Source organism: Ruegeria sp. AL1 (assembly GCF_056540905.1).
The window spans coordinates 1-55,501 of the sequence record NZ_JBQFXP010000007.1 but is presented as its reverse complement, the minus strand read 5'-3'; the positions used below and the strand labels follow the sequence as shown (position 1 = coordinate 55,501).

Here is a 55,501-nt window from a genome sequence, read left to right as displayed (position 1 = left end):
ACGGGAGTGACACGGTGGCCGGAGGGACCATCATCATGCCCATCGACATCAGCACCGCAGCTACGACCAGATCAATGATCAGAAAAGGCAGGAATATCAAAAACCCGATCTGAAAGGCGCGCGCAATCTCGGACAGCATAAAGGATGGCATCAACACCGAGAGCGGAGCGTCCGGCGACAACTGAACGTTGTTACCCTGAGGCCGCAGGGAGGCCATGGCCTGAAAGGTATCGGCATCCAGCCGCGCAGCCATGAAGGTCCGAAATGGAACGAGCGCCCGTTCCAAGGCAGGCTCAACCTCCATCGTTTCGTCCACCATGGGCTTGATGCCACTGGCCCATGCCTCGGAAAAAACAGGCTCCATGATGAAATAGGTCAGGAACAGCGCAAGGCTTACGATCAGCATGTTTGGCGGTGATTGCTGCAATCCGATCCCCTGACGAAGGATCGCCAGCACCGTGATGAGAAACGGGAAACAAGTGACCATGATAGCCAGCCCTGGGGCCAGACTTAGTACTGTGATCAACAAGATCAGTTGAACCGTCCGCGCCGAAATCGAGCCCCCCTCGCCCAGCGACAGCGATACATCCTGCGCCGCGGCCAGCGATGGCGACAGCATGGCCACAATACTGATCAGCCACAGCGCCGTCCGCATCAACCGATTCCATTTTGCAGATCGGCAATCTCGGTCAGACGCACAGCCAGTTGACCGCTGTGATCTCCTTCCATTTCCTCCAGCACCCCGCGCGCAACCAATTGGTCGCCGACATACAGGTCGACCGGGTCCTCAATCCGCTTGTCCAGGGTCAGGACTGCGTTTTCGCCCATATTCAGCAGATCTCTGATTAAAGGGCGTGCGCGACCGACTGAGACCGTGACTTCAACCGGGACGCCCTCAAACGGGTTGGTTCTTTCCGGGTTCTGGGATGAGTGATCACTCATTTGACGAAACCTTTCTTGCTTCAAACAAATACGCGTCGAACGCGTCACTGATGGCGGATAAAAGTTCGGTACAATCCACGTCCCGGCGGGCAACCCCGACTTGCAGCCGCGCCTGCCCCTGCTTCAAACCAGAGTCTTCAATGACCTGCAGCGGCGCCTGAAGCGTATCGGGAATATACGCCTCGACCTGCTCTGCCATGCCGACTGGGACCAGCACTTGCATGGGCTGGCCCATCTGTTCCTGCGCCATGCTGCTCAGTTGTTCGGACAACCGCAGGACAAAGCCCTGATCCAATGCTTGGGGCAGGATCGTTTGCATCAGGGCCTGAAACATCGGCGCAAGGGACTGCGCCATCTGCGTCACCGCCTCGTGATAGGTGAAAGACATGTCTGACAGCGCGCTTGCCAGATCCGCATTTAGCTGTCCGCGACGGTGCTCCTGCGCTTGTGAGGCGTCTTCCCACCCGGCACCATACCCCTTTTCGAAGGCAGACAGGCGCTGTTCCTCCAGCGCGTCGTCATCCAGAAGGTGGACCGAACCACCGCCGAGCTGAACCGAAAAATCTTCAAGAAGATGTGCGATGGTCATCCCGCTCTCTCCTCACTTTCTTCAAGCCAGCTGCGCAGGATTTCGACCGTCTCTTCCTGCTTGTCGCCGATCATGGCACGCAAACGATTGACCGCGTCTTCGCTTTGACCGCCCGAAATGGCAGGTAGGTTGCCCTCGGGCGCATCGGGAAGGCGTGCATAATCCTGCGAATTCCCCGTCGCGATTTCACCGACGAGATAACTCTCCTCAGCCACATCTTCAGCGGTCTGTGCGGGCAGCAGGGGCGGAGTTGCGGCAGCCTTGGTCAGGATCGGGCGAACGACGAACAGTCCGAGGACAAGCGAGACCAGTGCCAAGACTGCCATCTGGATCAACGACATCGCATCCAGGTGAAGGTTTTGCCAGAATGTCGCCGCCGCCAAAGTGCCCTGAGGTTCCGCTGTGGGAAGGTCCAGCGATTTCAGAGTGATCACATCACCCCGATCCGGATCAAACCCCACGGCTGAGGCCACCAGTTCGCGCAAGGCATCCAGTTCATCCTGCGGCATCGGGCGAAATTCCTCGACCCCGGCCCCGTCAACCGCACGCGTTCCATTGACCAGAACCGCAACGGTCAATCGCTTGATCGCCCCGGGCGCGCGGTGCACTTCAAGCTCGGTTTCTGACACCTCGTAGTTCACCCGCTCGCGGGTCTGCGTCGCGGTGGAATTGGACTCGTCCCCACCGGCACCGTCTCCGTCCGGCAGGTTTGATGCGACGGTCACATCTGCCGACTGATTGCGGGCACTGTCCGAGCGTTCTTCCACATCGGTGCTGATCGCAACCCTGCTTTTGGGATCAAAGCGACGTTCGCGAATGGATTCCGTTTCCGTCACCGTGTCGACACTGACTTCGACCACTGCATTTCCCGCGCCAACCCGCGCTTCGACCAATCGCAATACTCGCTCTCGCAACTGGCGGGACTTGTCATCCGCTGTGTCGCCCGCAGCGACACTGTCCTGCGCCCCGATCAAGGTCCCGTTCGAATCAATGACCGAGACGTCTTCCGGATTCAGCCCAGTGACAGCCGACGCGACCAAGAACCGGATCGCTTTGGCCTGATCGCCGGTGATCTGACTTCCGGACGGGACGAGATAGACCGATGCAGTTGGTGCGACGCTGCGCTGAAACGGGTTTGTTGATCCATTGGCGATATGCACACGCGCCTGGCTGACATGAGGACCGCCGACAATCGTGCGCGCCAGCTCGCCTTCTTTCGCGCGCCAATATGCTGCGTCGAACATCTGTGATGTGGTCCCGAAACCGCTGAGCGTATCCAGCAATTCATAGCCGCGATTGCCGTTGGCGGGCAGGCCTTCACTGGCCAAGGTCATCCTAAGTTCATCGCGTTGCGACGCCGGGACGTAAATCGAGCCGCCCTTGATGTCATAGGCCACACCGCGCTGATCCAGCGTGCGTACGATATCCCCGGCGGCTCCGTTCTCCAACCCGGCGTAGAGCAACGTCATCGACGGGGCGGTCGCGATTCGCGACATCGCCAATACGCCGAGAAAGACCAGAGCAGCAGCGCCCGCCACCGTTATTTTCTTACGCATGTCCAAACTTGCCCAGACAGTTCCGATCTGCTGCACGCTCACCTCCGACTCGTCGACATTCTGTGCGACTGATCCCTTGTTTGAACGATTGCTCTTAACAATCGGTTAGTCCCTGTGGGGTTATGACGGTTGCCGAACCGAAACATGAGGACGGCATGACCGACGCAACCGCAGAACAGGCAGAAAGCCCAAAGAAATCTGGGAAATCTGGGATGATTCTGGGTCTGATTCTGGCCCTTTCGGGGGCCGGTGGCGGTTACTACCTGACATCGTCCGGTCTCTTGCCAATCGGGCGATCAGAGACGCCAAAAGACGCCCTGACGACAGAGAATGGTCAAGGCGTAAAGGCCCTGCCCGATGTGGTCTTTGTCGATCTGCCGCCGGTCATCGTTTCGGTGAACGGGGGCGACGCACGCCATCTTAAGTTTCACGCGCAACTGGAAGTCGACGCTGGCCATGCCGCCGATGTCGAGACGTTGAAGCCGCGAATCATGGACGTCCTCAACACCTATCTGCGTGCAATTGAACTGCCCGATCTTGAGGATTCGCGAGCGTTGGTTCGGATTCGCGGCCATCTGCTGCGGCGGATCGAGATCGTCGTTGGTGACGGCCGCGTGCGGGATGTTCTCGTCATGCAATTTGTTCTGAACTAGGAGGCGATATTGGAGCTGATCGCAGATATTTTGCTGGTTGCGGGCGCGCTTGGGGCGGGATTGTATTGCTTCGTTCTGGCACGTCGACTGAAACGGTTCACAGATCTTGAAAAAGGCGTAGGCGGTGCGGTTTCCGTTCTGTCATCGCAGGCCGATGAGTTGAAGCAAACACTCGATTCGGCCCGTCATGCGTCGGACCAGTCCGGGGTTGTGTTGCAGGATCTCACTCATCGCGCGGAAACGATTGCCCAGAAATTGGAGCTGATGATGGCGTCGATGCATGACATCGCGCCAGACGAACCGGTTGGGTCAACCTCTGTCGCGGAGGTTGTTTTGCCAGAAGTAAAAGACATGACACCGCCAGAGGCGGAGAGACCGAACAATGCCGGGGAAGCCGGGGAAGCCGGGGAAGCCGGGGAAGCCGGGGAAGCCGGGGAAGCCGGGGAAGCCGGGGAAGCTTCAACGCAACCCGACGCCAAGACAACCAAACCTTCAAAATCGCCGGAAGGACTGTTGTTCTTTCGCCATGCCCGCCCGCAATCCGGAGCGGCACAATGAAACGCAGGTCAGCCCAAAAATCCAACGCGTCGCGCGGAGGCGTTCTAACGGTCATTTCACTACTCATGATCGGCTCGGCCATCATTCGTATCGGGTTGGAAGCAGGCCCGGTGCTGGCTTTGGGAATTGATCCAGAACAGAAGATCGAAACCGAGAAAAGCGGCAAACTCGGCACCCCGGACGATTTGCAAATCCTTCTGACGGCGCTCTTGCAGCGCGAGGCACAGCTGAATCAGCGTGAAGATGCGATCATTGACAAGGAAAAGGCGTTGGACATCGCAGGAACGGCAATCGCAACTCGATTGGCAGCCTTGCAGGACGCCGAAGACTCTCTGCGCGAAACGCTGGCTTTGGCGGACCAGGCCGCAGAAAACGATCTGACCCGGCTGACCGACGTCTATCAGAACATGAAACCGAAAGACGCTGCGGCGCTGTTCGAAACAATGGATCCGGTTTTTGCCGCCGGTTTTCTATCGCGCATGCCGCCAGATTCCGCGGCGGCTGTGATGGCCGGGCTCAGCCCGCAAGCGGCCTACACGATCAGTGTGGTTATGGCCGGGCGAAATGCTCAGGCACCGAAGGAGTAACGCAGTGCCTGTCATCCACATATCACCGAGTTTGGGAGAGCGTTCATGATCGGACTCATCGGTATTGTCGTCATTTTCGTCATGGTTTTCGGCGGCTATCTGGCTGCAGGCGGCAAGATGACCATTATCCTGAAATCCCTGCCGTTCGAAATGATGATGATCGGCGGGGCTGCCGTCGGCGCGTTTCTTATCAGCAATGACATGAGCGCGGTCAAACACACCGTCAAAGACATGGGAAAAGTGTTCAAAGGTCCTAAATGGAAACCCCAGGACTATCGCGATTTGCTTTGCCTGCTGTTTTCACTCATCCGTATCGCTCGATCAAACCCGGTTGAGGTTGAGCAGCATATCGAAGAGCCTGCCTCTTCAAGCCTGTTTTCAGCCTATCCCAAGATACAGGCCGACAAAGAGGCGGTCGATCTGATTTGCGACACCATGCGGTCAGCGGCCATGAATTACGATGACCCCCATCAGGTCGAAGAAGTTCTGGAAAAGCGGATGGAGGCGAATTTCCATCACGCGATGCATTCCAGCCACGCATTGCAAACGGTCGCTGATGGGCTTCCAGCCCTTGGCATCGTGGCGGCAGTTCTGGGGGTCATCAAAACGATGGGCTCAATAGATCAACCCCCCGAGGTGCTTGGGAAGTTGATCGGCGGGGCCCTGGTCGGCACATTTCTGGGGGTGTTTCTGGCCTATGGGCTTGTTGGTCCATTCGCCGGAAAACTGAAAGCCGTGGTCGAAGAAGACAACCATTTCTATCAGTTGATCAAGGAAGTTCTGGTCGCGAATCTTCACAACCACAATGCCGCCATGTGCATTGAGGTCGGACGGCAAAATACGCCCACACACAATCGACCCGGCTTTTCCGAACTTGAAGAGGCGTTGAAAGATCTCAAGCAGGCTGCCGCATGATCCGGATCTTATATGTCTTTCTCGGGTTTCTGTTGGCAGGATCGACCGCCATTGCACAGGAACTGCGCGTGCGATCGGGCGAACATGGCACCTACACGCGCCTGGTCGTTCAGATACCGGTCGGCAGCAACTGGACTCTGACGCCACGGCACAAAGGGGCCCGATTGGACGTTGCCGTAGATGGCGTGACATTTGACATGGAAGGCGTGTTTGCGCGGTTGTTCGGCAATCGCCTGATCTCGGCCACACAATCGGAACCCGGTGCAAGCCTTGAGCTGGAGTTTGGCTGCGAATGCGTAGCATCGGCCTATGTATTCCGGGGTTCAATGATTGTCATCGACATAGCACCTGGCAGGTTTCTGCCGTCTGTCAGTTCAAAACCCTTCCCTGTCTTGCCTTTGCCGCCCCGCGTTCAGCGGCAGGTTGAAGTGGATTTTCCCGGCAACGCACTGTCTTTGCCGCTGCAGTTGCCCCGCACAAATCTGGAAGAACAACTGATGTCACGGCTGCTGCAAGGGTCCGACCGTGATTTGATAGATCTGAACCTCGCGAATGTCGGTGATCGCCCCCTTGCGTCATCAGGTACAAATCCTGATTCTGACGCTTGGTTGAATAACCTGCAGGTCTCGTCGGTATTAGATGACCTGCACGGGATCGGCCCTTTGTCCCTGAAACCCATCGAAACAGAGCCGCCCTGTATCGCAGATGCGGATCTAAATCTTGAGAACTGGAAGGGCGAGCCGCCCTTTCAAAAACAGCTGGCCGCCTCAAGGGCTGGTTTGTATCGCGAGTTCGACAAACTGGACTCCTCCATCGCGAAAAACCTTGTGCATCTGTATATCTATTACGGGTTCGGCGCAGAGGCATTGCAGGTCATCGGCCTGACATCCCAAACCGGGCCAGAGGCCGACAGATTGATAGCAATTGCCGAATTGGTTGACGGCGATCCCGTTTCAGATCCCAACCCGTTTCGAGGGCAACAAAAATGCGACGGCGACGTCGCATTATGGGCTGCGCTGACCGAAGGATACCTTGAGCATGGGACAAACCCGAATGCGATCGAGCAGGCGTTTGCAAAGCTCCCAGCTCACCTGAGAAGGAATCTGGGGCCCGCTCTGGCAGACATTCTGGTTCGGGGCGACCAGTTGGAAGCGGCCCGGCGTGTTCTAAGGGCAGTTGACCGGATTGCTCCGAAAGGCAGCACCGATATGACGCTGGCACAAGCCCAAATCGCTGCGGCCCAAGGCGACACGGCTGAGGCCGAGGCGCTGCTTGCCAAAGCCACGACATCTGCACCGGCGGATCAGGCTCCGTTAGCACTTGCCCGGCTTGTCGAAAAACGCTGGTGGGACCGAGGGGGAATGGCGCAACACGAACTGGACCTCGCCGCGGCTTTTGCGCTGGAACTTCGCCGATCTGAAGATGGCCCTATGATGGCGCAAACGTATGTTCTGGCGCTGGGTCTACACCAGTCGTTTGACGAAGCAATGCGCAGAATGGGTGATGCGCCTGCTGACGTTGGATGGAACAAGACCCGAAACCGCGTGATGCAGCTTATGTCAGAACGCGCGGATGACATCACCTTTTTGCGTTATGCGCTCAGCATGTCGACGCCAACCCGTGACAGCCTGCAATCCGAGACTGCGGTTGTCATATCGAAACGTCTGGCCAATCTTGGGTTTGGGGCACCGGCCGTGGCATTGACTGAGCGCCTGCAAAACCAGAGCGTTGATCGCGCCATGGTTCGGGCGCAGGCCGCGTTGGCGAACGGCCGGCCCGATCAGGCACGCCTTGAAATCGAGGGGCATGAAACCGAGGATGCGGACCGGCTGCGCGCCAGAGCGTACGCAATGGCGAAAGACTATGAGAGGGCCGCGTCTTTGTCTTTGCGTCTTGGAGATCGCGATGCCGCCGCGCATTATTTCTGGCTGGCGGGACAACCGGATATTTCACATGAGCCTCACGCCGGGAAGTTCGGCGTGTTGGCAGATTTCAGTCGCGCACTGGAACAACCGATCCCCCGAGAGCCCCAGAAACCTCTGAGCGACGCCGCCGCTCTACTGGAAGACAGTGCTTTCGCACGTGACCAGATCATCAGCATGTTATCACATCTGGAGGCGGCACCGCTCGACTGAAGCATCCGCCCTACACCGCCTCTGGCACCAACCCTGCAAAGCAATCTACAGATCAGTGGTCGGGCAGTGGTGGATCGTACAATAGGGCTGCCAAGTCGAAAAAGCTGGAAGCTGGCGCGGGCAGGTGCAGTATGGCTGCGCAAATCTTCTCGGATCTAGAGAGACCAATGGTGGGAACAGAAAACTCCATGAATTTGTCGACAATGTCTTGGCGGCTCATCGGATTTTCCGGGCCACCGCGCGCGTGGATATCGCCTGATTTCAGAATCCGACCATCACTTGTCTTGACCTCGACATCCGCCCAGCGGCCAGACGGAAACCGGGCGCTGTGACGGGCACATTCGGACACTCTGATCCTGCGCATGACCTCAATGACCACGGGATCTGCCAAACCCGGACCCGAGATATGTTCAACTCCGATCCTGCCATGCACCGCCTGAATGGCTGCGGCGAAAGGCAGGGAATATTGTGCTTGTGACGTCGTTTCCGGCAGTTCGGAAAATAGGCAAGCAGCCTCGTGGAAGCTGTTGATCTTCACCGCCCTGATCTGTGGATGTGTCAGATCATGCGCGCGCATCAGCATCCTAATGCCGTCAATCGCAGCATGTGCCCACCGACAGATCGGATAGGGTTTCACATATTGATGCTCAATCTGCCAGAACGCACCCAGATCGGCCCAGTACGGTGCCGCGCCTTCGGCTTCCACCGTGATCGCGGGTGCCCCGGTAAAGCCACGCTCGGCCAGAATGGCCGCAGACACACCCACCATCGCCCCCCAGCCCGATCCGTCATGCAGCATTGTGGGGTTGGCGATTTCACGCATCATCTGGCTTCTGGGGCCATGATACTCGGCAATGCCCAAAGCATGCCGCAGCTGATCAGCCGAATGCGCGCGCAAGCGCGCGGCCATGGCGGCAACACCCAAGGCATTCCAGGCACCCGAGGTGTGGTAGTCTGACACGGAAGCATGCAAAGCCATAGCTGCCCGACCTGCAATTTCGTATCCGGTCACAATCGCAGCCAGCGCCTCACGACCGCTGAGGTCCGGTTTCTGCTCGGCCAGAGCCAGAAGCGCGGGGATGGCGACAACTCCGATGTGACCCTTGGTTGGGTTGTAACCGTCATGCGCATCCAGATTATCGGTTTGTGTCGCCGCAGCATAAGCCGCCCCGACCAAACTAACCTGCCGCCCGTCGAACAACATGCGCGCACCAAAGGCGGGATCGTTCGTGGCATAGAGCAGCGCCGCCGTGTCCCGCGCGATTATCCCGGCCTGCATTGGACCCGCAGCAACTAAAACGCCCATCGTGTCCAGCAAGGTCAGCGCCGCGGCCTCAATTGCGCTTTCCGGCATGTCATCGGGTTGCGAGTCCAGGGCGAACGCGGCCAGTTTATCGAACGTGTTCGGCATCAGTTAACTCCAGACCAGTTGTGCCGCAATGCGGGCATGCAAGGTTACGGTGGATCGGGTTGGACAAAAAGCTGGCGCAACAGGTTGCAAGGCCGTTCTGGCAATAGCTGCGTTGGAATTCATTGCTTTCCTCCGGTGTGCAGATCAAAACCCACGGGAAAATTCAGCCACAGGACCGGGCAGGCTTGTGCTCTGATCCCGACGCGATGTGTCGGAACAGTGCCTGAATTGCGCATGAAATCCTCGATACGGGCAAAAATCCACGAAATCGGCAGAAACGTTCGGCGGTCCGCCGCCGGTTTTGTGCCCGCGCGCGAAGCCGTGAGCCATCGTGACTTGAAAACCGAATCAGTGATTCTTTCATATAACTGAGACGCAAAAAAACGCGCTGTACAAGGTCGGTAAACGACGGGACAGACTGGCAAAACTAGGCACCGAAAGTGCGCATGCTGGTGGAAATCTTGAAAAAGTTCCTAAAATGTTCTATATTTGTTCCCATGTGGAACGGAGGTTTATCGAGCGATGACATATGCTGCCCGTCAAAGCTGGTACGACGCACCCAGCAACGACTACCACATGCTTCCCATTACAGATCGGCAAATGCGCTATGCCCGCGCGATCGCCGAAAAATCCGCCCTCGAAATCCCGGTCGAGGCGCAACGTGACCGAAAATCTTTGTCGGATTGGATTTCGGCAAACAAACCGCATGATCCATCGCCCTTTGCCAACTATCCGACAGGCAAACAGGTCGCCTTTGCCGAGCGGATCTCGCGCAGCAAACGCCGTCCGATTCCGGCCGAGTGTTTTCGTGACAAACAAATGATGTCGCAGTGGATTGACCGCAATAAATAGACCCTAATTTGGGGTTTTTGTGTGCGCCCGCGCATAAAGACCAACTGCTGCCGCAACAAACAATCCCAGCAGGATGTACCCTGTAATCGCCTCGGCGACCGCCAGAGCCCGGCACAAGCCGGCAGGGCGAAGGTCTCCGAACCCGACCGTGGTGAAGGTGACGTATGAAAAATACAAAACGTCCGCCGGCCCCTTCGCGCCTACAACGCATATATCGTGATACCCGAACGAGCCGTACACGGCGGCAAACAGAAAGGGTACGACCTGAATGAACGAAATGCCCATCAGCAACAGCAGCCTGCGTGGCGATTTGACCTGAGTAACGTAGTACCAGATCTGCGAGATCATCCAGACGAGCAAAGTGATGGTCGCAATGGTACCGATAGTATCTCCGGCCGCGGCCTCGCTGAGATTCGACAAGCCGAACCAGGCCAGAAAACTGACAAGAACCAGCCCCGACGCTGCAAATAACGTCGATTTCCATTCTTCCAGCGTTTTCGGCTCGTGACGCATATGGCCTCCGGCAGGGTGCTCTGGCGGATATCATCAAGCGTCACGTACGTCCATGCAACCGGAATTGCAGGATGAATCAGCCCTGACCCAGATGGGATTGCCCGCGGTTTTTTGCCAGACCAATCTGTTTCTGCCGTTCACGAAAGCGCGCCTTGTCCTCGTCCGAGGTCTCGTCAATACAGCGGTGACACGACACGCCATGTTCATATTCAGAGCGTTTGACATCCTCGGGAAGAATCGGACGGCGACAGCCATGACACAGCTTGTGCGGCCCCTCGACCAGACCATGCCCGACCGAGACGCGATTGTCGAAAACGAAGCACTCACCCCGCCAGGCGCTGTTTTCGGGGGGCACCTCTTCCAGATAGCGCAGAATGCCGCCTTTTAGATGGTAGACATCCTCGACCCCTTGACCCAGCAGATAGTTGGTGGATTTCTCGCAACGAATACCACCAGTGCAGAACATTGCGACCCGCTTGTTATGAAAGCGACCCTTGTTTTCCTCCCACCAAGCGGGAAATTCACCAAAACTTGCCGTTTCAGGGTCTATTGCACCCTCGAATGTCCCGATTTCGACTTCGTAGTCGTTGCGGGTGTCGATCACCACTACATCTTCGGCGCGGATCAGATCATTCCAGTCCCGAGGTTCTACGTAATGTCCGACACTGGCGCGTGGATCGACATCGGGCTGTCCCATGGTCACGATCTCTTTTTTCAGCCGCACCTTTAACTTGCCAAAGGGAGGGTGATCCGAGCGCGCCTCTTTCCACTCAAGGGTCGCGCATCCGGGCAAGGCACGGATATGGGACAAAACAGCGTCGATCCCTGTTCGCGGTCCGGCAATGGTTCCATTGATTCCCTCTTGCGCCAGCAACAGGGTCCCTTTGACCGCATGCGTGCGGCACAGGTCCTGCAACGCGGGACGCAGGGCATCCGGGTCCTCGAACCGGGTGAAGTGATACAAAGCAGCGATGGTGTACATGTGCGCGATCTAATGATCTGTTGCACAACACGCAAGAGACCGCATTGACGACCCTTTGGGCAACCCATACCGATAGGGGCAGCAAAGGAGACGCCAATGACCCACGCCCTGATTGTGATCGATGTCCAGAACGATTTCTGCCCCGGCGGTGCATTGGCCGTGGCTGATGGAGATCAGATTGTTGCGCCCATCAACGCCATGATGGACAGGTTTGATGCGGTGATCCTGACACAGGACTGGCATCCGGCTGGTCACTCCTCGTTCGCCAGTTCACATCCGGGCAAAAGTCCGTTCGAACTGACGCAGATGCCATATGGTGCGCAAGTGCTTTGGCCAGATCACTGCGTTCAGGGCACTGAGGGCGCGGCTTTTCATCCCGATCTGCGCACCGATGCCGACCTGATCCTGCGGAAGGGATTCCGTAGCGCAATTGACAGCTATTCGGCGTTTTTCGAGAACGACCAGGCGACACCAACCGGGTTAAAGGGCTATCTGGACACACGCGGCATCACCCAACTGACCCTTGTTGGCTTGGCCACGGATTTCTGCGTGCATTACTCTGCGGTTGATGCCGCACGGTTGGGTTTTGACGTCACAGTCGATACGGATATGTGCCGCGCCATCGACATGGATGGCTCGCTGGCGGCCGCCCGGACTGCCATGACTGACGCAGGTGTCACCCTGATCGACCCCTAAGGCGTCGCGCCCCGCGCGGCGAGGTATTGTAGAATAACGAAAACCAAAACCGCCAGACCTATGGCAATCCCGATGCGGCGGGGCACTGGCTTACGCTCTGCCCGCGTCGGTATCGGATCTTGCGGTGCCAGGGGCTGCAACGGCTCCCGGCGTGGTTTGGCTTTGCCGGGCTGCGCCACTCTGATGTGGTTCAGAAACTGCCAGAAATCGAAATCCCCGCAATATTCACCCTGAACACCCATGTTTCGGATATTCGCAAACAAGCGTTTCAAAATGCGCGCGCGATCCACAGCATCCTCGGGTGCATAAAAGCCGGTTGGCTGCCCGCTTTTGCGCGTTTCCAGACTGAACCCGGATTCCAGAAATATCCTGCGAATTTTAGGTGACGCAGACCGCAACGCCTGCGCCGTCCGGAAATCCCGGAACAAAGCCCTGACCGCACGGTTGCCGGTGAGCGCCGCCATTCCGTGTTCGGGATCAACTTCGTCCGGAGCAATCGCAACTATATCAAAGTCGTACTCGAGACCCATTCACTTATTACAACCTTTTCTTCCATCCCCATCTCCTCACTACACACTGAGGAGCGCATTTAATTTGCCCACTTTGTGACCTGTCCTTGTCATTGTCACTAATTGAGCGACTCTTGCCAATCTCCGCCTCGATTGATCTAAGAACGGAAATCGCAGGAGTTTCCCATGGTCGACATCGCAACGCGGGTGTACAATCATAAATGGAAAATTGACCCAATTATCAGGTCTTTAATCGACACAGATTTCTACAAACTGCTGATGTGTCAGTCAGTGTTTCGGAATAAGCCCCAAACGACTGTCGAATTTTCGCTGATCAACCGGTCGAATCACATACCTTTGGCCAGTTTGATTGACGAAGGTGAATTGCGCGAGCAGCTCGATCACATTCGGTCTCTTAGCCTCAGCCGTGGCGAGAGCACATGGCTGCGGGGCAACATGTTCTATGGCAAACGGCAGATGTTCCGTTCGGATTTCATGGAATGGTTCGAAAGCATGCGCCTGCCCGCCTACCATCTTGAGCGCAAGGGTGATCAGTACGAGCTGACTTTTGAGGGCAAATGGCACGAGGTCATGCTGTGGGAAATCCCTGCTTTGGCGGTGCTGATGGAATTGCGTTCACGCGCAGTTCTGAACGGTATGCGCCGGTTCGAGTTACAGGTTCTCTATGCCCGGGCCATGACAAGGGTTTGGGAAAAGATTGAACAACTGCGCAAAACGGATGGGCTTGGCATTGCCGATTTTGGCACGCGGCGGCGGCATTCCTTTCTATGGCAGGACTGGTGCGTACAAGCGATGATCGAAGGGTTGGGATCATCTTTCACCGGCACCTCTAATTGCCTGATCGCCATGCGCCGCGAAGTCGAGGCCATCGGCACAAACGCGCACGAGCTGCCCATGGTCTACTCTGCCTTGGCCGAGGGCGACGACGCTCTGGCACAGGCGCCGTACGACGTTCTCAGCGATTGGCATGATGAGCATGACGGCAATCTGCGCATCATCCTGCCCGACACCTATGGAACCCAGGGGTTTCTGGATCATGCCCCTGACTGGCTGGCAGGCTGGACCGGGATTCGCATAGACAGCGGCGACCCGGCAACCGGGGCCGAGACCGCAATCCAATGGTGGAAGTCCCGCGGCGAAGACCCCAGGGAAAAACGGGTGATCTTCTCGGACGGACTGGATGTCGACAAAATCCAGGACCTGCACCGGCAATTCGCCCATCGCACCAAAGTCTCGTTCGGCTGGGGCACTTTGCTGACCAATGATTTCCGTGGGCTCGTTTCCGATGACGCGCTCGCCCCGTTTTCATTAGTGTGCAAAGCGGTGTCCGCCAACGGGCGTCCAACCGTCAAACTGTCGGATAACCCCGAAAAAGCGATGGGTCCCGCAGACCAGATCGATCGGTACAAACGGGTGTTCGGTGTCGGCGCGCAAGAGGCGATTGAGGTGATTGTTTAGGTTCTGACCATGGTCTGCCCGCGCGCCCGGGCACGTCTTTGACCAAACCCTCGACAGAGAGCTGAACCCCGAAACAAACGTTAGGGTCACATTTTTCGCAGACCCTTTACCTATGGCATCAAAAGGTAAGCGGAAACTGCGTAAACCACGATGGCTGCATATCCCAGCGGGTAAATCCATTTGATCGCGTAATTGTCCAGCTTTCGGGCAGCCTCTTCCCGGCCCGAGACCTTGAGCTTGCGCAGCGCCACGTTAAACACGATCAGCGCTCCGGTCATCAGGAACATGCATTGCAGGACGAAATCCAGAAATGTCAGGTAACCCAGCTTTGGGAGATCCGCTGAAATCGCCCAGTTGAACGCAACAAAAACCAACAGGTTACCCCCCGCGATCTCGATCCGTCGGCGATATTCATCCAGAAAAAACAGCGCCCAGCTGACCGTGATCAACACCAGCATCGGCAGGAAGACCCGGATAACGTAGTAGGTCTGATGCCGGCTGCCGTCGAAGGCCAGCGTCACCTGATCGCTATCGCGACCCGAGATCCCCTTGACCTGCGATGCCTGAACCCGTGCATTGCCCAGAATCCACTCTTCTTCGCCTAACATGTCGCCCAGGCCCGAGTGATCCTCCAGCGGGTAATAGCTGACGTATTCGGATGGCAAGATCGACACGACCTCGAAAAAGAAATCCTGCGTGTCGAACGGATATTTGCGGAAATCGAAATGCGGTGCCTGCAACGTCAGCGAAGATTTCTCGACATAGACGACATGCCCGTCATGGCTCAGCGAGGCGGCGGATTCGTGAATCCACTTGTTGCTTTGCTGGTTATGAATGACAAAAGCGGGCAATACCGCGCCAATCTCTGCCGCGTGATCAGCCAGATCGGGGGGATTGAACACCCGGATGTCGCGACCAACCGCTTCCGCGTCAAACGCCAGGGACGGGTCCGTCCATTCGACGCGCAGAACAACAACCGCACCGTAGTTTTCAGCCTTCTGATCGACACTCGTGATCTGATCGATCCGGATACCGATCCCAACATTCAGTGGGTTTTCCGGCGTTCCGGCCAGGGCATTCAGCCCACCGCCCAACACGTTCTGCGCACCTGCCCTGTCAGTCTGGATGAGGCACAAACAGACAGTTGCGACGATCAGGGAAAGAAAGCGGAGGAAACTCATCATCGTATTATTTCAGCTATCCAGGTGGCGGAATTGAAAGGCGTGGCTCGCCTTCGGGTGTTGGGTCAATTGATGGCAAACCTATCACGTGCGGTTGAGGATACATTTTTCCGCTCGTCCTGAGAGGCAGAACCCTTGTTCAGGGCATGTATCTGACCCTGAAGGATGTTGGTGAAGACACCCGAATCAATTGCCTGTGCGGCGGCGCTGATCGGGCCCAGATGCGGCGGCTCAGGCTGCGTCAAGATGGCGATGTCGGATTTGGCCAAAGTCTGACCCGGAAACAGTCTGGCACTCACCGCCCCTGCCGATGCAAAGGGGCGAAACGCTTGCTTTGTCATGTAAATCCCCACAATCGAATTCGTTTTGGCCGACCGTTCCCGCTCCAATGTCTCTTTAAACCTCGGGTCAATCAAGGAAATGTTCGCGCAACCGGGGTTTCTATAGCCGGTCTGGTTCTGCTATGCCGCGCTGCAACATGAACCCCGGAGGAGCGATCATGAGCGCCACCGCCCGCAAAAAAGCGCCAAATGCCCAGGATATCCGCGCTCGCAAGGGCGGCCAGCCGCTGGTCAGCCTGACCGCGTATACCACCCCGATGGCACAGCTGATGGATGATCATTGCGATTTTGTTCTGGTTGGTGACAGCGTAGGCATGGTGCTACATGGGTTGGAGTCGACCCTTGGTGTCACGATGGAAATGATGATCCTGCACGGGCAGGCGGTGGCGCGCGGGTTGCAGAAGGCGATGATGGTGATCGATATGCCCTTCGCCAGCTATGAACATACCCCGGCAGATGCCTTTCGCAACGCGGCCCGTCTGATGGCGGAAACCGGCGCAGGTGCCGTCAAGCTGGAAGGCGGGGTTGAGATGGCCGAGACGATCCGATTTCTGGTCAAACGCGGCATCCCGGTGATGGCCCATATCGGTTTGACACCGCAATCGATCAACACTCTAGGGGGCTACAAGGTACAGGGTCGCGACACGCAAGCTGAATCCGTTCTGGCTGATGCCCATGCTGTAACCGAAGCAGGCGCGTTTTCCGTCGTGTTAGAGAAAATACCACAGGGTTTGGCCGACCAGATCACGGAAGAGATTGCAATTCCAACCATCGGAATCGGAGCCTCAGCCGGGTGTGACGGGCAAATTCTGGTGGTCGATGACATGGTGGGGTTCTTCACCGCCTTCAAGCCAAAATTCGTCAAACGATACGCGGAACTTGGCCCGCAAGCCGAGGCTGCCATTGCCGAATATGCCGCCGATGTGCGTGCGCGCGCGTTCCCGGCTGATGAGCACGTTTTCTCGGATCAGGCCCCGGCGCAGGGGCTCAGGACATGACTGCGCCCATTCTGCGCCAACTGGCGGATCTGCGGGCGCTGACGACAGCCTGGCACAGCGGAGGGGATCGGATCGGCGTCGTCCCGACCATGGGCGCACTGCATCCGGGACATCTATCGCTGGTCGAGGCTGCAAAGGCAGGCACGGACCGCGTCATTGTCACGATCTTTGTAAACCCCAAGCAATTCAACAACCCCGAAGACCTTGCCAATTACCCGCGTACGGAATTGGAGGACGCGGCCAAACTCGCCCCATATGGCGTTGACGCGATTTACGTGCCGGACCCGGATGAAATCTATGCGCAAGGTTTCGCCACCACAGTCTCTGTCGCTGGCCTGACGAATGTGATGGAGGGCGAGTTTCGTCCCGGGCACTTTGATGGTGTCGCCACTGTGGTGGCAAAGCTGTTTTTGCAAACACAAGGAAACAGAGCCTATTTCGGGGAAAAAGACTATCAGCAACTGATGATCGTACGCCGGATGGCGCGCGATCTGGACATCCCCATCGAGGTCATCGGTTGCCCGACGGTCCGCGAAACCTCGGGGCTGGCCATGTCCTCGCGCAATCTGCGCCTTTCGTCCGAGGGGCTGGCTGTGGCCGCTCATAAGTATCGGATCATGACCAATTTGGCCGCGACGCTGCGGCAGGGTGCGCCGTTTGCCAGCGTGGTCCGGCAAGCGGAAACGGATCTTTTGGCTGCGGGATTTGCGCAGGTTGAATATATCCAGCTGAGGTGTGCGGAAACGCTCGACCCTCTGACCCATGCAGATCGCCCCGCTCGGCTTTTTGCCGCCGCCTGGGCCGACGGGGTGCGGCTGATCGACAATATTCCTGTCTGAACGCTCTGGTCCGCGTGCCATTGTTTGCGCTAAAGTCCCGCAAAACGACACGGGAGGGGCGCAGGCGTGACCTATATTCTTGCCATTGATCAGGGCACTACATCATCACGGGCGATTTTGTTCGACGCAGACATGCAGCGTGCAGGCACCGCGCAGCATGAGTTCACACAGTATTTCCCGCAAGAAGGCTGGGTCGAGCATGACGCGAGCGAGATCTGGAACAGCGTCCTGCGTGTTTGCCGCGAGGTGATGGACAGCACCGGTGTCACCCCGGCTCAGATCGCGGGCATTGGTATCACCAACCAGCGTGAAACAACCGTTGTCTGGGATCGCAAAACGGGCGAACCGATTCACAATGCGATTGTCTGGCAGGACCGCCGCACCGCCGAGATTTGCGCCCGGTACAAGCAGGCAGGATGCGAGGATGACGTGACCGCCCAGACCGGCTTGCTGCTGGATCCCTACTTTTCCGGCACAAAAGTCAAGTGGCTGTTGGATACCGTCCCCGGGGCCCGCGCTCGTGCCGAGAACGGAGAGTTGCTGTTCGGGACCATCGACAGTTTCCTGATCTGGCGCCTGACCGAAGGACAAAGGCACGTCACCGACGCCACCAACGCTGCCCGAACCTTGTTGTTCGACATTCACAAGCGCGAATGGAGCCCCGAGATCTGCGACCTTCTGGATGTGCCCTTGAGCATGCTGCCAGAGGTCAATGATTGCGCTTCGGATTTCGGCAATACGACACTGTTTGGAGGTGAAATCCCGGTTTTGGGCGTGGCCGGAGACCAACAAGCCGCCACGATCGGGCAGGCCTGTTTCCAACCTGGAATGATGAAGTCCACCTATGGCACCGGCTGTTTCGCGCTGCTGAATACCGGCGACAAACCTGTTGAGTCGCGAAACCGGCTGTTGACCACAATCGCCTATCAGTTGGACGGGCACACGACCTATGCGCTTGAGGGATCGATCTTTATTGCCGGAGCCGCCGTGCAATGGTTGCGCGACGCGCTCAGGATTATCGACGCGGCCCCGCAAAGCGGAGACTTGGCCGCACAGGCCGATCTGACGCAGAACGTGGTGCTGGTGCCCGCCTTTACCGGACTTGGCGCACCCTATTGGAGGCCGGATTGCCGCGGCGCCATGTTTGGGCTGACACGCAATTCAGGCCGGGCCGAAATCGCCCGCGCCACGCTGGAAAGCATCGCCTTTCAGACCCGCGATCTGTGGCAGGCGATGCAAGGCGACTGGGGCGCCGACGCCAATGTGATCTTACGCGTCGATGGCGGAATGAGCGCATCTGATTGGACCATGCAGGGCCTGTCCAACATCCTTGGGGCAGCCGTGGACCGTCCTGTGATGCAGGAAACCACAGCTCTGGGCGCGGCATGGCTGGCCGGGATGCGAGCCGGGGTCTATCCGCAACAGCAAGAGTTTTCGGAAACCTGGGCGCTGGATCGCCGATTTGAGCCGGAAATGTCCCAGCAGGATCGAGATACCGCTTACGCCCGTTGGCAGAAGGCCGTTCAGGCGACCATGGCGTTTTAGGCGTTTTGCGGTTTATCCGAGGTCAGACTATCGAAATGCGCGTTCGACCGCAGGGAGAGGCAGCGTATTTCGATTCAAATCAAACGCAATGCGCCCTAGCTGTGGTCTTTCATCAGCCGCTGCTTTTGACGTGACCAGTCGCGTTTGGCCTGCGTCTCGCGCTTGTCGTGTAGCTTCTTGCCCTTGGCGATGCCGATCTTCAGCTTCGCACGACCCTTGTGGTTGAAATACAGAACCAGCGGCACCAGCGTCATGCCCTTGCGCTGGGTCGCGTTCCACAGGTTTGACAACTCCTTGCGCGACACCAGCAACTTGCGGCGGCGGCGTTCTTCGTGCTTGAACACCTTCGCCTGCTCATAGGGCGCGATATAGCTGTTGATCAACCACAGCTCACCGTCATCAACGCTGGCATAGCTTTCGGCAATGTTCGACCCGCCTGCGCGCAGGGATTTGACCTCGGACCCTTCCAGTACGATGCCGCACTCGATATCGTCTTCGATCGCGTAATCGAAACGGGCACGCCTGTTCTCGGCGATGACTTTGTAATTCGGGTCTGTCTTTTGCTTCTGCTTGGCCATGACGCGTTGATTTAGGCCCCCTGTGCGGCCCTTGCAAGCCTGCGCGCGTCAGGATTTGGCTGAGATAATCAGGTCCGGACCAAAAATCGTGTCCGCATGGTTGTGCAGATAGATTTTGAGCCATGGCGTGAACCGTTCGGGGTAACGCTGAACCTCGGCCAGCAGGTCGTGGTAGTCGATCCAGCGAATCTCCATGACCTCGGCCGGGTTGGGTTCAATCTTCAGCGGGCCGCGCACATGGGTCAGGAACACATCCACGACCTCATGTTCCACCATGCTGTTGCCGACGTCGGCGTGATACTCCAACCGGTGACGGTATTCGGGGTAAAGCCCGGTGATCCCAAGCTCTTCGCGCAGACGGCGTACCGCGCATTCGGACGGTGTTTCGCCCCAGTCAGGATGGGTACAGCAGGTATTCGCCCACAGGCCGGGCGTATGGTACTTGCCCAGCGCGCGGCGCTGCAAAAGAATCTCGGTGCCGCGCACGACAAAGACCGAGACCGCTTTGTGCTTCAGGCCTTTTTCATGCGCTTCCAGCTTTTCAACAGGGGTCAATTCGCCATCAACCCAGGCCGGGATCATGATGCCCATCTGTCTCCTCCTGTTGCGGATATGCCGATCCGGGTCACAGCATCGGTTTTCCACCAAAGTGGCGCTGATCGGCCCTATGATCAATCGCACGAAAGGCCGCAGGGGCTGCGGCCTTTTGCACCTGACAACAGGGTTTTCCCGAGGGCGTTATTCGCCCGAGACGCTTACGATGTAGGCATAGACGTCTTCGGCACCCTTTTTCAGCTTGAAGGTCATCTTGGATTTGGCCGCCGTGTCATCCAGATAGGTTTTCAGGAAGGCTTTTGGATCCTGCGCATATTCCGCGAATGTGGTTTCGTCCCAGACCAGACCGTTTTCACCGGCAGCCACGATGCTGTCGCCATATTTGAACCCTTCGACGGTTCCGGCGGTACGGCCCGCGATACCATAGAGGTTCGGGCCGGTCTTGCCGCCCTTGACGATGACCTCACCAGCGGGATCCGCGATCAGGTGGCAGGATTTACATTTGTTGAATGCCTTCTTGCCAGCCTCGGCGTCACCTTCCGCATACGCGGGAAGGGCCAGCAGACCGGCAATTGCAGTGGCAAGAATACGATTCATAGCTTTTGCTCCGATAGGAATTGGCTGCACCGAATGGATCGCTGGCGCAGCCGAGAGTCAACGCGCAGATTGCCGCGCGAGGGCACTGTGTCACAGCCCGACTTTGGTCGTCCTTAACCTAAGTCATGTAGCTGCGACCAGCAGGGCAGGATGTCGCCCGGGCTCGGCTTGGCCAGAAAGACGGCGCGCGCTATCGCCCGCGCAAGACACAGCGACGCGGCATGGCCAATCATTCCGAGCATGTCCGGCGCGGTCGTCCGCGCGCCTGTGCTGACGCCAAAGACAAGGTCACCGTCACCAGGCGTATGTGCCGGGACGATCGCGCGCGCGATACCGTCATGGGCGGCCATGGCCAGCCGCTGGCATTGCGGTTTCGACAGCGCTGCATCGGTGGCGACAATGGCAATCGTGGTATTTGCGCGGTCTGGTGGGCCCCCGTGCATGGCCTTCGCTTTGCGGCTGTTGTGGACCCGGCCCAAACCTGCTTCCGGATTTGGACCCAGACCGCCGAACTCGGCATCGATTTCGAATGGGGCGGCCCAGAAATGGCGGTCGCCCGGCGTTGTCACGCTACCCAGCGGGTTGGCCGCGACCAGAGCGCCCACGGTGATACCATCCTCCAGAACCAGTGATGCCGAGCCCAGCCCGCCCTTGTGCATGGCCGCCAAAGCTCCGGTTCCGGCGCCGGCCGTGCCCAGTTCAAATTGCTGTGAGGCCGCAAGGTAGGCCGCCTTGCCGAGGGCGCGATAGGGGTTTTCGGCCCAGCCCTTGTCACCGCCATTGAGCAGATCAAACAGAATCGCGCCCGGAACGATGGGAACGATAGCCGAGCCCACCTGGAACCCGCGCCCCTCACCTCTCATAGCGTCCGACACGCCCGAGCAGGCGTCCAGCCCGAAGGCAGATCCACCAGACAGTGCAATCGCATCGACGCGGTCCACGGATTTGTCGGGGGCCAGCAGATCGGTCTCACGCGTACCCGGGGCACCGCCCATCACATGAACCGAGGCGGTAAAGGGCTGATCTGCTGTCAGCACCGTAGCTCCGGATTTAAGCCGGTCGTCCTGTGCGTTCCCAACTTTGAGGCCGGGGACATCGGTGATCAGGTTTCTGGGTCCGGGGGTCATCGCGGGTGCGGACGTTGGCAGGGGAGCGCGCTGACGCACGCTGCCTCCGGCGGGGATATTTTTAGCCAGATGAAGCGGGGATCAGATACAGCGGCCACCGTCCACCTCTAACGCTGTGCCGGTGATCATGCTGGCCTCGTCGGAGCAGAGGAAACAGGCGGCATTCGCCATGTCCTCGGGGGTTGAAAAGCGACCCAGCGGGATGGTCGACAGGAATTTGGCGCGCATTTCGGGGGTGTCTTCGCCCATGAAGGACTTCAGTAGCGGGGTTTCTCCGGCGACGGGACAGATCGCGTTGACCCGTACGCCGGACGGGGCGAGTTCGACAGCCATGGTTTTGGTGGCGGTGATCATCCAGCCTTTGGAGGCGTTGTACCAGTTCAGGTTCGGGCGTGGGGACAATCCGGCGGTTGACGCCACGTTGAGGATCGCGCCTGCGCCGCGCGCTTTCATGTGCGGGACAAAGGCGCGGGCGGTGAGGTAGACGGATTTCATGTTCACGGTGACGATGCGGTCGAAATCGTCCTCGCTGACGTCTTCCAGCGGGGTCGGCAGATGGGTAACGCCCGCATTATTGACCAGAATGTCGAGCTGGCCATAGGCGGTATGGGCTGCGTCGGCCATCGCCTGCACGGAGATTCCGTCGCCCACATCCACTTGCTGCGCCATGGCGTTCGGCCCCAGCTGCGCGGCCATGTCTTGTGCGGCGGCGCCGTTGATGTCGGCGATCATCACGCGGGCGCCTTCGGTCAGGAATTTCTGCACGATGCCTGCGCCAAAGCCGGATGCGCCGCCGGTGACGATTGCGGTTTTGCCCTCTAACCTCATGATCTTGCTCTCCGTTGCCGGGGTCAGACTAGCAAGGCCGTACGAAGTTACCAGATTATTCTTCCGAGACTTTCCCCCGCAGCGCCTTGACGTCCCCGCGCGCCTTTTTGGCCGCAAGCCGCCGTTTGACCGAGCCATAGGTGGGTTTGGTGGCGATCCGGCGCTTGGGTTTGACCAATGCGCGGGTGATGAGTTCGGCCAGGCGGGCGCGGGCAATCTCTCGGTTGCGGGCCTGTGACCGGGTTTCCTCGCATTGGATGATGATCGCGCCATCTTTGGTCCAGCGGCGACCGGCCAGACGTTTCAGCCGGTTCTTGACCGGATCTGGCAGCGACGGCGAGCGCGCGGCCTCGAACCGCAACTCCACGGCGGTTGAGACCTTGTTGACGTTCTGCCCGCCGGGACCGGATGACCGCACAAAGCTTTCAGTCATTTCCCAATCTTGCAGGGCGATATCGTCAGTTATGCGCAACATGGACGCGACCTTACTTGGCTTGCGCAGAAACAAAAAGGGCCGCCCCGGCGGGACGGCCCTTCGAAAGTTCAGGAGGTCGGGTCGGTTAGATCCGTTGACCAGCCGGGGCGAGCGCCCCACCAAGGGCTGCCCTAGCAGGCGATCCCCCCGGTTGTTCCGACACCTCTCTCCAATCTCTTTCTCGACACTGGATCACCTCCTTTTCTATCTGTTGCGGTTGAAAAGAAGCGTGCCACAAGTTGTGCCAATCTCCAAATGTTTTTTTACGCAGGCTGCGCCGCGGTCAGGCGGGCAACGATCACCTTGAACGGGATCAGGGCGATCAAAGCCAGCGACAGTTTCACCAGCCAGTCGGCAAAGGCCAGCGTCACCCACAACGGGGCCATTGGGCCGGACAGCATGAAGGGCACAGGCTCCCACGCCCAGTTGATCGCGGCGTCCGCATTGGCACCGAAGAAGGTAACCGAGGCCGAAAAGGCCAGAGTGAAGAAGATCGCGGTGTCCAGCGCCGATCCGACCAGAGTCGAAACCAGCGGCGCGCGCCACCAGCGGCCACCGCGCATGGCGTTGAATACGGTGACATCGGTCAGCTGCGCGATCAGGAAGGCGGTTCCCGACGCGACAGCGATCCGCAGCGGTACAGCGGCATAGGTGAAACCGTCGCCCTGCAGCATGATCTGGCTGCCAATCAGCGAGCAGATGATGCCGGTGATAAAGCCTGCGAACACGACCTTGCGGGCCGTGGCGACGCCATAGACGCGGTTCATAATGTCGGTGACCAGAAAGGCCAGCGGATAGGTGAAAGCACCCCAGGTCAACAGCCCGTCAAAGATCAGAAACTGGACCAGAATGTTTGAGGCCACAACAATGGCGGCCATGGCAATGATGCCGGGAATATAAGAGCGTTGCATGTTCAGATGCCCGTTTTGACAAGGTAGCGGCGACTTGGCCCCAGGACCGTCCCAAGGCAAGCCGTGCGTTTAGACCCTTGGCCGCGCCCTGTCAATCGGGCAGCAGATATTCCACCAGTTCGGTGCGCTGCAAGCTCAGAAAGTTGTCGTCCGAAATCATTGTGGCACGCAGGCGGTTCTGATCATCGCGCCAGATCGACAGACCTTCGAGGTTGTCATGTGTGCCGGTGGTGGTTTCGAACAGAATCTCTTCAGAGCTGGGCACATCGCCAGTAATCTGCCAGCGGCGCAGGCGGGACCGGAAACCGGTCAGCGACACGGCGCGCTCTAGCAGGTAAAGCCGCCCATCCGGTCCGAAATCGGCGGCAACAGGCAGAAACTTACCCCTAGGTGGCAGTATAAACGGCGTCGACCAACGCGCACCGTCCCAGCGGTAAACCGGGATATCACCCTGTACCGTGCGGTTCTTTTCGGTCAGCGTGTAAAGTCGCCCCTTCGTGTCAATGGCCAGCGCTTCAAAGGACCCGTTTCCATCCAAGCTCTTGAACGCATCCGGACGCGGAAGAACGCGCGCAGGCGCATCGGGTGCGGCATAGTAGGCCACCCGGTGAATACCCTCGAAAGAGATGTAAAGCCCGCCATGTGGTGCCATCGCGATCCCTTCGGAATCGCCCACATATCCCGGCAATAAGCGCCCGCTGCTGGACAAAACCGGCCACTGGTCAAGAAGCGTGATGCCCGTGATCTCATCACCTGCGCGCTCAATCCCGGCCGTGACCAGCCGAGCCCGGTCGCTGAGCGCAATGATCCGCGTGCCTTCCTCCGAGATATGGAGCGCAGAGAATCCGCCGAACCCATCCACACCCGAGCGCCATGTGAAACTGCCCAGATGCGTCGCCGTTTTGACCTCCATCGCGGCGACGGGACCGGCCAGCAGCAGTGCCGCGATCAGTTGGACTGCAGAACGGCGGCGCATTGCTGGGGCAGATCGGCCAAACGGTATTCGCGGCGTTTCTTGGGTGGAGGCGCGTTCGGGTCGGGTGGCGGCGGGTTGAGGATATTCTGCACCCATTGCTGCGCCTCTGCACAGCCATCGCCCTTGGGTGGCGGGTCCTGGTTGACGCAGCCGCGCGACCCTTTCGGGCAATTCAGTCGCACATGAAAATGATAGTGATGCCCCCACCACGGCCTGATCTTGCGCAAATACGCCCGGTTGCCCTTTTCATCGTTGCACATCTGAACCTTGGCCCCGGGAAAGACGAAAATCCGGGCGACACGCTTGTCCTTGGCCGCTTCGCGCAGCACCGCATGGTGTTGTTTGGTCCAATTGCCGTTCACATAGGCCCCGTTGGCGCGGCGCAGGGAAATCGACGAGATATTCTCGCGCGCCTTGCGGCTGAGGCGCATGTTATCTCCGGGCAGCATCCAGATGTCGATGTCCAGCCCCAGTTGATGCGAGCGGTGCCCCGAGGTCATCGGCCCGCCCCGCGGCTGGCTGATATCTCCGATATAGAGACCATTCCACCCCGGCTGTTTGGCCGCAAACCGGCTAAGGTCCTGCACATAATCAATCGCCTGCGGATGCCCCCAGTTGCGGTTGCGCGACAGGCGCATGGCCTGCCATGTGGGCCCCGTCTCGGGCAGTTGCACCGACCCGGCAGCGCAGCCGCGCGAATAACTGCCGAACGCGGCTGATTTTTGCTGCGACCCAACCTTCTGTGCCCCGAAAAGCTGCTTGGCCAAGGGTTGAGCCCCCGCCGAGTCTGCAAGTATCAAAGCCGCCAGAACGGCCAAAAAACGTAATAAAATCATCTGCTCTGATCCCCTTCCGGTTTCACCCAGCGCATCAGGAATAGACCCAGAATAAACAACCCAATGATCGGTGACACCCCCAGTCTTGCGCTGCCGGTCATGGTTGTTGCAATCCCGATCAGCAACGGCGCGGCAAAAGCGGTGGCCCGACCCGACAGGCCGTACAGACCAAAGCTCTCGACCGGGGTCGCGGGATCGGTATGGCGCACCATCATCGAACGGCTGGCGGATTGCAGAACCCCGCCCATCCCGCCGATCAGCACGCCGCAGCCGAAGAACACCAGATCCGGCAGGTTTGAGCCTTCGGGCAGCGCGACACCATAGATTTGCGTCCGATCCATCGACACCACGGTGAGGCAGACGAAAATCAACACCCAGATTGCGACCAAAATCACTGGTTTAGGGCCGTATTTCCGATCCATCTTGCCGCCAATCCACGCAAAGATGGCCGAAGCCAGAACACTGACGATCCCGAAGACGCCGATCTTGATCAGGTCCCACTCCAGCACCAGCCGTGCGTATACACCACCAAAGCTGTAAAGCCCGTTCAGCGCATCGCGGTAGAACATGGACGAGCCAAGATAGGTCGCAAGACTGACCCGGTGGCGCAACGCGGCGATGGATTTTCCCAGCAGTTGCAGTGCTTCGCTCACGCTGCCCGTTGTCCCGGTCGCCGGATCATCGCGCACCCACAGGAAATAGGGCACCATGAACAGCATGAACCAGCCTGCCGTAAACGGCCCGACAAAACGCGTGCCTTCCTGCGCAGCGGCGTCCAGCCCAAGGATCGGAGCGATCCCGATCAGTGTCTTACCGTTGGGCTGTTCCACAAACAACGTCAGCATGATCGCCAGTGAGATCAGCCCTCCGAAATAGCCGAACGCAAAGCCCGAGCCCGAAATCTCACCCACCTCATTGTCATCTCCCAGATCGGGCAATTGCGAGTTGATGAAGATCAGCGCATACTCCGCGCCCACAAAGCCCAGCCCGAAGGCCGACAGCATCAACCACATGTTTGAGCCATCAGGCATAGTATACCAAAGTGCGGCTGAACCCACCGCGTACATGACCGAAAAGCCAAAAATCCACGGAATGCGCCGCCCCGAGACATCCGCCATCGCGCCCAGCAAGGGCGCCCCGAACGCGATGATCAGCCCGGTGATGGTCAGGCAGTTCGCCCAGACCGTCTGCGCCTGCGCCGCCGCCGCATCGCTGTCTAATCCGGTATTCGCGTAATACTGCGCCGCAACTCCCGCGAAGAAGGGGCCAAAGACAAAAGTCACCAGCAATGTATGGAACGGCTGACTGGCCCAGTCAAAAAACCACCAGCCCCAAATGCGCTTGCGCTTGGAAATCTCAGCCATCTCTGCCCCTGTTTTTGTTGCATTCATAAGACGGGGCTTTCAGCAGATGCGCAAGCGTTGAGTGCACCCCACTTGCTCTTTGCCGTCCCGGCGCTTAGGTCTCAGGGCAATCGAAGAACGGAGTACCCATGCAGTCCCTATATGAAATCCTGCAAATGCTGCTGAGCGTCGTTTGGTTCGTGATTATCGCCCACGTAATCATGAGTTGGCTGATCAACTTTCAGGTGCTGAACCTGCATCAGCAGGTTGTCGCACAGATTTGGTATGGGTTGAACCGGCTGTTAGAGCCAATGTACGGACCGATCCGGCGTGTGTTGCCGCCCATGGGCGGGCTTGATCTGGCCCCACTGATAGTGCTGCTGGGCGTCTTTGCGCTGCGCATTATTCTGGCGAACAATGCCGCGTTCTTCTACTGACCTCTTGTTCACCGAATCTTAGTATGTGATGGTCCTGTCTTAAGAGCAGATAAACCTTAATACAGGGCCATCCCAAGCATGTTCGACTCCGCACCCTTGTTGCGAGACGTCTTTGGATTCGACACCTTCCGCCCCGGGCAGGAGGAGATTGTCGATGCCGTGACGGTGGGTGAAAACGTGCTGGCGATCATGCCGACGGGTGGCGGTAAATCCCTTTGTTTTCAATTGCCCGCGCTGCTGCGCGACGGAGTGACAGTGGTCATTTCACCTCTGATCGCCCTGATGCGCGATCAGGTGCGCGGGCTGCAGGAAGCGGGCGTTGAGGCCGGGGCGCTGACCTCGGGCAACACCCCCGAAGAAACCGATGCGGTGTGGGAGGCGCTGGAGGCCGGGCGGCTGAAATTGCTTTACATGGCCCCCGAACGGCTGGCCGCCGGATCCGCCTTGGGAATGCTGCGCCGGATCAATGTCAGCCTGATCGCGGTGGACGAGGCGCATTGCGTCAGCCAATGGGGCCATGACTTCCGCCCCGATTACCTGCGGATCGGAGAGTTGCGGCGTGCGTTGAATGTGCCTCTGGCGGCGTTTACGGCGACGGCAGACGCCGAAACGCAGGACGAGATCGTTCAGAAACTGTTCGACGGTTCCGAACCCCGGAAATTCCTGCGGGGGTTCGACCGTCCTAATATCCATCTGACCTTTGCCGCCAAGGATGGCCCCCGCAAACAAATCCTCGACTTTGCCAGTGCGCGTAAGGGTCAATCCGGCATCGTTTATTGCGGCACCCGCAACAAGACTGAGGTGCTGGCGCAGGCCCTGCGTGCCGAAGGACATTCTGCCTGCCACTATCACGGCGGCATGGACCCCGAAGACCGGCGCATTGTCGAAACCCGCTTTGCGCGCGAGGATGGCCTGATCGTGGTCGCCACCGTTGCCTTCGGCATGGGCATCGACAAGCCCGATATCCGCTGGGTCGCCCATGCGGACCTGCCGAAATCCATCGAGGCGTATTATCAGGAAATCGGCCGTGCGGGCCGCGATGGAGGCCCTGCCGAAACCCTCACCCTTTTCGGCCCCGATGACATCCGGCTGCGCCGGTCTCAGATTGACGAAGGCCTTGCCCCGCCCGAACGCCGTATGGCCGATCATGCGCGGCTGAACGCGCTGTTGGGGTTGGCCGAAGCGCTGGCCTGTCGCCGCCAGAACCTGCTGGGCTATTTCGGCGAACAGGCCGAGCCTTGTGGTAAATGTGACCTCTGCGACAGCCCGCCCGAAGTGTTCGACGGCACGACGCCCGTTCGCATGGCCCTGTCCGCGATCCTGCGCACCGAGGAGTGGTTCGGCGCGGGGCACCTGATCGACATCCTGTTGGCGAACGAAACCGACAAAATCCGCGCACGGCGTCATGACGCTCTGTCCACCTACGGTATCGGCAAGGACTGGTCACGTGCGCAATGGCAGGCGATTTTCCGGCAGATGATGGGTCACGATCTGGTCCGCCCCGATCCCGACCGCCACGGCGCGCTGCGCATGACCGAGGCCGCCAAGCCGATCCTGAAGGGCGAGGCGCAGATCCAACTGCGCAAGGACACGATCCGCAAAGCCACCCGCCGCCCTGCGGTCAAGGCGATGGTGGCCGAAGAGGACGCGCCGCTGCTGAGCGCGCTCAAAGCCAAACGCCGCGCGCTGGCGGAGACGCAGCGCGTTCCGGCCTATGTCATCTTCCCCGATCGCACCCTGATTGAAATGGCCGAGAAACGCCCGATGACGCTGGACGATATGGCCCGGATCGGTGGGGTCGGTGCGAAAAAGCTGGAACGCTATGGCGACACCTTCCTTGAGGTGATCGCCGGAGAGGCCGAGGCCCTGCACCCCGCCCGCCGTAAGCTGGCCGGTCGTGAGCAGGGCGAGATTTACGACCAGCTGCTTGAGGTTCAATCGCAACTGTCGCGCGGGCCCGAGGGGATCGACAAACCGCTTAGCTGCTCGGCCTCGCAACTGGCCAAGGTCGCGCAGCTGCGACCGGAAGATCCGCGCGGGATGGAACAGGTTCTGGGCGACCGTCGTCACGAAAGGTTTGGCGCCGCCTTTCTGGACGTGCTGCGGCAAGCGGGCTAGATACGGCCTATCAGGCAAGAAACGAGGGCGGATATGCTGGTAGTGATTTCCCCGGCCAAAAGGCTGGACTGGGCCGAGCGCCATGTTGATGTTACGCAACCCGATTTTCAGGATGACGCCATCCGGCTGTCGAAAACCGCCCGCAACCTGACGCTCGGTGATCTGAAAAAGCTGATGGATCTGAGTGACGATCTGGCGCGCCTGAACCGCGACCGGTATCGCGCGTTCTCGGATGCGCCTTCGGTCGAGGCCACACGTCCCGCCGCGTTGGCCTTTGCAGGCGACACTTATCAGGGGCTTGAGGCTGCTTCGCTGGATGCAGATGAGATGGGCTGGGCGCAGGATCATCTTCGTATTTTGTCAGGACTGTATGGTGTGCTGCGCCCGTTGGATGCGATCCAACCCTACCGGCTGGAGATGGGCAGCAGGTTGAAGACCCGTCGCGGTAAGAACCTGTATGAATACTGGCGCGACCAGCTGAGCAAAGCGCTGAACGCGCAGGCGGACGAGGTTGGCTCGAACATATTGGTCAACTGTGCCAGTCAGGAATATTTCGGCGCGGTTGATCTCAAGGCGTTGAAGCTGCGCGTGATCACGCCGGTGTTTATGGAAGACAAGGGCGGGACGCCAAAAATCGTGAGCTTCTTTGCCAAGAAAGCGCGCGGCGCAATGGCCCGCTATGTCATTCAGCGCCGGTTGACCGATCCGGCGGGTTTGCTGGAGTTTGACACCGGGGACTATGCCTATCGTCCTGACCTGTCTGAGAGCGATAAGCCGGTGTTTGTGCGCCCATATAGCGCTTAGACGCGGTCAACCTTGTGGATTTTGGCGAGGGCCAGAGCGAGGGGCCAGCCCCTCGCGCTCCCCGGGATATTTTTGGCCAGATGAATGGGAAGCCCTGACGAAACGGTTGGTGGTGGTGCTTCGGTTCAGGGGGCAAGCTCAGCCGGTTTTGTGACTTGTCGCACGTTATCCGGGCAGTGCTGCAGGATCATTCTGTGGATCAGCGCTTTGTGCAGGGGTTTGGTCAGGTAGTGATCCAATCCGGCGGCCAAAATGCCCTGATCATCCCCGGCCATGGCATGCGCAGTCAACGCCACGATGGGGACGTGGCGGTCGGTTCCAATTTCGCGGCGGCGAATTTCGCTTGTTGCCTCTTTTCCGTCCATCTTGGGCATGGAGATGTCCATGAAGATCAGGTCAGGATCAAATTCGACATGTGCCTCGACGGCTTCCAGCCCGTTAGAAACAAACCTCAGTTCAATTTCCAGATCCTTGGTCATTTTCTTCAGGATTAACTGGTTTGTTCGATTGTCCTCGGCGGCGAGGACGCGCATCCTCCTTTGGTCTTCAAGGCATAGCGACGGTTTGTCGGGCTTGATCGCGCATGCATCAAACTTGGTGGGTTTGAAACCGGGTGCGCCCAGGGCCAGCAGTCGGGAATAAAGCTCGGCGCGGGGGATGGGCTTTTGCAGAACACCTTGGATCAAACGATGGGCCGGGTCGGTGTGGATGACGCCGGGATTAGCGGACATAACCACAATCGGCAGATCCCCCCATCCTTGGTCGCGCAGGGTGGTCGCAAGTTCGAGCCCGTCCATGTCCGGCAGGTCATGATCGCAGAGGATCAGATCGACGCTTGGGTCGACGAGGGCCAGCGCTTCGGTCCCCGTCGCGCAGACCGACGCGCGTGATCCCAACCGGCCCAACTGCTTGGCCAGGATGGCGCGATTGACTGCCAGATCTTCGACGATCAGAACATGCCGCAATCGTTCTGCAAGATCAGGTGGTTCGGGCTGTGGGCCTTCCGCAGCGGGCAGAGTCATGCGAAACCCGAAACACGATCCTTCGCCCAGCGCGCTTTCGACCCAGACAGTGCCGCCCATCATGGTAATCAGACGTTTGGTGATCGCCAAACCCAGCCCGGTGCCCTCGAATTGTCGGTTTTGCTGATCCTCGACCTGATTGAATTCGCCGAAAATATGCGCGATCTTGTCGTCTTCGATACCGATGCCGGTATCTTCGATGGCCACGTGAACATCGCAGCTCTCGCCTTCCGAATCTGGCACGCCAGTCACTCGGATCAGAACGTGGCCATCTGCGGTGAACTTGATCGCATTGCCCACCAGATTGGTCAGGATCTGCCGCACGCGACCGGGGTCACCGATAAACAAGGTGGGCAGGAAAAGGTCGTAATCCACCAGCAGGGTCAGCCCCTTGTCGCGCACGCTGGGCTGCAACAGCATTGCCACCTCAAGAATACACCGCTCTAAATCGAACTGTTCGGGGTGCAGGGTCAACTTGTCAGCTTCGATCTTGGAATAGTCCAGAACGTCGTTGATGATGACCAGCAGCGCCTCGCCCGAGTTGCGGATCGTGTTGACGTAAAGCTGTTGTTCATCGCCCAAAGGCGTTTCGGTCAACAGTTCGGTCATGCCGACAATGCCATTCATCGGTGTGCGAATTTCGTGACTCATATTGGCCAGAAATGCGGATTTGGCGCGGTTTGCAGCCTCCGCTCGCTCTCGTGCGGCTTGCAATTCCGCCTCATGCCGGACGGACTCGGTGATATTCAGGGCAAGACTGACCACATCGCCGCCCTGTCCCCGCTGATCAATCAGTCTGATATACTGGCCATTCCATAGCTGGATCACGACCGGTTCGGGATTGGGCTGAACCCACCTGCGCTGCATTCGAGCGCACCAGTCTGGTGCCGCCTCGGCACCGATATCAACGATGCCCTCATGTGTCAGGATATCCAGGATCTGGGCATAGGCGATTCCGGGCGCAACCTCTTGCATGCCATCAAACACACTCAGATAGGCGGTATTTGCACCAATCAGAGTGCTGTTTTCATCAAAGAAAGCAAAGCCGTCCTGAATGGTTTGGATGGAATGCCAAAGCCGACGTTCGGCCACTTCGATTTTTGCGTTGGCCACCGTCAGATCGGATTTGACCTTTTCGTTTTCGTCCCGAACGGTCGCAACTTCGGCCTGCGTCTGGTCGATGCGTCGAGTCAATGCAATCGCATGATGACCCAGTTTACGATTGGCCGCAGAAAGCTCTGCCTGTTTCAGCTCAAGCAACCGTTCAGCTGCCAGCCGTGCCCGTCGTTCCTGTGCAAGTTTTTCCGCAAGACTCATCTTTGGTGATCCCGGCCCGTGTCGGACTCAACATCCCTGCAGAGCATGAAAAAGTGCTTAAACCGTTGCCACGTGGTCGGCCGGCGTGTCAGACTCTGGGGACATAGGAGCGCTATCATGGATTTTAGGAGCTATTTATCAGTAACTTATGGAATTTTTTGGCTGTCGGGTGCGGCTCAGGCAGGGTGTGCGTCGGACGGTGACATTGAGACATTCGTGCAAGACTATTTAAGCAATACGCCCACCACTGCCGTTTCGGCAGGGGGCACAATGGAATATGCGTTGTGTTCTCAGGCCAAGCTGGTGCGCGCGTTGGAGCCCCATATGGGACCGGTGATTGGCTACAAGGCGGGACTGACCAGTGCCCCGGCGCAGGACCGGTTTGGCGCCTCGGAACCGGTACAAGGCATCCTCTATCGCGATATGATGCTCGAGGATGGCGCGACTGTTCCGCTCAATTGGGGCGCGCGCCCGGTTTTCGAAGCTGATCTGGTGCTTGTCGTTGGGGACGCGCAAATCAACGAGGCCGAAACGCCCGAGGAGGTTCTGCAGAACGTCTCGGCGATCCGACCGTTCATCGAGCTGCCGGACCTCACCCTCGCCGAGGGTGAACCAATCACGCCGGTGACCCTGACCGCGATCGGAGTTGCACCAAAACTGGGCGTGTTAGGCTCGGAGATCGCTGTATCGGATGCGGCTGAGATGTCAGAGGCTTTGGCCGGTATGGTCGTCACGCTTAGCGCCGCAGATGGCACCGTGCTGGCCGAGGCTCCGGGCACCGCCGTTCTTGGCCACCCGGCGAATGCCGTGCTTTGGCTGATGTCCAAAGGCGTGACATTGGAAGTCGGAGATTTGGTTTCGGTCGGGTCCTTCGGACCGCTTGTACCACCAGCCAAGGGCAAGGGCGGCGCAAAGGTGACTTATGACGGCTTACCCGGCAATCCGACAGTCAGCGTGGTGTTTGAATAAGCTAGCGACGGCCTTCCCGCAGCCACCCACCCAGAAGAAACCCGCCAGCCAACAGCAGAACAATCCAGGGCGGCAATAGCCCGGCCTGCGTAACGTCACGTGTCTCATAAGCGTCGCGCGGGGTCAGGCCGATCCATCCCCGTCCCGCCGCCGGGCGCCCGGCACGCACGTTCCGGATAGACGGCAAACCGTCTTCCACCCGTATTACGCCGCCGCGCAACCCGGCCAGAACCGGGTCCAGAATGTCGCCTGTCGCGATGGTGCGCTCGAACTCTTTCGGGGCGGCAGGGCCCAGCCCGATCACTGCCATATGGTCCCCTTCCTGCAAACGATAGAGGCCGATCTCGGGACCGACATAATGCGCTTCGAACCGACCCGGAGATACCTCGTCCAGCGTCATTTCAAGCGTTTCGCCATTTGGCCTTGTAATGGTAACCGGGCCGACATCGTCTTCCAGAGTCTGGCGGATAATACGCATGACCTGCCCATTGGCCTCGGCCCACAGGGCCTCTTCTTCCAGTTCAGGCTCTTTCATCATCCAATGCGCCAATCTTCGCAACAATTCCAGCTGCGGGCCGCCGCCCTCGAATCCGCGACTCCAGAGCCAGGCGTGATCCGACGCAAGCAGCGCAACGCGTCCCTCGCCCACGCGGTCCAGTAAAAGCAACGGTCGTTCATCTACACCGGTCATCAGCAGCTCACCCGTGCGCTGATTGACATCGATCTGCCGTAGCCATGCCCCCCAGTCTTCTGAATCACCAAGGCTGGTCGTGACAGGGTGTCGATGCCCAAGATCGGTGACCATCGGGGTATAGCGTTCCTCGATCACCCGCGCGGTGGGTTGTGCGGGCAGAATCGGACCTAGCGGCGAACGAAAGATGCTGTCAGCAGTTGCGAAATCCGGCCCGGCAGCGATCAACACCGCACCGCCGTCATTGATATAGTTGGTGACGTTGTCCAGATAGATAGCTGGCAGAATGCCACGCCGCTTATAGCGGTCGAAAATGATCAGATCGAAATCGTTGATCTTTTCCAGAAACAGTTCTCGGGTCGGGAACGCAATCAGTGACAGCTCGTCCACCGGTACGCCATCCTGCTTTTCTGGGGGCCGCAGGATGGTGAAATGCACCAGATCAACCGAGCTATCGGATTTCAACAAGTTGCGCCATGTGCGCCCGCCCGGATGCGGCTCGCCAGAGACCAGCAAAACGCGCAAACGATCCCGCACGCCATTCATCTGGATCAGGGCCGTATTGTTGCGATCCGTCAACTCGCCATCGGCTTCGGGTACCGTGAACTGAAGAACGTTGCGCCCGCCATGCGGCAGCGTGATCGGCAGCTCGACATCAACCCCGATGGGGATCGTGAACTGGTCCGGCTCGCTGCCATCAACGGAAATCTCGAGCGGGGCCGAGGCCACTCCGACAGGCGCGGCACCGCTGTCTTCGACACGCAAAGTCAACGTAACGGGTTCTCCGATGATGGCAAACGCAGGCGCGTTGCGCACGATCAGACGACGATCCCAATCTGCCGCGCGACCGGTCTGCAACAGATGCATCGGCGCAGGAAGATCAGGGGCCTGATCGACATCATGCACGATGCCATCCGAGACCACCAGAATGCCCGCGATCCGCGCCCGTGGTTCCTCCGCTAGCGCTTCGTTCAGCGCGGCCATGACCTGCGTGCCTTCATCGCCGTCACCATCGCCCACCTTGATCCGGCGCAGCTCTGTATTGTCGCGGGACTCGATCTCAGCCGCCAGATCATCGGCGGCCTGTTTCGTCTGTTCCGCGCGGTCTGACAGGGTCTGACTGGCGCTTTCGTCTTCGATCATCAGAACGATGTCTGTCAACGGCGCGCGATCCTCTACCTGATAGACCGGCCCGGACAAGGCCGCGATCACCACGAGGGCCGCCAATCCGCGCAGGGCCCAGCCGGACAGGCCGCGCCACAGCGCCAGACCCACGCCCGCGACAGCGATTGCCGCAACCGCCGTCAGAACAGGCCAGGGGATCAAAGGATCAAAGATGACGGTTCCGGTCATTGGCCCAACCTGTCCAGCAAAGCAGGCACATGGACCTGATCAGATTTGTAATTCCCGGTCAGCACATGCATCACCAGATTGACACCGAACCGGTTGGCCAGCTCGCGCTGACGCTCACCGGCGTAACCGCGCCCCACCGGCAACAAGGCTTGTCCATTGCGATCTACGGCCCACGCTCCGGCCCAGTCGTTGCCGCCGATGACAACCGGCGTGACATTGTCGTTGAGGTTACGGAAGGGCATCCCCTCAATCTGTTCGGCATCAGGCGGAGCGGCCTCGACCCAGACATCCGTGCCGCCATAGCGACCGGGGAAATCCTGCAACAGATAGAAGGTTCGGGTCAGCACGTGGTCCCGTGGTATCGGCTCTAACGAGGGGATATTCAACGGAGCCGCCAGTTGCTGCAGCTTGCGACCATTCGGACTGGAAGCCCCAAACCGGGCAACATCCGAATCCCGCGTGTCGAACAGGATCATGCCGCCGGACCGTAAATAGGCGTTCAGCCGGGCATAAGCCTCGGCGGATGGCTGCGGTTGTTCAGGTGTGATCGGCCAATAAAGCAGCGGAAAGAACGCCAGTTCATCGCGCTCCAGATCCACACCAATTGGCTCGGCCGGTTCGACCGATGTGCGGTAATACAACGTTTGAGCGAGACCGCGCATACCGGCCTCAGCGACGTTGTCGATTTGCGCGTTGCCGGTCAGAACATGCGCCAGAACCAGCTCATGCGTGGCATTCAGCGCAAAATCCGTCTCATCCGGGGTCTGGGCCTGTGCCTCAGGCACCACAAGCGCGATACCCAGCACTGTGGCGGCAGCTTTGGCCAATCCCAACCGCCCGGACAAGGCAAGCGACGCGATCACGTCAATCGTCAACAGCAACAAGGCAAGGCTGAGAAGAATACCGCCAATCGGCGTCTCGGTGCTGATTTCCTGCCCCTTGATCGGAACATCCGATGGCCAGACCGCCGGGCTGAGCACCGCATCCTCGGACAATACGTTCAGCGCCAGTTTCTGCTTGCCGCTTTCATACAAGCCCGGTCTCAGCGCGGGCCCAATCTGGCCCGAGACCAGCTCGACGCCGTCGACGCCAGCCAAATTGCCGGCATCTGTCAATGTTCCGAACCCGTCCATGACCTGTATCGGTTCCCACGTGGTGCCCTGAAGCTGCGACACCTGTCGGGATTTTGCCGCCGAAGCCACTGCCAGACGATCCAGCATCTCGACAAACAGGCCGGACAGCGGCAGGCTGGACCATTCTGCGTCGGCAGTGACATGGAACAATACCACCTGCCCCAGGCCCAGCGCCTTGCGCGTCACCAGCGGCGTGCCGTCCGACAGCGATGCAATCACACGATCTGCCAGATTAGGGTCTGGTTGCGCCATCACCTGCGTTGTCACGGTGACGTCGCCCGGCACCTGCAATCCAAAAAACGGTGAGCTTTCGGTGAACGGTGCGAGTCCCTTGGCCTCGCCCCAGCTCATCGCGCCGCCGACTGAGCGGCCACCGCTGCGCAGGCGGACAGGCAACAGCGTATCTTCGGCATCGCGACCCAGATCGCTGGCAGCCATGCGCGGACCGGCAAAGCGCAGCAACAAACCGCCCTGTTCGACCCATTCGATCAACTCTGCCTGTTCCGCATCTGACAGTTTGGCCACATCCGCCAGCACGATCACATCCGGGTTTGCGGGTAGAACGTCCAGCAAACCGCCATCGACAAAGTCTGCCGTGGGGATCAGCACTTGCGTCAGGTAGTGAAGCGGCGACAGCAGCTCCAGCCCTTCGCGGTTCAGCGTGCCCGCGATCAACGCGACTTCGCGTCTTCGCAAGCTGTCATCGGTCAGTGTAAGCGCACCGGCGGACCGCTGACCCTGAATTTCGAACCGGGTAATACGCGCGCGCAATTCGGATGGCAGGGCCAATTCGACCTGCGCCTGAGTCTCGCCACTTTCAAAGGTCATCTCGGCCGATTGCAGAACACGCATTGCTCCTGCGGGATCACGGCCCTGCGCCAGAATGGTAATCGTTTCCGCCGGACCCGGAGTGGACCTTTGCGCATTCAGCTCAATCACACCGTCCTGATACGTGGCAGGCAAAACCGCCATAACCGGCGAGGCCGTGCGGTACACGGTCACACCGCCGCGAGCCTGCAAAGCCGACAGGACACGGTCATGGCCGTCATAGGCCAGCTTGTCACTGAACCAATACGTCTCGAACCCGTCATCTACCGCGTCGAGTGCGGCCAGAACCTGATCAATCTGCGCGGTCGTAGGCTGCCACGGCGATGGCACCAGACCGGGCAGGCGGCTGCGCCATGCCTCTGCGGCCTGAAAAACGGGGGCTTCGGGGTCGGTCAGCTGCAGGATCGAAACCGGTCGCCCCGCGCGACCAGCTTCGGTCAGCTGTGCATCGATCTGTTCAAGGGTCGAGGACCACCGGGTTGCCCCGGCCCAGCTGGCATCCAGCACCAGCAACAAAGGTCCCGACCCCTGCTGGTCGCGGGACGGGTTCAGAACCGGCCCGGCCAGACCAATGATGATCGCGGCCGCCGCCAGCATGCGCAGCAGCAAAAGCCACCACGGCGTTCGGTCCGAAACGCTTTCATCGTCCTTCAGGCCCAGCAGCAGGGTAACCGCGGGAAACAGCCTGCGAATGGGTGCAGGCGGCACGGCCCTCAGAATAAGCCAAAGGATCGGCAGGGTGATCAGACCCAGCAACACCCATGGCGCGGTAAAGCCGATGCCCGCCAGAACCGTCATACCGTTCCCCCATCCAGCGCACGATAGAGCCACAAAAGAGCCGCTTGTGCGCTGTCACCCGTGTGATGCAGACCCAGTTGCCAGCCTGTTGCGCGCGACAGTTGCGTCAACGCATCTTTGCGCGCGGCCAGACGCTCCAGATACCGGTCGCGCAAATCGGCCGCCTTGAGCGTCTCGTGACGTGTGGTGCCGCCGACGCTTTCGAAAATCGTCCGACCGCGATAGGGAAAGCTCTCTTCGCTGGGGTCCAGAACCTGCAGCAACACGCCGCGTACGCCGCGGTCAGCTGCTTTGGTCAGGGCCAGTTCGACCTCGTCCATCGGACCCAGAAAATCGGAAATGAACACGGCCCGGGCATGTGGGATCATCGCGCGGTGTTCGGGCGGGGCATAATCCGTCTCGGAATCCTCGGTCCACGCCTGCGCCAGACGCACGATCTGCGCATTGCCGCGTCGGGGTGGCAGGGTGGTGCCGGTCAGGCCCACACGCTCGCCCCCGCGCACCAACAGAATTGCTGTGGACAGACCCAGCAAGCGCGCCCGATCCGCCTTGGTCGGCAGAGTTTTGTCGGACGCAAACCGCATTGATGCGCCCTGATCGACCCACAGCATCACCGATTGCGCAATCTGCCACTCGCGTTCGCGCACGAATTGCTGATCCCCCCGCGCCGAGCGGCGATGGTCGATCATCCGTCGGCTGTCGCCGATCTGGGCCGGGCGGTACTGCCAGAAATCATCACCCAGACCCGACCGCCTGCGCCCGTGATCGCCCAGCAGGACCGTTCCGGCCAGATGTTCAGCCCGCGCCAAAAGGGGCGGCAGCCGGGACGCTTCGGCCTCGGATCGTTCGCGAAGGGTCAGCGCCGCATTCACGCCGCAGCCTCGGTGCGGATCAGACCGGTCGCCGTAGTTTCGATCAGATCAGCCAGACTGTCACCACGCGCCCGCGCCGCAAAGTTCAACGCCATGCGGTGACTGAGCACCGGGCGCGCCATATCCAGAACATCCTCGGCATTGGGGGCCAGCCGCCCCTGCAGCATCGCCCGTGCCCGCACGGTCATCATCAACGCCTGCGCCGCGCGGGGCCCGGGACCCCAGGCCACCGTTTCAGAGACACGCTCGGATACACCAGCCTCATCAGGGCGGAATGCCCGCACAAGATCGAGGATCAGCTCCACAACCGACTCGCCGACCGGCATACGGCGCAGCAGCACCTGCGCGGCCAGCAATTCCTCTTTGGTGAAAATCTCGTGCGCTTCCTCCTCCTCGACGCCCGTGGTGGCCAGCAGGATATCCCGTTCGGTCTGACGGTCGGGGTATTCCACGTCGATCTGCACAAGGAACCGGTCCAGCTGCGCCTCGGGCAGCGGATAGGTGCCTTCTTGCTCAATCGGGTTTTGCGTCGCCAGAACATGGAACGGCACACCCAACGAGCGGTCCTCGCCAGCCACGGTCACGGTCCGTTCCTGCATCGCCTGCAACAATGCCGATTGCGTCCGGGGGCTTGCGCGGTTGATCTCGTCCGCCATCAGCAACTGGCAGAAGATCGGGCCCGAGATAAACCGGAAGTGTCGCGCGCCGTCTTCGTCGGTGTCCAGAACCTCGGACCCCAGAATATCCGCGGGCATCAGGTCAGGCGTGAACTGAATACGATTGCCATTCAGGCCCATAACGGTGGACAGCGTTTCAACCAGACGGGTCTTGCCAAGACCGGGCAAGCCGATCAGCAACGCGTGCCCGCCGCACAGCAATGCGGTCAGCGTCAGGTCCACGACCTTTTCCTGTCCGATAAACCGACGGGTGATCGAGGATTTGGCCTCTTGCAGTTTGGCTTCCAGCGCTTCGATCTCGGACACGAGGTCGGCGGGTTCGGTCATGACTTTCCCTTCCGTGGACTAATATGGTTGAAGTGTATCGCGCGAAAAGGAAATGGCAAAAGTAATGAGCGGACAAAAACCTGTGACACCTTCCCCTGATGGCATTGCGGCATCAGTCAACGCCGCGAAAACCAAGGGCTTACCCCCGGTTCACCTGTGGAATCCTCCGTTTTGTGGCGATCTGGACATCCATATCGCCAAAGATGGCTCTTGGAGTTATTTAGGGTCGCCGATCAACCGGTTCGAGCTTGTGAAGCTATTTTCCTCAATTCTTAAGAAAGAAGATGACCGCTATTTTCTCGTGACTCCGGTCGAGAAGGTGGGAATCACCGTCGAAGACGTGCCCTTTGTGGCGGTCGATTTCGACACCGAAAGCACAGGTCAGTCACAAATGCTGACTTTCACCACCCATGTAGGCGACGCCGCCGTGGCCGGGGCTGATCACCCGATCCGTATCGTGATCGACCCCGAAACAGACGAACCATCCCCCTATATATTGATGCGTGCCAACCTTGAGGCGCGGATCGACCGCAAAAGCTTCTATCGGCTGGTGGACATTGCCGAGCATAACGGCGATTGGTTCGGCGTTTGGTCAAACGGACAGTTCTTCCCGCTGATCCGCTCGGATGCATTACCGGATTAGGCCGTGCGCGGCACCCGGCGGTCCTGCGCCAGCACCACGGCCACCGCGACAATGGCTGCGCCCAGCGCGCGGGTCCCGTTCCACTCATCCCCCAGCACCAGCATGATCACCATCACATAAAACGGTGCAATGTTGATGTGGAACGATGCCAGCGCCACCCCAAGCTTGCCGACGGAGGCAATGAAAAAGACCTGACTCAGACCCATCGCGACCAGGGCGTAAATCATCAACATCCCGGCTTGCCGAAGATCGAATGCCGCCGTCGGCAGCACCTCAGCGCCCACAAGCCCTGTGGCCAGAAACAGGGCGCTGGCCGTCACAAGCCCGCCCGCGAAGGTGATGGAACTGCGCCCGATCTGGCTAAGCTCGGGGAAATCCCGTGCCGTCGCCATGCTGGCCCAGCAGAACAGCCCGGTCGAGACGATGGCGCAGGCCGCGCCCAAGCCCAGTTGGGCCGGGGCCACCGCGCTGGTCGCAATCACCCCCCCGATGATCGACACGACGACACCAATGGCAAAATTCCACCGCAGGCGGCGCGTTCCCGTCGCCAGTTCCAGCACGGTTGCGAACAAGGGCGCACAGGATGCAATGATTGCCACGGTCACCGGGTCAGTCAGTTTTTGCGCCAGGATGATCAGGAACATCCCTGCTCCCAACATACCACCAACCAGCAAGGCATGCCCCCACCGCGCGCGCAACATCCGTGCCGGCCCATCGATCAGCATCCAGATCGGCACCATGACAACCACCGCCAGCGCCAACCGCGCCACAAGCAGCGCGACCGGGGGCCAAGTTTGCAAAAGCACCTCGGCTGCCGGAAACCCTGCCGCCCATGTCAGCATCGAAGCCACGGCCAGACCATTGCCGGGTAAAGCAGAGCAGCGTCCGGAAGACACAGGAAGAGTGGTCCCGCGCACGGGGTCAGGGCTCATCGCCATGGTGTCAGACCTTCTGTTGGAGCGGCGCGCAAAAATGATTCGCCGCGATGGCTCGAAAATCCCTGATTTGCACCGGCCGATCTGGCCGATTTTCGACAATCTGTCGTTTTCAGTCCCTTTCGTGGATTTCACCCCGAAGCTATGCTTCTCGCAAACTTCAATGTGATCAGCTCATGCCCAGATTTGCCGCCAATATCTCGCTGCTCTTTGCCGAGCTACCCTATCTCGACCGCTTCTCCGCCGCCGCCGAGGCCGGATTTGATGCCGTGGAAATCCTGTTCCCATATGAGTTGGCGGCCAAGGAAACCCGCGGCGCCCTAATGGCCAACGGGCTGGATCTGGTGCTGATCAACGCACCACCGCCCAATTATACAGGTAGTGAACCCGGCTATGGCGCGGTGCCGGGCGGCCACGCGCGGTTTCAATCCGACATCCGCCGTGTCATGCGCTATGCCGACGTGCTGAAACCGGAGCTGATTCATATCATGTCAGGCTATGCCTCAGGCCCCGAGGCGTTTGAGAGCTTTGTGCAAAATCTGAAATGGGCCGCAGATTTCGCCCCTTCCCAACAGTTCACCATCGAACCGCTCAACCCGGTGTCACAACCAGATTACTTCCTGAATGACTATGTTCTCGCCGTCGAGATACTCGACACGGTGAACCGTCCCAATGTCGGGCTGCAATATGACAGCTTTCACGCACATATGATTCACGGGGACGCTTTGAAAGTCTGGGATCGGTTTCACTCCAGGGTGATCCACGCCCAGATCGGTGCGGCCCCGGATCGCTCGGAACCCGGGCGCGGACCGACGGATTTCCCGGCCTTGTTCGAGGCTTTCTCGGATAAAGGGTTCACAGGCTGGGTCAGTGCCGAATACACCCCGTCGACATCACGCACCATGGACAGTCTGGGCTGGATGCCCACCTAGCTCTGGCTTTTCAACGAAAAATCCCGCAGATGAAGGCAATGTTGCTGCAAGGATGCCTCAGATGCTTCCCGCTCGTTATGCTCGTGCCCTGTTCAGCCTGATCATGTCTGGCCTGATGTCCTGTATCGTCACAGGCATCGCCACGGCCAAAGCCGTCGGCTTCGGGCCCACAACATTTGGCGACTGGATGGCGTCCTGGGCATTCTGCTGGCCCATCGCATTCACCGTCATCCTGTTGCTTGCCCCATCGGTGCAACGTCTGGTCAATCGCCTGGTCAGTTCCCCGGACTGACCCGCGGCGAAGAGGGCCCGCCGGGCCTGATGAGCCGCGCCCTCAGTGCGCCTCGGCCCAGTTGGCCCCTTGCCCGGCATCCACGCTCAGCTTGACATCCAGTTTGACGGCAGGATCCGAGGCCCCCTCCATCACGTCGCGCGCCACGCCGATCACCTGATCCACCGCGTCTTCGGCCACTTCGAACAGCAATTCGTCATGCACCTGCAACAGCATCTTGGCAGGCAAGCCATTGATCGCATCAGGCATCCGCACCATCGCCCGCCGGATCACATCCGCCGCCGTGCCTTGAATCGGCGCATTGATCGCCGCGCGGCGCGAGAATCCCGCATGCGGGCCCTTGGCATTGATTTCCGGCGTGTGGATTTTGCGGCCGAACAGGGTCTGGACGTATCCATTCTCTTTGGCAAAGGCGATTGTGTCGTCCATATAGGTCCGGATACCCGGGAAGCGTTCGAAATAACGGTCGATAAAGCCCTGCGCCTCAGCCCGCGGGATGCGCAGGTTACGCGCCAGGCCAAAGCCCGAGATGCCGTAGATCACACCAAAGTTGATCGCCTTGGCCTGCCGTCTGATCTCCGGCGTCATCTCGTCCAGTGGCACGTCGAACATTTCGGACGCCGTCATAGCGTGAATGTCCAACCCATCCGAAAACGCCTGTTTCAGAGTCGAAATGTCGGCGATGTGCGCCAATATCCGCAGTTCGATCTGGCTATAGTCGAGGCTGACCATCACATTGCCCGGTTCAGCGATGAACGCCTCACGAATGCGCCGCCCCTCTTCGGTGCGCACCGGGATGTTCTGCAGGTTCGGATCGGTCGAGGCCAGACGCCCCGTGTTCGCCCCGGTGATCGAATAAGACGTGTGTACCCGCCCCGTGTCAGGGTTGATATGGGTCTGCAGCGCGTCCGTATAGGTCGATTTCAGCTTGGACAACTGCCGCCAATCCAGCACCCGGCGGGGCAACTCGTGCTCGGTGGCGAGGTCTTCCAGAATATCGGCCCCTGTCGAGTATTTTCCAGTCTTGCCCTTCTTGCCGCCTTCCAGACCCATCTTGTCGAACAGAATCTCGCCCAGTTGTGCGGGCGAGCCCACGTTGAAATTCTCACCCGCCAGTTCGTGAATTTCAGCCTCTAATCCGGCCATTTTCTGCGCAAAAGCGTTGGACATGCGAGACAGGACATCGCGGTCAACCTTGATGCCATGCGTCTCCATCTCGGCCAGAACCGGCACCAGCGGGCGTTCGAGCGTCTCATAAACGGTCGTCACCTGCACCTGATGAAGCTGCGGCTTGAACAGCTTCCACAGGCGCAGCGTGATATCCGCATCCTCGGCGGCATAGGCAGTGGCCTCGTCAATCGGCACCTTGTCAAACGTGATCGCCGATTTGCCCGAGCCCAGCAGCGGTTTGATCGGGATCGGCGTGTGGCTCAGATACCGTTCGGACAGCGTGTCCATCCCATGCCCATGCTCGCCCCCATGCATCGCATAAGACATCAGCATCGTGTCGTCGATCGGGGCCACGTTGATGCCATAACGCGCGAAAATCTTCGCGTCGTATTTCATGTTCTGCCCGATCTTTAAGATCGATGGGTCCTCGAACATCGGCTTGAGCAGGGTCAGAGCCTCATCCAGCGGCATCTGCCCCTCGGCCAGCGCGTCGGTTCCGAACAGATCGTCCGTCGCGCTTTCGCGGTGAATCAATGGGATGTAACAGGCCTCACCCGCCTCGACACACAGCGAAATGCCGACCAGATCAGCGATCATCTCGTTCAAGCCAGTGGTTTCGGTATCCACCGCAACCCAGCCGCGCTCATAGGCATGATCGATCCATTTCTGCAGCGCGCCCGCATCCCGCACGCATTCATACTTCGAGGCATCGAACGGGATTGCCTCAGCCTCAACCTCTTCGACCGGCGCGGACGCATCGGCAATGACCGGGGCCTCGGCACCCAGTTTGTCGGCGATGCGTTTGGTGAGTGTGCGAAATTCCATCTCGGCCAGGAATCCCAGCAAGGTTTCGGGCTCGGGGTCTTTCACCTCAAGATCGTCCAGCGAGAAATCAAGCGGCGTCTGTTCGTCCAGTTGCACCAGCTTCTTCGACAGCTCGATCTGGTCGCGCTTTTCGATCAGTGTCTGGCGGCGTTTGGGCTGTTTGATCTCTTCGGCGCGGTCCAGCAGGGTTTCCAGATCGCCGTATTCGTTGATCAGCAAAGCCGCCGTCTTGACCCCGATCCCCGGAGCGCCCGGCACATTGTCCACCGAATCCCCGGCCAGCGCCTGCACATCAACCACGCGTTCAGGGCCCACGCCGAACTTTTCGAACACCCCGTCGCGGTCGATGCGCTTGTTCTTCATCGCGTCCAGCATTTCCACACCGTCGCCCACCAGCTGCATCAGGTCCTTGTCGGAACTGACGATGGTCACACGCCCCCCGGCTTCGCGCGCCTGCACGGCGAGCGTCGCGATGATGTCGTCGGCCTCATAGCCCTCCAGTTCCTTGCAGGCGATGTTGAACGCCTTCGTCGCCTCGCGGGTCAGCGGCATCTGCGGGCGCAAATCCTCGGGCATCGCCTCGCGGTTGGCCTTGTAAAGGTCATACAGATCATTGCGGAACGTATGCGAGCCCTTGTCGAAGATCACCGCCACATGGGTCGGTGCGTCGGGTCCGACGTTCCCTTCGACATATTTCTGCAGCATGTTGCAGAACCCCGAGACTGCCCCGATGGGCAAGCCATCCGATTTTCGCGTCAGCGGCGGCAGCGCGTGATAGGCCCGAAAGATAAAGGCTGATCCATCGATCAGATGCAGGTGACAGCCTTTTCCAAACCCGCTCATGCCCGTGCTCCTCTCCGTTACGCCCACCCGTCCTGCCATGGAATGCAGATGGATGCCAGTAGTAGAACGCGCAGATCAGGCCGTCTGCGATTTTGCCAAAGCCTCAGGGGTAGAATTCACACCACCCGGTATGAATCCAGCCTTTGAACTGAGTCTCGACATTGTCGATGGCTCCGTTTTCGACATAGCACCACTTTCCTTCGCAGGCGCGAATATAGGCTGCGTCGCCGTTGCGAAGGCTTCCGATCTGCTGGTGATTTGATCCCGGCCCGGTTCTGATCGCCAGAAAGCCGTCGCCGTTTGGGTTCAGGCCTTTTACAAGGCACCCGGTATCTGTGATGACCGGACCGGTGGGCTGAACAATCTGTTGAGACTGAGCACTTGTGGCAAGGAAAATGCATAAGGCGGCGCTTAGAATACGCGTCATCGCGATGGTCTCCAAAATTCATGTTTAAAACAAGGGAAAACCTAGCCCAACAAGTGCCGTCCGTCTACGGGACATAGCAAGCCTTCGTTTCTGGAGCGTCCACGCAAATATGCCCGAGATGAAGACAGTCCCATGCCTTCATTAAATACCGGCTTACCCGCCAAATAGGCCCGAGAAAAAATCCGAAAAACTGTCCAGTAGCGCCATGATGATCAACGCCCCCAGCAGCGCAAAAAACGCCCAGGCAAAGAACTGAAACAGGATAGCGCCGGTTCCGATGAAAATCCCGGCGATGGCGGGGCGCGTTTTTTCATGCCGCAAGACACCAATGGTGGACAGTACAATGGCCAATCCACCCAGCATCGCCACGCCAATTCGCAGGTGGTCATCCAGATCCCGCGTCGGCGCAACGGGTGCGGGTTGTTCCAGCCCGGCTGCGGCCCGCAAGGTGGATTTTCCGATCTCGGCAGCAAGCTCTCCCAAAGACACACCCGTCGCCTGTTGCGGTGCGAATGGCCCCGCCCAAAACACAAACAGTGCGGCAAGCAATGCGATTGCCGAAACAACAAAGCCGATCCAACCGAAAAAAGGGCTGGCAGGGCTGTCAAGTGTAGCGTCGGTCATGGTCCTCGCCTAAGCAATTTTACTCATTTTCATAGACAAAAGCGGCGATTCTTGGGCGAACTAACGAACGTCGGATTGATAAAGCCGTCGCGACAATGTGACGGAATACGGAAGCGGCACCCAAATTCCGAACCGCACGCCCGCAGCACGCAGAGTTTCACCGATCCAGACATTGCACGTGCGCAACGCGTTAAAGCGCCCATTAGCGGCAAAGAACCGATCGGTTTCGGAAAAACCGGACACATTCAAAGGAATCCATTGCCCCTGATCCGTTTGCTCAAAACTGGCCGTGATGGCCCTGAGGAACCGTTCAAACTGGTCCAAAGACAAATGCACGGACGGCAATTGCAACTGCGGGTTCAACTTGGCAATCAAGTCCACGCGAATGACGGATCGATCTCCTGTCAGGCCCCGAGCGATCGCGCCAAACGACACATCCGAATAAGAGCCGGTCGTGGTATAAAACGCGCGCGCACCCCATCCGATCATCACCCATTCTGTGTGCGGATGATGCACAGGCAGGCCCGCGTGACGCAGCCCATCCAATTCCCGACGTGCAATGGGTGTCAGCGGAATCAGAAAATCGTAGTGAATTGGCCCTTTGAGCAACCGTATCTCAACGGTGTCCTGATCATGGGGGCGGGTTCCGGGCCCAGGCACAAGTGCCCCGACAAACGCAGCCAGAAAATAGCCAATGACAACAACGCTCAGGCAGATCAGAGATCGCCCCAGCGCCTTGCGCATCTACGAAACTTCGCGCCCCTTCAGCACGTATTTGCAATCACAATAGGGGCATTCGACCCAACCCGTATCTTCGGGGATCTGCAACCAGACACGCGGATGGCCCAAAGCGCCCTCGCCGCCATCACAGGCAACGCGAGAGGTTTCCACGATCTTGGTTTCCGGCGCTTCGATGGTCACGGCTGGCAGTCCTTCTTCGGTTGTCGGCCTCGCGGGCATGTATTAGGTGCGTTTATGAGCGATGAGCAAACCGGGGGCAAGAGCCACATGAGCGATGCGGCAATCAGGATCGAAGGGCTGCGCAAGACCTATCGCGGCGGCAAGGGCCAGCCCGAGAAACAGGCGCTGAAAGGGATCGATCTGACCATCCCGCGTGGCTCGGTCTTTGGTTTGCTGGGGCCAAACGGGGCGGGCAAATCGACTTTGATCAATATTCTGGCCGGTCTGGTGGTGAAATCATCCGGTTCCGTGTCGATCTGGGGGTTCGATCAGGATCAGAACCCGCGCCAATCCCGCGCCGCCATTGGCGTGATGCCGCAAGAGCTGAACCTTGATCCCTTCTTTACCCCGCGCGGCGCGATGGAGGTTCAGGCCGGTCTGTACGGTGTGCCCAAATCCGAACGCCGCAGCGATGAGATCCTCGAACTGGTGGGCCTCGGCGACAAGGCCGAGGCCTATGCCCGCACCCTCTCCGGCGGGATGCGGCGGCGGTTATTGCTGGCCAAGGCGCTGGTACATTACCCCAAGATTCTGGTGCTGGACGAACCGACGGCGGGCGTGGATATCGAGCTGCGCCAGATGCTCTGGACCAATGTGCGCAAGCTGAACGAACAGGGCATGACCATCATCCTGACCACCCATTACCTGGAAGAAGCGCAGGAAATGTGTGACGAGATCGCGATTATCAACCATGGCGAAAAGATCGCGCAGGACAGCACCGCCAACCTGCTGAACCGCATGGACAGCCGCACTATGGTGATCATCCCCGACAGCCCTGTGGCTGGTTTGCCTGTGGCTGACGGTGTCGAGGCCGCGCTGCGCGACGATGGCAGTCTGGAACTGAACTATCAAAGCCAAACCACAAGCGCCGAACAGGTTCTGGAATCCGTCCGCTCTGCCAATATCCGCATTCGCGACGTGCGCACCGAAGAGGCCGATCTTGAGGATGTGTTCCTCGCGCTGACCTCCTCGCGCACCGATGACACCCCGGCGGACGACCACGATCAGCCGCGTCGGGGCATGCACCGGGTCAAGCTTTAAGCCCTGTCGATCCTCGCGTGATAGCAGTTGTTCAGCGCGGACCGGATGTGGATATAAGCCACGTCATCCCGCGCGAATATGGTTTCGGCAGCGGCCTGCAACTGGGGCTGCGGTGTGATGACTCCGGTGCCATAGACAGTGCGGTCATCCGACCCGTAGCCCTTGATCAGATAATTGGGTGATGCGGTCAGCGCTTCGGGCAAATCCGCCGGGTCCTCATAGCGCTGACAAGGCTCTGCACAAAGGTAAATCGGCCCGGTTTCCGCAAATGGCTGCGTTTCGGGGAAAGGCCTGTGCGCCAGAACCAGCATCTCTCTTCCCTTGGGAATATAAGTCAGGCAATGGCGGCACGGGTTTCCTTCTCCGTTCGAAATCGCACGCTCGGGCGGATTGCCATAGCCGTCTGGTGCGCCATCGCGATAAGCCTCGACCTGAGCAGTGGGAAGGGCGGTTATTTTGTGCATGGTGTCTCTCCTTTTTTGGCCACCCTGCCCGTCGCGATGACCTCAAGCGACCCGTTTCCTGCGCAAAGGACTCGAAAAAGAACAAAACGTGAATATAATAGGGAGTCGCCATGTATGCTGAGCTGTCGATCACGTCGAATTTCACCTTCCTCACCGGGGCCTCGCACCCCGAGGAGTATATGGAGCGTGCCGTTACCCTGGGCCTTCCCGCGATTGCGATTGCCGATGACAATTCGGTCGCCGGGATCGTGCGTGCCCATACTCAAGCACGCGAGATCGCCCGCAAGGTGCGCGAACGGCTGGAATGGGAGGCGCAGAACACGAGCCCAGGCCCGCCCTGCCCCGATCACATCCCGAAACCGCCATCCTATCCGATCCACGCGGTGCCCCGCCTGATCCCCGCCGCGCGGTTGATCTTCACCGACGCGCCCACCGTCACCGCCCTGCCCCTTAACCGGCAGGGCTGGGGTAACCTCTGTCGGATTCTGTCTACGGGCCGCCGGCGCGCCGAGAAAGGCGACTGCATCCTGCACCTGTCCGACCTCCTGGAGTTTACCGACGGTCTCCATCTGCTCCTTTGGCCACAGGCAACCCGGTCGCAGGGCGGCGCGAGCCCTTGGCGGACACAGGCGCAACAGCTGACGCGCCGCTTTGCCGGGCGGATGCATCTGTTGATGCACCCCCGGTATGACGGAGCTGACAGCACTTATTTCCGTGAATTAGAGGCTGAATCGCAGCAACTCGGCATCCCCACGCTGGCCAGCGCCGCGCCGATGATGCACCACGGCACCCGCCGCAAACTGGGGGACGTCCTGACCGCCATCCGCCTGCGTCGCAAGGTGGATGAGCTGGGCCGCGACGCGCTGGCCAATGGCGAACAGCGCCTGCGCTCGGAACCCGAGATGCTGCGCCTTTTCAAAACCCATGAAGGGGCGGTCGCGCGGGCGCATGCCCTCAGCGAAGACCTGACCTTCTCGCTGGACGAGTTGCGCTATGAATATCCCAATGAGGGCCGTGATCAGGAAACCCCGACCCAGCGTCTGCACCGTCTGGCGCATGAGGGGTTGAACTGGCGCTATCCGGCGGGCGCGTCAGAGAAGGCAAAGAAAATGCTGGCGCATGAACTGACTCTGATCGCCAAGCTGAAATACGAACCCTACTTCCTCACCGTCCGCGATATCGTCACATTCGCCCGCTCCCGCGATATCCTGTGTCAGGGGCGCGGCTCGGCGGCCAATTCGGTGGTCTGCTTTTGCCTCGGCATCACCGAGGTCAGCCCCGAGCTGGGTACGATGGTGTTCGAACGCTTCGTGTCCGAGGCGCGGGACGAGCCCCCCGATATCGATGTCGATTTCGAACACGAACGCCGCGAAGAGGTGATCCAGCATATCTATGACCGCTATGGCCGCGAACGTGCAGGGCTCTGCGCCACCGTCGTGCATTATCGCGGCAAGCGGGCCATCCGCGAGGTGGGGCGCGCCATGGGCCTGACCGAGGACACGATCTCGGCCCTGTCCTCACAGCTCTGGGGGTTTTTCTCGACCAAAGGGCTTGAGGCTGAACGGATGCGCGAGATCGGCCTCGACCCCGAGGATCGCCGCCTGAAACAGACTCTATCCTTGGTGTATGAGATCGATGGCTTCCCGCGCCACCTGTCTCAGCATGTGGGTGGTTTCATCATCACCGAAGGACGGCTGGACGAACTTGTGCCCATCGAAAACGCCACGATGGAGGGTCGCACGGTTATCTGCTGGGACAAGGACGATATCGACAGCCTTGGCATCCTCAAGGTCGATGTGCTCAGCCTCGGGATGCTCACCTGTATCCGGAAAGCGTTCGACCTGATCCAGCGTCACCATCAGACCGGTTATACTCTGGCAACCCTGCCACCCGAGGACCCGCAGGTCTATGACATGCTGTGCAAGGCGGACTCGATCGGCGTGTTTCAGGTAGAAAGCCGGGCACAGATGAATTTTCTACCCCGGATGAAACCGCGCAGATTCTATGATCTGGTGATCGAGGTCGCCATCATCCGCCCCGGCCCCATTCAAGGCGACATGGTCCACCCCTATATCCGCCGCCGCAATGGCGAGGAGGAGGTCAGCTTCCCCTCGGACGCCTTGGGCGAGGTCTTGGGCAAAACGCTGGGCGTGCCGCTGTTTCAGGAACAGGCAATGCAGATCGCTATCGTGGGCGCGGATTTCACCCCGGAACAGGCGGACCGGCTGCGGCGATCGCTGGCGACCTTCAAGAAACATGGCAATGTCAGCGAATTCCGCTCCCTGTTCCTGCGCGGGATGGAGCGTAACGGCTATGAACAGGATTTTGCCGAGCGCTGCTTTTCGCAGATCGAAGGCTTCGGGTCCTATGGCTTTCCCGAAAGTCACGCGGCCAGTTTCGCGCTGCTGGTCTATGCCTCAGCCTGGATCAAATGTCACCACCCGGGCATCTTCGCCTGCGCGCTGCTGAACTCGCAGCCCATGGGGTTCTATGCGCCTGCACAAATCGTGCGCGACGCGCGGGAACACGGCGTGCAGGTGCGCCCGGTCTGCATCAATGCCAGTTTCTGGGACAATGCGATGGAACCCGACGGGCGCGGCGGGCTGGCCCTGCGGCTGGGGTTCCGCCAGATCAAAGGCCTGAGCGAGGAAGACGCCAGCTGGCTGACCGCCGCGCGCGGCAATGGCTATACGCAAGTCGATGACGTCTGGCGGCGCGCCGGGCTTGGCCCGTCGGTGATCGAACGGCTGGCCGAGGCCGATGCCTTTGCCGCCTGCGACCTGACAAGGCGCGAGGCTCTGTGGCAAGCCAAAGCGATTGCGACCGCGAAACCGCTGCCCCTGTTTTCACAGGACTTGGAAGGCGAGGCGCTGGACGAACCCGAGGCCTATCTGCCGCAGATGACCCTGGGCGAGCAGGTGGTCGAGGATTACGTCGCCACCCGCCTCAGCCTGCGGGCGCATCCGGTGGCCCTGTTGCGGCATATCCTGACGCCCGGACCGCGCGACAAAACCACACCTGTTGCCTGACGTCCGAACCGGCTACTGCCCCTGAAACAGAGACTGTTAAAGGATCCAAATGACCAGACCCGCCCTGCCCCCGCGCTTTCCGGCGACGCCCGCGCAGATCAACGCGCAGGTCCGCGCTTTCTATGCAGGTGTGCGCGAGGATGCGGTGCTGGGTCCCGTTTTCAACACACATGTCCATGACTGGCCCGCGCATGAGGAAAAGATCGCCGCCTTCTGGCGCAACGCCATCCTGTTTGAGCGCAGCTATGACGGCAATCCGCAGCGGGTTCACATCGAACGCCCGGATGTAAAACCCGAGATGTTCGCCCATTGGCTCGACCTGTTCGAAGAGGTCGCCACCCAGACCCTGCCTCTGGAAACCGCAACCCCATGGGTGGCACTGGCCCGCCGGATCGGGGTGGGGATGCGGGCGGGGGTCCAATCAGCGCGCCAACCCAAGGACGCGCCACCGATCCTGCGATGACCTCAGATCATGGCAGCATTGCGGTGTTAGCGGTAAAATAGGGGCTATCCGCCCCGGCAAAATCGGTTTAATCAAAGATCACGACAGCCCGGGCGTCCCCCGCGCTGCACCGGCGCGCGCCACCACACCGACACATGATCCGAGGCCATGGGCATGAGCACTCAAAACACCACCCTTCGGGGACTAGGATTTGCGTTTCTGGGCTTTGCTGTCTTTGCCAGCCACGACGTCCTGATCAAGGTACTGGGCGGCACGTATTCGGTGCTGCAGATCATCTTTTTCGCCACGCTGTTTTCCTTTGTGCCGATGGCCGTGACGATCCTGACCGATCGGACCACGGGCAACTTCCTGCCGCGTCATCCTTGGCTGGTCCTGCTGCGCTCGGGCCTGATGATTACCTCCATGACCTGCGCGTTTTATGCCTTTTCCGTGCTGCCACTGGCCGAAGTCTATTCGCTGTTGTTCTCTTTCCCGCTGATCGTCACCGTCCTGTCGATCCCGATCCTTGGCGAAGTGGTCCGCGCCCAGCGCTGGGCTGCCGTAGGCGTCGGCCTGATCGGGGTCCTGATCGTCCTGCGCCCCGGTGCGACAGACATTACACTGGGCCACCTCGCAGCCCTTACAGCAGCGTTTTGCAGCGCGTTTGGCTCTGTTCTGGTACGCAAGATCGGGAATGAGGAGCGCTCGGCCGTGCTGATCCTTTATCCGATGTTGCTGGCTATCGTTGCGATGAGTCTGGCCCAGCCCGCCGTATATCTGCCACCATCGCTGCCGCATCTGGGCATGATGGCGCTGGTCGGCGTGTTTTCGGTCATCGCCCAACACCTGATTATTCTGGCCTATCGCGCCGCGCCCGCAGGCGTGGTCGCCCCCAGCCAATACAGCCAGATCATCTGGGCCACCCTGTTCGGCATGGCGTTCTTCAACGAAAAACCTGACGGTTGGGTCGCCGTCGGGGCCAGCATCATCATCGCCTCCGGCGTCTTTGTGGTCTGGCGCGAGAGTCGGTCCAACACCACCTCGGCCAACACACCGGTTTTGCGTGTGCGGTCGCCGCGATCAGATACGGGGGCAACGCGGCCTGGGTCATGACCCGTCGCGACACCGGATTTTAAGGTCCCCGTTGGTGCCGCCTTTTTCAAACCGGTCAATGGCCCGCACCAGATCGCTCAGTCTTTTGTGGCCGTAGGTGCGGGCATCAAAATCCGGGTACATCTTGCCCAACTGGCTGCCCACAAAGGACAAGCTTGCCCAGCCGTCCGCCTCTTTCGTGTTCCGAACAACGTTTCGGATCAATTGGAACGCGTGGTTTAACTCGTGTTTCGTATTGGCACCTTCGCCCTTGTTTGAGACATCCGCCTCGCCTTCGGGCTTTTGAATATTTTCAATGTAGATGAATCGATTACAGGCTGCCACAAAGGCTTTGGGTGTCTTGCGTTCGCCAATCCCGAACACGTCGAGCCCTTGTTCACGAATACGGCTGGCAAGGCGTGTGAAGTCACTGTCTGACGACACAAGAACAAATCCGCTAAAGCGATCCGCATGCAGGATATCCATCGCATCGATCACCAGCGCTATGTCGCTGGAATTCTTTCGGGACGTATTGGCGAATTGCTGATGGGGGACGATGGCATGTTCGGCCAAAGAACTGGAATCCCACCCTTGCGGAGACCCGTTCGAGAAATCTCCGTAAATCCGCCTGAGGCCCGCTTCGCCCAATGTGGCAATTTCTTCAAATATCCCGGCGGCGTGTTTGGCCGGAACATTATCGGCATCAATCAGAACCGCAAGGCGGTCCGTTGTCTTTAAAGTCAAATTCATCCCTCAACTTATAGTTTTATTCTTTGAGGGGAATGTAAGAACGAGAAAGGGCGCGCAAAAGCCCGCCCTTCGAGAATATTTTTCGCGATCAATACACCACGACCGAGCGGATGCTCTCGCCCCGGTGCATCAGGTCGAACCCTTCGTTGATATCGTCCAGACTCATAGTGTGAGTGATC

General features: G+C 59.3%; 55 protein-coding genes (1 of these 55 cut by a window edge). 22 read left to right on the top strand and 33 right to left on the bottom strand.

Features of this window, described 5'->3' with window-relative positions; genetic code table 11:
- The 4 genes in view from fliP to fliF are tightly spaced (each overlapping or abutting the next) and all read right to left on the bottom strand, a layout consistent with a single transcriptional unit that may run on beyond the window.
- On the bottom strand, positions 1-655 hold the 5' portion of the coding sequence (gene fliP / locus ACRZ9X_RS12310) for a flagellar type III secretion system pore protein FliP (RefSeq protein ID WP_480519214.1). The gene continues 77 nt to the left of window position 1, outside the view; 655 of the gene's 732 nt are visible here — the first part of the coding sequence; its start codon is at positions 653-655; its stop codon lies off the left edge, out of view.
- Positions 655-942, bottom strand: a complete 288-nt coding sequence (locus tag ACRZ9X_RS12305; RefSeq protein WP_480519213.1) for a FliM/FliN family flagellar motor switch protein — start codon at positions 940-942, stop codon at positions 655-657. Before ACRZ9X_RS12305 ends, fliP begins: the two co-directional genes overlap by 1 nt.
- Positions 935-1,531, bottom strand: coding sequence for a FliH/SctL family protein (locus ACRZ9X_RS12300; protein ID WP_480519211.1), 597 nt, complete (start codon positions 1,529-1,531; stop codon positions 935-937). The genes ACRZ9X_RS12305 and ACRZ9X_RS12300 overlap by 8 nt, the downstream gene beginning before the upstream one ends.
- Entirely contained in the window at positions 1,528-3,123 is a 1,596-nt protein-coding gene (fliF, locus tag ACRZ9X_RS12295) for a flagellar basal-body MS-ring/collar protein FliF (RefSeq protein WP_480519209.1), read from the bottom strand. Before fliF ends, ACRZ9X_RS12300 begins: the two co-directional genes overlap by 4 nt.
- A 119-nt stretch (positions 3,124-3,242) precedes the next feature.
- Between fliF and ACRZ9X_RS12290 the strand changes: the two genes are divergently transcribed.
- Genes ACRZ9X_RS12290 through ACRZ9X_RS12270 form a run of 5 tightly spaced genes read left to right on the top strand, consistent with a single transcriptional unit; the run spans position 3,243 to position 7,935 of the window.
- Positions 3,243-3,740 (top strand): flagellar basal body-associated FliL family protein, encoded by a 498-nt coding sequence (locus ACRZ9X_RS12290; RefSeq protein WP_480519207.1) that lies wholly within the window; start codon positions 3,243-3,245, stop codon positions 3,738-3,740.
- Positions 3,741-3,749: 9 nt separating this feature from the next.
- The gene (locus ACRZ9X_RS12285) at positions 3,750-4,298 is read left to right on the top strand and encodes a hypothetical protein (protein ID WP_480519205.1); all 549 of its coding nucleotides are present in this window, start codon (positions 3,750-3,752) and stop codon (positions 4,296-4,298) included.
- Positions 4,295-4,885, top strand: coding sequence for a MotE family protein (locus ACRZ9X_RS12280; RefSeq protein ID WP_480519203.1), 591 nt, complete (start codon positions 4,295-4,297; stop codon positions 4,883-4,885). The genes ACRZ9X_RS12285 and ACRZ9X_RS12280 overlap by 4 nt, the downstream gene beginning before the upstream one ends.
- Positions 4,886-4,930: 45 nt before the next feature.
- Positions 4,931-5,800: a flagellar motor stator protein MotA gene (motA, locus tag ACRZ9X_RS12275; RefSeq protein WP_480519201.1), complete on the top strand. Its 870-nt coding sequence runs from the start codon at positions 4,931-4,933 to the stop codon at positions 5,798-5,800.
- The gene (locus tag ACRZ9X_RS12270; protein ID WP_480519199.1) at positions 5,797-7,935 is read left to right on the top strand and encodes a hypothetical protein; all 2,139 of its coding nucleotides are present in this window, start codon (positions 5,797-5,799) and stop codon (positions 7,933-7,935) included. Before motA ends, ACRZ9X_RS12270 begins: the two co-directional genes overlap by 4 nt.
- 52 nt (positions 7,936-7,987) lie before the next feature.
- Here the strand turns inward: ACRZ9X_RS12270 and ACRZ9X_RS12265 are convergent, their stop codons facing one another.
- On the bottom strand, positions 7,988-9,346 hold the full coding sequence (locus ACRZ9X_RS12265) for an MmgE/PrpD family protein (RefSeq protein WP_480519197.1): 1,359 nt from the start codon (positions 9,344-9,346) through the stop codon (positions 7,988-7,990).
- A 522-nt stretch (positions 9,347-9,868) separates the two neighbouring features.
- Between ACRZ9X_RS12265 and ACRZ9X_RS12260 the strand changes: the two genes are divergently transcribed.
- The gene (locus ACRZ9X_RS12260) at positions 9,869-10,198 is read left to right on the top strand and encodes a hypothetical protein (protein ID WP_480519195.1); all 330 of its coding nucleotides are present in this window, start codon (positions 9,869-9,871) and stop codon (positions 10,196-10,198) included.
- Positions 10,199-10,201: 3 nt separating this feature from the next.
- On the opposite strand, the gene ACRZ9X_RS12255 is transcribed toward ACRZ9X_RS12260, so the two are convergent.
- Together ACRZ9X_RS12255 and trhO are read right to left on the bottom strand one after the other, a co-directional pair.
- Entirely contained in the window at positions 10,202-10,711 is a 510-nt protein-coding gene (locus ACRZ9X_RS12255; protein ID WP_480519194.1) for an ion channel, read from the bottom strand.
- Positions 10,712-10,787: 76 nt separating this feature from the next.
- Positions 10,788-11,693, bottom strand: coding sequence for an oxygen-dependent tRNA uridine(34) hydroxylase TrhO (trhO, locus tag ACRZ9X_RS12250; RefSeq protein ID WP_480519192.1), 906 nt, complete (start codon positions 11,691-11,693; stop codon positions 10,788-10,790).
- Between the two features lie 96 nt (positions 11,694-11,789).
- Between trhO and pncA the strand changes: the two genes are divergently transcribed.
- A complete protein-coding gene (gene pncA / locus ACRZ9X_RS12245; protein ID WP_480519190.1) occupies positions 11,790-12,389 on the top strand; it encodes a bifunctional nicotinamidase/pyrazinamidase in 600 nt (199 codons plus the stop codon).
- Here the strand turns inward: pncA and ACRZ9X_RS12240 are convergent.
- Positions 12,386-12,919 (bottom strand): hypothetical protein, encoded by a 534-nt coding sequence (locus tag ACRZ9X_RS12240; protein ID WP_480519188.1) that lies wholly within the window; start codon positions 12,917-12,919, stop codon positions 12,386-12,388. The genes pncA and ACRZ9X_RS12240 overlap by 4 nt on opposite strands.
- Before the next feature lie 165 nt (positions 12,920-13,084).
- Between ACRZ9X_RS12240 and pncB the strand changes: the two genes are divergently transcribed.
- A complete protein-coding gene (gene pncB, locus ACRZ9X_RS12235; protein WP_480519186.1) occupies positions 13,085-14,377 on the top strand; it encodes a nicotinate phosphoribosyltransferase in 1,293 nt (430 codons plus the stop codon).
- 110 nt (positions 14,378-14,487) lie between these two features.
- Here the strand turns inward: pncB and ACRZ9X_RS12230 are convergent, their stop codons facing one another.
- Both ACRZ9X_RS12230 and ACRZ9X_RS12225 read right to left on the bottom strand, forming a co-directional pair.
- Positions 14,488-15,561: a ligand-gated ion channel gene (locus tag ACRZ9X_RS12230; RefSeq protein ID WP_480519184.1), complete on the bottom strand. Its 1,074-nt coding sequence runs from the start codon at positions 15,559-15,561 to the stop codon at positions 14,488-14,490.
- 62 nt (positions 15,562-15,623) lie between these two features.
- A complete protein-coding gene (locus tag ACRZ9X_RS12225) occupies positions 15,624-15,899 on the bottom strand; it encodes a hypothetical protein (protein WP_480519182.1) in 276 nt (91 codons plus the stop codon).
- 158 nt (positions 15,900-16,057) lie between these two features.
- Here ACRZ9X_RS12225 and panB point away from each other — a divergent pair, with 158 nt between their 5' ends.
- The 3 genes from panB (at position 16,058) to glpK (ending at position 19,281) form a co-directional block, all read left to right on the top strand.
- Positions 16,058-16,897 (top strand): 3-methyl-2-oxobutanoate hydroxymethyltransferase, encoded by an 840-nt coding sequence (panB, locus tag ACRZ9X_RS12220; RefSeq protein WP_480519180.1) that lies wholly within the window; start codon positions 16,058-16,060, stop codon positions 16,895-16,897.
- Complete coding sequence (gene panC / locus ACRZ9X_RS12215) at positions 16,894-17,736, top strand: pantoate--beta-alanine ligase (protein ID WP_480519178.1); 843 nt, start codon at positions 16,894-16,896, stop codon at positions 17,734-17,736. The genes panB and panC overlap by 4 nt, the downstream gene beginning before the upstream one ends.
- Positions 17,737-17,802: 66 nt before the next feature.
- Positions 17,803-19,281, top strand: a complete 1,479-nt coding sequence (gene glpK, locus ACRZ9X_RS12210) for a glycerol kinase GlpK (protein WP_480519176.1) — start codon at positions 17,803-17,805, stop codon at positions 19,279-19,281.
- A 95-nt stretch (positions 19,282-19,376) separates the two neighbouring features.
- On the opposite strand, the gene smpB is transcribed toward glpK, so the two are convergent.
- The 10 genes from smpB to ACRZ9X_RS12160 form a co-directional block, all read right to left on the bottom strand.
- The gene (smpB, locus tag ACRZ9X_RS12205) at positions 19,377-19,859 is read right to left on the bottom strand and encodes an SsrA-binding protein SmpB (protein ID WP_480519174.1); all 483 of its coding nucleotides are present in this window, start codon (positions 19,857-19,859) and stop codon (positions 19,377-19,379) included.
- Positions 19,860-19,907: 48 nt separating this feature from the next.
- A complete protein-coding gene (gene idi, locus ACRZ9X_RS12200; RefSeq protein ID WP_480519172.1) occupies positions 19,908-20,450 on the bottom strand; it encodes an isopentenyl-diphosphate Delta-isomerase in 543 nt (180 codons plus the stop codon).
- A gap of 147 nt (positions 20,451-20,597) precedes the next feature.
- Positions 20,598-21,011, bottom strand: a complete 414-nt coding sequence (locus ACRZ9X_RS12195) for a c-type cytochrome (protein ID WP_480519170.1) — start codon at positions 21,009-21,011, stop codon at positions 20,598-20,600.
- A gap of 113 nt (positions 21,012-21,124) precedes the next feature.
- A complete protein-coding gene (locus tag ACRZ9X_RS12190) occupies positions 21,125-22,138 on the bottom strand; it encodes a P1 family peptidase (RefSeq protein WP_480519653.1) in 1,014 nt (337 codons plus the stop codon).
- Positions 22,139-22,219: 81 nt separating this feature from the next.
- The gene (locus ACRZ9X_RS12185; RefSeq protein WP_480519168.1) at positions 22,220-22,966 is read right to left on the bottom strand and encodes an SDR family oxidoreductase; all 747 of its coding nucleotides are present in this window, start codon (positions 22,964-22,966) and stop codon (positions 22,220-22,222) included.
- 55 nt (positions 22,967-23,021) lie between these two features.
- Positions 23,022-23,441, bottom strand: a complete 420-nt coding sequence (gene arfB, locus ACRZ9X_RS12180; RefSeq protein WP_480519166.1) for an alternative ribosome rescue aminoacyl-tRNA hydrolase ArfB — start codon at positions 23,439-23,441, stop codon at positions 23,022-23,024.
- Positions 23,442-23,704: 263 nt separating this feature from the next.
- Entirely contained in the window at positions 23,705-24,352 is a 648-nt protein-coding gene (locus ACRZ9X_RS12175; protein ID WP_480519164.1) for a queuosine precursor transporter, read from the bottom strand.
- Positions 24,353-24,443: 91 nt separating this feature from the next.
- Positions 24,444-25,328: an esterase-like activity of phytase family protein gene (locus ACRZ9X_RS12170; protein WP_480519162.1), complete on the bottom strand. Its 885-nt coding sequence runs from the start codon at positions 25,326-25,328 to the stop codon at positions 24,444-24,446.
- Positions 25,301-26,164 carry a penicillin-insensitive murein endopeptidase gene (mepA, locus tag ACRZ9X_RS12165; protein WP_480519159.1) on the bottom strand — a complete coding sequence of 288 codons (864 nt, stop codon included), beginning with the start codon at positions 26,162-26,164 and terminating at the stop codon, positions 25,301-25,303. Before mepA ends, ACRZ9X_RS12170 begins: the two co-directional genes overlap by 28 nt.
- Positions 26,161-27,528: an MFS transporter gene (locus ACRZ9X_RS12160; RefSeq protein WP_480519157.1), complete on the bottom strand. Its 1,368-nt coding sequence runs from the start codon at positions 27,526-27,528 to the stop codon at positions 26,161-26,163. The genes mepA and ACRZ9X_RS12160 overlap by 4 nt, the downstream gene beginning before the upstream one ends.
- 128 nt (positions 27,529-27,656) lie before the next feature.
- Between ACRZ9X_RS12160 and ACRZ9X_RS12155 the strand changes: the two genes are divergently transcribed.
- From ACRZ9X_RS12155 to yaaA, 3 genes are all read left to right on the top strand, one after another.
- Positions 27,657-27,944, top strand: coding sequence for a YggT family protein (locus tag ACRZ9X_RS12155; RefSeq protein ID WP_480519155.1), 288 nt, complete (start codon positions 27,657-27,659; stop codon positions 27,942-27,944).
- A gap of 78 nt (positions 27,945-28,022) precedes the next feature.
- The gene (gene recQ, locus ACRZ9X_RS12150) at positions 28,023-30,062 is read left to right on the top strand and encodes a DNA helicase RecQ (protein WP_480519153.1); all 2,040 of its coding nucleotides are present in this window, start codon (positions 28,023-28,025) and stop codon (positions 30,060-30,062) included.
- A 33-nt stretch (positions 30,063-30,095) separates the two neighbouring features.
- The gene (yaaA, locus tag ACRZ9X_RS12145; RefSeq protein ID WP_480519151.1) at positions 30,096-30,866 is read left to right on the top strand and encodes a peroxide stress protein YaaA; all 771 of its coding nucleotides are present in this window, start codon (positions 30,096-30,098) and stop codon (positions 30,864-30,866) included.
- A 125-nt stretch (positions 30,867-30,991) separates the two neighbouring features.
- Here yaaA and ACRZ9X_RS12140 read toward each other — a convergent pair whose 3' ends face one another.
- Positions 30,992-33,205, bottom strand: coding sequence for a response regulator (locus ACRZ9X_RS12140; RefSeq protein WP_480519149.1), 2,214 nt, complete (start codon positions 33,203-33,205; stop codon positions 30,992-30,994).
- Between the two features lie 216 nt (positions 33,206-33,421).
- Here ACRZ9X_RS12140 and ACRZ9X_RS12135 point away from each other — a divergent pair, with 216 nt between their 5' ends.
- Positions 33,422-34,174, top strand: coding sequence for a 2-keto-4-pentenoate hydratase (locus ACRZ9X_RS12135; RefSeq protein ID WP_480519147.1), 753 nt, complete (start codon positions 33,422-33,424; stop codon positions 34,172-34,174).
- Position 34,175: 1 nt separating this feature from the next.
- Here ACRZ9X_RS12135 and ACRZ9X_RS12130 read toward each other — a convergent pair whose 3' ends face one another.
- Genes ACRZ9X_RS12130 through ACRZ9X_RS12115 form a run of 4 tightly spaced genes read right to left on the bottom strand, consistent with a single transcriptional unit; the run spans position 34,176 to position 40,853 of the window.
- Positions 34,176-36,218: a hypothetical protein gene (locus ACRZ9X_RS12130; protein WP_480519145.1), complete on the bottom strand. Its 2,043-nt coding sequence runs from the start codon at positions 36,216-36,218 to the stop codon at positions 34,176-34,178.
- Positions 36,215-38,977, bottom strand: a complete 2,763-nt coding sequence (locus ACRZ9X_RS12125) for a DUF4159 domain-containing protein (protein WP_480519143.1) — start codon at positions 38,975-38,977, stop codon at positions 36,215-36,217. The genes ACRZ9X_RS12130 and ACRZ9X_RS12125 overlap by 4 nt, the downstream gene beginning before the upstream one ends.
- Complete coding sequence (locus ACRZ9X_RS12120) at positions 38,974-39,849, bottom strand: DUF58 domain-containing protein (protein WP_480519141.1); 876 nt, start codon at positions 39,847-39,849, stop codon at positions 38,974-38,976. Before ACRZ9X_RS12120 ends, ACRZ9X_RS12125 begins: the two co-directional genes overlap by 4 nt.
- Positions 39,846-40,853 carry an AAA family ATPase gene (locus ACRZ9X_RS12115; RefSeq protein WP_480519139.1) on the bottom strand — a complete coding sequence of 336 codons (1,008 nt, stop codon included), beginning with the start codon at positions 40,851-40,853 and terminating at the stop codon, positions 39,846-39,848. Before ACRZ9X_RS12115 ends, ACRZ9X_RS12120 begins: the two co-directional genes overlap by 4 nt.
- A gap of 64 nt (positions 40,854-40,917) precedes the next feature.
- Here ACRZ9X_RS12115 and ACRZ9X_RS12110 point away from each other — a divergent pair, with 64 nt between their 5' ends.
- Complete coding sequence (locus ACRZ9X_RS12110; protein ID WP_480519137.1) at positions 40,918-41,496, top strand: DUF1285 domain-containing protein; 579 nt, start codon at positions 40,918-40,920, stop codon at positions 41,494-41,496.
- On the opposite strand, the gene ACRZ9X_RS12105 is transcribed toward ACRZ9X_RS12110, so the two are convergent.
- Positions 41,493-42,428, bottom strand: coding sequence for a DMT family transporter (locus ACRZ9X_RS12105; RefSeq protein WP_480519135.1), 936 nt, complete (start codon positions 42,426-42,428; stop codon positions 41,493-41,495). The two genes, ACRZ9X_RS12110 and ACRZ9X_RS12105, sit on opposite strands and share 4 nt — an antisense overlap.
- A gap of 179 nt (positions 42,429-42,607) precedes the next feature.
- Here ACRZ9X_RS12105 and ACRZ9X_RS12100 point away from each other — a divergent pair, with 179 nt between their 5' ends.
- Together ACRZ9X_RS12100 and ACRZ9X_RS12095 are read left to right on the top strand one after the other, a co-directional pair.
- On the top strand, positions 42,608-43,363 hold the full coding sequence (locus ACRZ9X_RS12100) for a hydroxypyruvate isomerase family protein (RefSeq protein ID WP_480519133.1): 756 nt from the start codon (positions 42,608-42,610) through the stop codon (positions 43,361-43,363).
- A gap of 61 nt (positions 43,364-43,424) precedes the next feature.
- Positions 43,425-43,655: a DUF2798 domain-containing protein gene (locus ACRZ9X_RS12095; protein WP_480519131.1), complete on the top strand. Its 231-nt coding sequence runs from the start codon at positions 43,425-43,427 to the stop codon at positions 43,653-43,655.
- 42 nt (positions 43,656-43,697) lie between these two features.
- On the opposite strand, the gene polA is transcribed toward ACRZ9X_RS12095, so the two are convergent.
- From polA to ACRZ9X_RS12070, 5 genes are all read right to left on the bottom strand, one after another.
- A complete protein-coding gene (gene polA, locus ACRZ9X_RS12090) occupies positions 43,698-46,493 on the bottom strand; it encodes a DNA polymerase I (RefSeq protein ID WP_480519129.1) in 2,796 nt (931 codons plus the stop codon).
- Positions 46,494-46,596: 103 nt separating this feature from the next.
- Positions 46,597-46,920, bottom strand: a complete 324-nt coding sequence (locus ACRZ9X_RS12085) for an SH3 domain-containing protein (RefSeq protein WP_480519127.1) — start codon at positions 46,918-46,920, stop codon at positions 46,597-46,599.
- Between the two features lie 153 nt (positions 46,921-47,073).
- A complete protein-coding gene (locus tag ACRZ9X_RS12080; RefSeq protein ID WP_480519125.1) occupies positions 47,074-47,544 on the bottom strand; it encodes a hypothetical protein in 471 nt (156 codons plus the stop codon).
- Between the two features lie 60 nt (positions 47,545-47,604).
- Positions 47,605-48,288, bottom strand: coding sequence for a TIGR02117 family protein (locus tag ACRZ9X_RS12075; protein WP_480519123.1), 684 nt, complete (start codon positions 48,286-48,288; stop codon positions 47,605-47,607).
- Complete coding sequence (locus tag ACRZ9X_RS12070; protein WP_480519121.1) at positions 48,289-48,465, bottom strand: zinc-finger domain-containing protein; 177 nt, start codon at positions 48,463-48,465, stop codon at positions 48,289-48,291. It abuts the gene before it with no gap.
- A gap of 87 nt (positions 48,466-48,552) precedes the next feature.
- On the opposite strand from ACRZ9X_RS12070, the gene ACRZ9X_RS12065 reads away from it, so the two are divergent.
- Entirely contained in the window at positions 48,553-49,545 is a 993-nt protein-coding gene (locus ACRZ9X_RS12065) for an ABC transporter ATP-binding protein (protein WP_480519651.1), read from the top strand.
- Here ACRZ9X_RS12065 and ACRZ9X_RS12060 read toward each other — a convergent pair.
- Positions 49,542-50,009, bottom strand: a complete 468-nt coding sequence (locus ACRZ9X_RS12060; RefSeq protein ID WP_480519119.1) for a DUF1203 domain-containing protein — start codon at positions 50,007-50,009, stop codon at positions 49,542-49,544. The genes ACRZ9X_RS12065 and ACRZ9X_RS12060 overlap by 4 nt on opposite strands.
- A gap of 110 nt (positions 50,010-50,119) precedes the next feature.
- Here ACRZ9X_RS12060 and ACRZ9X_RS12055 point away from each other — a divergent pair, with 110 nt between their 5' ends.
- The 3 genes from ACRZ9X_RS12055 to ACRZ9X_RS12045 all read left to right on the top strand — a co-directional run bounded on the left by ACRZ9X_RS12055 (position 50,120) and on the right by ACRZ9X_RS12045 (position 54,593).
- Complete coding sequence (locus ACRZ9X_RS12055; protein ID WP_480519117.1) at positions 50,120-53,038, top strand: error-prone DNA polymerase; 2,919 nt, start codon at positions 50,120-50,122, stop codon at positions 53,036-53,038.
- A gap of 49 nt (positions 53,039-53,087) precedes the next feature.
- Positions 53,088-53,501 carry a group III truncated hemoglobin gene (locus ACRZ9X_RS12050; RefSeq protein ID WP_480519115.1) on the top strand — a complete coding sequence of 138 codons (414 nt, stop codon included), beginning with the start codon at positions 53,088-53,090 and terminating at the stop codon, positions 53,499-53,501.
- A gap of 153 nt (positions 53,502-53,654) precedes the next feature.
- On the top strand, positions 53,655-54,593 hold the full coding sequence (locus ACRZ9X_RS12045; RefSeq protein ID WP_480519113.1) for a DMT family transporter: 939 nt from the start codon (positions 53,655-53,657) through the stop codon (positions 54,591-54,593).
- On the opposite strand, the gene ACRZ9X_RS12040 is transcribed toward ACRZ9X_RS12045, so the two are convergent.
- Positions 54,588-55,322, bottom strand: coding sequence for an NYN domain-containing protein (locus ACRZ9X_RS12040; protein WP_480519111.1), 735 nt, complete (start codon positions 55,320-55,322; stop codon positions 54,588-54,590). The two genes, ACRZ9X_RS12045 and ACRZ9X_RS12040, sit on opposite strands and share 6 nt — an antisense overlap.
- Positions 55,323-55,501 lie beyond the last annotated feature (179 nt).

What these genes read in the sequence shown, in the direction of transcription:
- ACRZ9X_RS12185 (WP_480519168.1), bottom strand. Translation starts at nt 22,966, where the DNA reads ATGAGGTTAGAGGGCAAAACCGCAATCGTCACCGGCGGCGCATCCGGC.
- ACRZ9X_RS12260 (WP_480519195.1), top strand. Translation starts at nt 9,869, where the DNA reads ATGACATATGCTGCCCGTCAAAGCTGGTACGACGCACCCAGCAACGAC.
- ACRZ9X_RS12125 (WP_480519143.1), bottom strand. Translation starts at nt 38,977, where the DNA reads ATGACGGTTCTGGCGGGCATCGGCTTTACCGCGCCATGGGTGTTGCTG.
- ACRZ9X_RS12255 (WP_480519194.1), bottom strand. Translation starts at nt 10,711, where the DNA reads ATGCGTCACGAGCCGAAAACGCTGGAAGAATGGAAATCGACGTTATTT.
- motA (WP_480519201.1), top strand. Translation starts at nt 4,931, where the DNA reads ATGATCGGACTCATCGGTATTGTCGTCATTTTCGTCATGGTTTTCGGC.
- ACRZ9X_RS12050 (WP_480519115.1), top strand. Translation starts at nt 53,088, where the DNA reads ATGACCAGACCCGCCCTGCCCCCGCGCTTTCCGGCGACGCCCGCGCAG.
- ACRZ9X_RS12075 (WP_480519123.1), bottom strand. Translation starts at nt 48,288, where the DNA reads ATGCGCAAGGCGCTGGGGCGATCTCTGATCTGCCTGAGCGTTGTTGTC.
- smpB (WP_480519174.1), bottom strand. Translation starts at nt 19,859, where the DNA reads ATGGCCAAGCAGAAGCAAAAGACAGACCCGAATTACAAAGTCATCGCC.
- ACRZ9X_RS12290 (WP_480519207.1), top strand. Translation starts at nt 3,243, where the DNA reads ATGACCGACGCAACCGCAGAACAGGCAGAAAGCCCAAAGAAATCTGGG.
- ACRZ9X_RS12240 (WP_480519188.1), bottom strand. Translation starts at nt 12,919, where the DNA reads ATGGGTCTCGAGTACGACTTTGATATAGTTGCGATTGCTCCGGACGAA.
- ACRZ9X_RS12055 (WP_480519117.1), top strand. Translation starts at nt 50,120, where the DNA reads ATGTATGCTGAGCTGTCGATCACGTCGAATTTCACCTTCCTCACCGGG.
- ACRZ9X_RS12100 (WP_480519133.1), top strand. Translation starts at nt 42,608, where the DNA reads ATGCCCAGATTTGCCGCCAATATCTCGCTGCTCTTTGCCGAGCTACCC.
- ACRZ9X_RS12040 (WP_480519111.1), bottom strand. Translation starts at nt 55,322, where the DNA reads ATGAATTTGACTTTAAAGACAACGGACCGCCTTGCGGTTCTGATTGAT.
- ACRZ9X_RS12270 (WP_480519199.1), top strand. Translation starts at nt 5,797, where the DNA reads ATGATCCGGATCTTATATGTCTTTCTCGGGTTTCTGTTGGCAGGATCG.
- ACRZ9X_RS12155 (WP_480519155.1), top strand. Translation starts at nt 27,657, where the DNA reads ATGCAGTCCCTATATGAAATCCTGCAAATGCTGCTGAGCGTCGTTTGG.
- ACRZ9X_RS12190 (WP_480519653.1), bottom strand. Translation starts at nt 22,138, where the DNA reads ATGACCCCCGGACCCAGAAACCTGATCACCGATGTCCCCGGCCTCAAA.
- ACRZ9X_RS12130 (WP_480519145.1), bottom strand. Translation starts at nt 36,218, where the DNA reads ATGACCGGAACCGTCATCTTTGATCCTTTGATCCCCTGGCCTGTTCTG.
- ACRZ9X_RS12305 (WP_480519213.1), bottom strand. Translation starts at nt 942, where the DNA reads ATGAGTGATCACTCATCCCAGAACCCGGAAAGAACCAACCCGTTTGAG.
- ACRZ9X_RS12115 (WP_480519139.1), bottom strand. Translation starts at nt 40,853, where the DNA reads ATGACCGAACCCGCCGACCTCGTGTCCGAGATCGAAGCGCTGGAAGCC.
- ACRZ9X_RS12160 (WP_480519157.1), bottom strand. Translation starts at nt 27,528, where the DNA reads ATGGCTGAGATTTCCAAGCGCAAGCGCATTTGGGGCTGGTGGTTTTTT.
- panC (WP_480519178.1), top strand. Translation starts at nt 16,894, where the DNA reads ATGACTGCGCCCATTCTGCGCCAACTGGCGGATCTGCGGGCGCTGACG.
- ACRZ9X_RS12195 (WP_480519170.1), bottom strand. Translation starts at nt 21,011, where the DNA reads ATGAATCGTATTCTTGCCACTGCAATTGCCGGTCTGCTGGCCCTTCCC.
- trhO (WP_480519192.1), bottom strand. Translation starts at nt 11,693, where the DNA reads ATGTACACCATCGCTGCTTTGTATCACTTCACCCGGTTCGAGGACCCG.
- ACRZ9X_RS12105 (WP_480519135.1), bottom strand. Translation starts at nt 42,428, where the DNA reads ATGAGCCCTGACCCCGTGCGCGGGACCACTCTTCCTGTGTCTTCCGGA.
- ACRZ9X_RS12140 (WP_480519149.1), bottom strand. Translation starts at nt 33,205, where the DNA reads ATGAGTCTTGCGGAAAAACTTGCACAGGAACGACGGGCACGGCTGGCA.
- ACRZ9X_RS12060 (WP_480519119.1), bottom strand. Translation starts at nt 50,009, where the DNA reads ATGCACAAAATAACCGCCCTTCCCACTGCTCAGGTCGAGGCTTATCGC.
- ACRZ9X_RS12110 (WP_480519137.1), top strand. Translation starts at nt 40,918, where the DNA reads ATGAGCGGACAAAAACCTGTGACACCTTCCCCTGATGGCATTGCGGCA.
- ACRZ9X_RS12065 (WP_480519651.1), top strand. Translation starts at nt 48,553, where the DNA reads ATGAGCGATGCGGCAATCAGGATCGAAGGGCTGCGCAAGACCTATCGC.
- pncA (WP_480519190.1), top strand. Translation starts at nt 11,790, where the DNA reads ATGACCCACGCCCTGATTGTGATCGATGTCCAGAACGATTTCTGCCCC.
- ACRZ9X_RS12300 (WP_480519211.1), bottom strand. Translation starts at nt 1,531, where the DNA reads ATGACCATCGCACATCTTCTTGAAGATTTTTCGGTTCAGCTCGGCGGT.
- panB (WP_480519180.1), top strand. Translation starts at nt 16,058, where the DNA reads ATGAGCGCCACCGCCCGCAAAAAAGCGCCAAATGCCCAGGATATCCGC.
- recQ (WP_480519153.1), top strand. Translation starts at nt 28,023, where the DNA reads ATGTTCGACTCCGCACCCTTGTTGCGAGACGTCTTTGGATTCGACACC.
- ACRZ9X_RS12045 (WP_480519113.1), top strand. Translation starts at nt 53,655, where the DNA reads ATGAGCACTCAAAACACCACCCTTCGGGGACTAGGATTTGCGTTTCTG.
- yaaA (WP_480519151.1), top strand. Translation starts at nt 30,096, where the DNA reads ATGCTGGTAGTGATTTCCCCGGCCAAAAGGCTGGACTGGGCCGAGCGC.
- ACRZ9X_RS12170 (WP_480519162.1), bottom strand. Translation starts at nt 25,328, where the DNA reads ATGCGCCGCCGTTCTGCAGTCCAACTGATCGCGGCACTGCTGCTGGCC.
- ACRZ9X_RS12230 (WP_480519184.1), bottom strand. Translation starts at nt 15,561, where the DNA reads ATGATGAGTTTCCTCCGCTTTCTTTCCCTGATCGTCGCAACTGTCTGT.
- ACRZ9X_RS12280 (WP_480519203.1), top strand. Translation starts at nt 4,295, where the DNA reads ATGAAACGCAGGTCAGCCCAAAAATCCAACGCGTCGCGCGGAGGCGTT.
- ACRZ9X_RS12080 (WP_480519125.1), bottom strand. Translation starts at nt 47,544, where the DNA reads ATGACCGACGCTACACTTGACAGCCCTGCCAGCCCTTTTTTCGGTTGG.
- ACRZ9X_RS12175 (WP_480519164.1), bottom strand. Translation starts at nt 24,352, where the DNA reads ATGCAACGCTCTTATATTCCCGGCATCATTGCCATGGCCGCCATTGTT.
- mepA (WP_480519159.1), bottom strand. Translation starts at nt 26,164, where the DNA reads ATGATTTTATTACGTTTTTTGGCCGTTCTGGCGGCTTTGATACTTGCA.
- idi (WP_480519172.1), bottom strand. Translation starts at nt 20,450, where the DNA reads ATGGGCATCATGATCCCGGCCTGGGTTGATGGCGAATTGACCCCTGTT.
- pncB (WP_480519186.1), top strand. Translation starts at nt 13,085, where the DNA reads ATGGTCGACATCGCAACGCGGGTGTACAATCATAAATGGAAAATTGAC.
- arfB (WP_480519166.1), bottom strand. Translation starts at nt 23,441, where the DNA reads ATGTTGCGCATAACTGACGATATCGCCCTGCAAGATTGGGAAATGACT.
- ACRZ9X_RS12085 (WP_480519127.1), bottom strand. Translation starts at nt 46,920, where the DNA reads ATGACGCGTATTCTAAGCGCCGCCTTATGCATTTTCCTTGCCACAAGT.
- ACRZ9X_RS12265 (WP_480519197.1), bottom strand. Translation starts at nt 9,346, where the DNA reads ATGCCGAACACGTTCGATAAACTGGCCGCGTTCGCCCTGGACTCGCAA.
- ACRZ9X_RS12225 (WP_480519182.1), bottom strand. Translation starts at nt 15,899, where the DNA reads ATGACAAAGCAAGCGTTTCGCCCCTTTGCATCGGCAGGGGCGGTGAGT.
- ACRZ9X_RS12095 (WP_480519131.1), top strand. Translation starts at nt 43,425, where the DNA reads ATGCTTCCCGCTCGTTATGCTCGTGCCCTGTTCAGCCTGATCATGTCT.
- polA (WP_480519129.1), bottom strand. Translation starts at nt 46,493, where the DNA reads ATGAGCGGGTTTGGAAAAGGCTGTCACCTGCATCTGATCGATGGATCA.